Raw genomic sequence first — 42,973 nt, 5'->3', positions numbered from 1 at the left:
GGATCAGCGCATTGCGTACCCCATGCCGCCACAGCGCCTGACGGCGGCTCAACCCCTTGGCGCGGGCCGTGCGCATGAAATCCTCGCCCAGAATGTCCAGCAGCGCCGATCGCATCACCCGCGCCAGAATAGCGGCCTGCGGCAGCGCCAGCGCAACTGCGGGGAGCGTCAGCGAGTGCATCCCGCCCCAGAAACCGTTTTCCCACCCGGCAAACCCGCCCGCGTTGAACCAGCGCAAGTTGATGGCAAAGACCAGGACCAGCATCATCGCGAACCAGAAATTCGGGACCGCGATGCCAAGTTGGGTCGCGCCCATCACGGCGGCATCTCCGGCCTTGCCACGCCGGGAAGCGGCATAAAGTCCGGCTGGAAACGCGATGGCAGTCGACAGCGCCAGGGCATAAAGCGCCAGCGGCAGCGATACCCATAACCGGTCCGCGATCATGCCTGAAACCGGCGTGCGATAGGTATAGGATGTGCCGAAATCTCCGCTCAGCATCCCGCCGACCCAGTTGAAATAGCGCTGTGTCTTGGGCACATCCAGGCCCAGTTCAGCGCGCAGCGCGGCCAGCGTATCGGGCTGCGCATTGACCCCCAGCATGAATGATGCGGGATCCCCCGGTGCCACCTCGATCACGGCGAAGATGACAACAGAGGCAACCACCAGGCTCAGGATCAGCGAGGTCAGGCGTTTGAGGGCGTAGCGCAGCATCAGCGCCACGTTAGGCGGGGATTACATTCGGGTCCAGCATCTAAGGCGTGACCAGAAACTTGAGGACGGCATAGGCGACAATGGCGGCATAGCCAATGGGATAGATCCATTTCACGGCGTAATTATCAAGCTTCCGGGCCGCGTCCTCGCGCCCGGACAGTTTAAGTTTACTCAGGACCACGTTGAAAACGATGATCGCACCCGTGGCAAGGAACATCCACTGCAGGATGAAATCGAGAAAGGTCAAATAGCCCAGCTTTGGCAGGTCCGCCGATATGGCCCAGTTGAATGCAACAAAGACCAGCAGGTTTGCCCCAGAAATCTCGATCCGCTTGCGATATTCGTCGAGGAAAAAGACCGACCAACTGACCGTGATCAGCACCAGCATCGGAAGGAAGACCCGTATGATGTAATAGGTAATGTGCCTGCTTCCTTCGAAGACCAGCGTGATCTGATCGCTGTCGTTCCCTGAAATCCCCGGCACATTGGTTTTGGTCAGGCGCGCGTTTCCAAGAATCCACTCTTCTTCACCCAGCAGGTCACCGAGGCCGGAGTATTCGTTCAGGGGGTGGTAAGTCACGAAATTTGCGGGCAGAACCGAACTGACCTCGAACTGAAAACGCTGCGTGTCGAAAGGGTATTTGGTGAAATCGAAGTACGGAGCCTGCAGCGTTAGTGACGATTTCTCGACATAGATCACACTTCCATCCGGACGAATGGCCGCGGCGGATTGGTGAATCCAGCGGTTGGATTGCTGGTTCTCGATTACAAATACCGGGATGATCGCGCCAACGGTCGATGCATAGTCTGCTAGGGCCTTGGGTTTTAATATCCGAACTTCGCGCCCGATCTCGTTTGGATCGAATGCGAGTGCGGGATCTGTCCACTCAGCCCTTATGACAGCGACAGCACCATAGTTTTCCGCTTTCTGATCAACGTTGACAATCTGATCGATCCTGATGCCGACCCCGACATCAAGGGGGGCAGCGGGTGTTGTGGTGATGACCTCCAGATTCCCGGACAGCTCCTCCTGTGCGTTGGCGGGAAGGGCGAGGTTGACCAAACTGAGCGCGGTCAAGACCATCACGTGGACAAAAGGCCGAAGGACACCCGATATCATCATGCTCTTGTTACCAGTTCACGGGGTAGAACAAGCGAAGCCCCGCAAGACGGAGGCTACGCATCTGTGTTATCACTCGGCCCAGGATATTCCGGTCAGATCAACTGCGGCCGTTGGCGAATTGACCCACAATCCTTGAACACCTGCCTTAGCTACGCCTGTTTTGGCAAACTGGAACAGATAACCGTTCACGTAATCTTCTGCGATCATCCGCTGCGCGTCGCCCAGCAGTTTCGTGCGCTCATCCGGATCGGTCGTCTTGTTCAGAGTTTCCATCAGCGCCTGAAACTCGGGGTTGTCGTACTGGAAATAGTACTCCGGACGGGCATAAATGCCGATGTCCATTGGTTCAGTATGGCTGACGATCGTCAGGCCGAATTCCTTGCCCTTGAACACGCTTTCCAGCCACTGGGCCCATTCCACATTGATGATCTCGGCCTTGATGCCGATTTCGGCCAACTGTGCGGCGACAATCTCGCCCCCGCGACGGGCATAGGATGGCGGCGGCAGGTGCAGCGTGGTTTCGAACCCGTCGGCTAGCCCGGCTTCGGCCAACAGGGCTTTTGCCTTTTCGGGGTCATAGCCGGAAATTCCGGTCAGATCGACATAGGCCGGATTGTGGGGCGCAAAGTGCGTGCCGATGGGCGTGCCATAGCCGAACATCGCCCCGTCAATAATGGCCTGCCGGTCAATAGCGTGTGCAATCGCCTGACGAACGCGGATATCGTCAAAGGGCGGTTTCTTGTTGTTGGTGGACAGGATCGTTTCACCTTCGGTGGACCCGATCAGGACCTGAAACCGTGGGTCTGCCTCGAATTGCGGCAGATTCTCAGGCGCCGGAAAGTTTTCGAACACGTCCACATCTTCGGCCATCATTGCCGCAAAGGCGGCGGTCGGGTCCGAGATGAATTTGAACGTCGCTCTTTCCAGCGCCGGTTGCGCGCCCCAATAGTCCGGGTTGCGTTCCAGAGTGATCCGGTCGCCCTGCACCCATTCACCAAACTTGTAAGCGCCGGTGCCTACCGGATTGGTCTTGATGTTCTCGATGCTTTCGGGCGCAACGATCACCGCGTCCCCCCAGGCCATGTTGAACAGGAAATTGCCGTTCGGGCCATCAAGCGTCACCTTCACGGTCAGGGGGTCGACGACCTCGACCTCGGTGATTCCGGCAAACAGCGCCTTTTGCGCATTGGCGCTGTCCTCGGCCCGGGCGCGGTCGAGGCTGAACTTGACGTCCTCGGCATCCATCGCGCTGCCATCATGGAAGGTCACGCCATCATGCAGCTTGAAGGTATAGACGGTGCCGTCCTCGGAAATCTCCCAGCCTTCTGCCAGCCCCGGTACAATCGATCCATCGCCCATGAAACGGGTCAGCCCTTCGAACACGTTCGTATAAACCACGGTATCGATGGCCTGGGCTGCTGCACTCGTCGGGTCCAGATGCGGTGGCTCAAGCTGTGTCGCGATGGTGATATCGGATTGTGCCCAGCCCTGTGTCGCAAACAGGCCGGCCCCCAGCGCCAGCGCCGAGGCAAAGGTGCGAAACATCGGTTGTCCCATGAAAACTCTCCCCTTTTTTCGAATGACCGGACTCGCAGAGATGGTCATTTGTCTTTCAATCTCCTCTCAAACCTCGGACCAATCAAGGGAATGTTGGCGCAAAACGCTTTCTTTGAAACGCCCCATCTGCTATGCCGCGCTGCAGCGAACCAATCCCGCAGGACCCATTATGAGCGCCACAGCCCGCAAGAAAGCCCCCAACGCCGAGGACATCCGTTCCCGCAAAGGTGGCGAACCGCTGGTCAGTCTGACCGCCTATACCACTCCGATGGCCCGGCTGATGGATGCCCATTGCGATTTTGTTCTGGTCGGTGACAGCGTCGGCATGGTGCTGCATGGCCTGACCTCGACCCTTGGCGTCACGATGGAGATGATGATCCTGCACGGGCGGGCCGTCGCGCGCGGGCTGGACAAGGCGATGATGGTCATCGACATGCCGTTTGCCAGCTACGAGGAAGGACCGGCGCAGGCATTTCGCAACGCCGCGCGTCTGATGGCCGAAACCGGGGCAGTGGCGGTCAAGCTCGAAGGCGGGGTCGAGATGGCCGAAACCATCCGCTTTCTGGTCAAGCGCGGCATTCCGGTTATGGCGCATATCGGCCTGACCCCGCAATCGATCAATACGCTGGGCGGCTACAAGGTGCAGGGCCGCGATGCGCAGGCCGAAGCAGTGCTGGCCGATGCCCGCGCGGTGGCCGAGGCCGGTGCGTTCTCGGTCGTGCTCGAAAAGGTGCCTCAAAGTCTGGCCGACCGGATCACTGCCGAAGTGCCGATCCCGACCATCGGCATCGGCGCCTCTGCGGGATGCGACGGCCAGATCCTTGTGGTGGACGATATGCTTGGGTTCTTCACCGCCTTCAAACCGAAATTCGTCAAACGCTACGCCGAGCTTGGCCCCTTGGCTGAGACGGCGATTGCCGAATACGCAGCCGAGGTGCGCGCCCGCACTTTCCCCGCGGCCGAACATGTGTTTGCCGATCACGCACCCGACAGAGGCTCGTCGAAATGACAGCACCCATTCTGCGCCACCTGGCCGATCTGCGCGCCAAAACAACCGCCTGGACCCGTGCCGGTGAAACTATCGGGGTGGTGCCCACCATGGGGGCATTGCATCAGGGACACCTGTCGCTGGCCGAAGCTGCCCGCGCCGAATGCGACCGGGTGATCGTGACGATTTTTGTGAACCCCAAGCAGTTCAACAACCCCGAAGATCTGGAGAAATATCCCCGGACCGAGGTCGAGGATGCCGAAAAACTTGCCCCTTTTGGCGTCGACGCGATCTATGTTCCGGCGCCTGCAGAAATCTACCCCGAAGGCTTTTCGACAAACGTGTCCGTCGCTGGTCTGACCGACGTGATGGAGGGCGAGTTTCGCCCCGGTCATTTCGACGGGGTTGCCACGGTGGTGGCAAAGCTTTTCCTGCAGACACAGGCCAGCCGCGCCTATTTCGGCGAGAAGGATTTTCAACAGCTGATGGTCGTCCGTCGCATGGCGCGCGATCTGGACATTCCTATCGACGTGATCGGATGCCCGACCGTTCGGGAACCCTCCGGTCTGGCCATGTCGTCACGCAACCTGCGCCTGTCTGGCGAAGGGCTGATCGTGGCTGCCCGGCTGAACCCGGTCATGCAATCGGTCGCGGATGCCCTGACAAGAGGAGAGAGTTTCGCGCCACTGGCCAAGGCGGCGATTGCTGAACTGCACAGCGCGGGGTTTACGCAAATCGAATATTTCGACTTGCGCAGCGCCCATACCTTGGCGCCGCTGGACCGCCCCACCGATTCCGCGCGCCTGTTGGCCGCCGGGTGGGCCGACGGCATCCGCCTGATCGACAATGTCGAGGTTCCCGCCCTCTGAACTCGGGTCTGGCGCAAATGCGCCGCTTCGGTCTAGTGTCCTTCCAAAAGTGACAAGGGGAGGGTGCCGATGACCTATGTCATGGCCATCGATCAGGGAACCACATCCACAAGGGCCATTCTGTTCGACCAGGACATGCAGCGCGTGGCAACCGCTCAGGTCGAGTTCGCCCAGCATTTTCCACAGGAAGGCTGGGTCGAACATGATGCGGACGAAATCTGGGACAGCGTTCTGAAAACCTGCCGTCAGGTGATGGACACCCACGGCATCACCCCCGCGCAGGTGGCGAGTATCGGGATCACCAACCAACGCGAAACCACCGTGGTCTGGGAAAAGGCAACAGGCAAGCCCATCCACAGGGCTATCGTCTGGCAGGACCGGCGAACAGCGGCGATCTGTGACCGTTACCGTCAGGCTGGATGCGAAGACGACATCATTCACCAGACCGGTCTGCTGCTTGATCCCTATTTTTCCGGCACCAAGGTGAAATGGATTCTCGACTCGATCCCCGGCGCACGTGAACGCGCCGAGAAGGGTGAACTTCTGTTTGGCACCATCGACAGCTTCCTGATCTGGCGGCTGACCGAAGGCCGGATGCACGCCACCGACGCCACCAACGCCGCCCGCACCCTGCTGTTCGACATCCACAAGGGGATGTGGAGCACAGAAATCTGCGATCTGCTGGACGTTCCCACGGCCATGCTCCCGCAAGTTCGCGACTGTGCGTCCGATTTCGGGCACACGACACTTTTGGGCGGTAAAATACCGATCCTCGGCGTTGCCGGCGATCAACAGGCGGCCACCATCGGGCAGGCCTGTTTTGCGCCGGGAATGATGAAATCCACCTATGGCACCGGCTGTTTCGCCCTTCTCAACACCGGGGCCAAGCCGGTATTGTCAAACAACCGTCTGCTGACAACCATCGCGTATCAGTTGGGCGGAAAGCGAACCTATGCGCTTGAAGGGTCGATCTTTATCGCCGGCGCAGCGGTGCAATGGCTGCGCGACGCGCTAAAAATCATCGACAATGCCGCGCAAAGCGGCGAGCTGGCAGCACGGGCCGATCAGACGCAAAAAGTCGTGCTTGTGCCGGCCTTCACCGGTCTCGGCGCGCCCTATTGGAATCCCGACTGCCGGGGGGCGATGTTTGGCCTGACCCGCAATTCCGGCAGGGCCGAGATTGCCCGTGCCACGCTGGAAAGCATCGCCTATCAGACCCGAGACCTGTGGCAGGCGATGCAGGGCGACTGGGGTGCCGAAACGGATGTGATCCTGCGCGTCGACGGCGGCATGAGCGCCTCGGACTGGGCGATGCAGGGGCTGGCCGACCTTCTGGGCGCGCCCGTCGACCGGCCGGTCATGCAGGAAACCACCGCGCTGGGCGCCGCGTGGCTGGCGGGGATGCAGGCAGGTGTTTACCCCGATCAGGAGGGCTTTGCCGCCACCTGGGCGCTGGATCGCCGGTTCGAACCGGAAATGGCCCAAAGCGACCGAGATTCAGCCTATGCCCGCTGGCAGAAGGCGGTTCATGCGGCGATGATGTTTTAGGCGTACGGATCGGACATCCAGTTTGAGTCCGAAATGACCTTTGTGGCTTTCATGGTGAATGTCCGCAAACCACAAACTCGAACTTGCAAAAAATAGATCTAATGCCCACCACCACCGGCCAAACCAATTCCCATCAAAATTGACCCAAGCACCTTAATGCGCAACCCGGCAGCTTTGACCACGCCGGTCGCAGCAACGATATGCCCAAAAGTTCCGTCGATGTTATTTGTGTATCCTTGAACGATGCAGCCTGATCCGTCGAGCAACATGGCTTCGTGTTCTTTGTGCACCAATTCAATAAAGGCCTGAACGCTGCCACGATATGCTGCTTTGTTCAGCTCAAGCAAGTCTCCGCTTGGCACTACCTGACCAGTCGCGACTGCTGGTTGCACAGAAACGATATGAGCCGGGAAAATTGCGTTTCGGAATGCAATATTGGCGTTGGTTTCGCATGCAATCTCTACCGGCATTCCGTCGTAAATCGTGGAGTTGGCTACCTGAGAGAATCCGGCCACGACACGGACTGGTAAATCTTCCTGACGGTCAGGAATGATAATCATCGACGGGCGAACAACCAGTGTCGTCGCGGGGCTGCCAACGCTCAGAGCAAGCTGTGTGACGGTTCCTCGAACCAGACTTCTGACTTCGGTAAATGCGAGTGCGGTATTTGCCTGCTCAATTGTAGTCTTAATCGCCTGGCGTTCTGCCGGGAGGCTTTGTTCAATTTCGACCAAAGCGAGGTCGAGTTGCGATTTTGCTGCCTGCAGGTCGGCTTCGGCAGCTTCCAAGGCAGCGGTCGCTTCGATGACAGTATTCGTCGTTCCTACCCCGCGACTGACCAAGGCTTGAGCATCGCCCAGATCGTTTTCCAGGCTAACAATACGGGCCTCGATTTCGGCCACGCCCGCTTGTGCGACCTTTTTATTGTCCTCTGCCTTAATCTCTTCGGCGTCAATCACAGCTAGTTGCGCCTCTGCCTCCGCCAAAGCTGCGCGTTGGGCACTATCTTCGATGCGAAACAGCAGGTCACCCGGCTCAACCCGCTGGCCGTTGACGACAGCAACCTCAGTCACTGGGCCAGTGGTTTGCGCAACGACAGACACGGTACGGAAGGGCACCACGCCCGCGTAAGTTTTTGGGTGATAGTAAAAGACAATCGTGAAAACAGCGAAGGCCATGATTGCCCACAAAAACACGGCCGTTTTCATATTCCAAACGGTTATTGCTTCACCGCGACGCCGCAATTGAAAATAGCGGATCACTGCAGGAAAGGACGTGAACATAAGCTCAAACATCGTCGTTCTCCCCCTTCTCAAGCGGTGTGGTAGGTGGAGCAGATGGACCGGCATCAGCTTTGAAATTCAGATGAAAACGAGACCAATCAGCCATAAGGGCAATGAGAATGGCGCTTAAGGGCAGCAGCGGGTGAAAATGATCTACAGGAAAGATTTCGTAAATCAGTGCTATCGCCAACAAGGTTGGAATGGTCTTCGCAAGCGGTGTCCCTTGGGCCTTATGTTCCGCCCAGCGGTCGAACGCGGCATAGAGGTATACGATACCGTAGAGCCCGCCAACGACAATAACGAGAACAACGATTGCCAGATAATCGCCGTCGCCTGGAGACACAAACCAATGTGGGTCCGCGTGGCCCCCGTGCGCATTATCTGCCATGTTTCTGAACTCTCTATAGACTTGAACTTGCAACTGCAAATTGGGTTCGATTGTTTAATCAAGCGATTTAGCTTGGGTCAACAGCTTAACGACTTAACGGCAAGCTGTTATTGACGACACAAGCGTCGAGAAATCCAGCACTATGCAAAAACACGCCCCAGAGTTTGTTGGAGTTGGGCGACCTGCAGGTAACCGCATCCAGCAGCCATTGGTGTGATTGCAGAGAACACACACTTTGTCCCGCGTCGTACCCGTTCGTGCGCTGCGCGGCGAACGGCGGTGTTCCCCGAACCAGTCACTCGTGATCAGGCGGCGAATGCCGGTAGTGAACCCATACTGTTGAAAAAGTCAGATTTTGCCAAAAGTCAGCGAAAAAGCAGGCCATAGAATGCCAGCCCGAAAATTTGGCTAAGGGGTCGGCCAAAACACGGGTGCGGCGATGTATGAGGCGCTCATGACCAGCTGGGCGCAAACAGCGGCGACTTTTCTGATGCTCTGGCGTCTTGCGAAAATCGAGAACGTGAAATTTTCGAGTTTTTCAACAATATCAGCCCAAACTACCTCATGCTGCGTAGGGTCCGAACGGACGCTATGCGCACAATAGCTGTCATTGCGTAAGGCGAGGCCGACCCTTTCCCGCCGTACGTCTCCACTTGTCGTTGCCGTGGCGCAGCCCGTTGATCCGGATCTTTATCGAGCGCGCAGCATTTTCGCCGGGGCAATTATTGGGTCGCGGGAAAAGCGGACTGGTGCAGTTGCCGCTACAGCATGAGCAGAAACTTCACGCAGACGCGGCATGGCGGGGGCCGTGGAGCTGCATGTGTCATCAGTTCGGTCATTGTCGGCCACTCTACGCGCGAAAATCAAGCGACGCTTCGCTGCGAGCCGTGTCGACCATCGAGGAGCGGGTAAACTGGACGCAAGCCAAAGGCACCAGATGCCACATTTCGGCGTGTCGCAACATATCGCTTGGCCCGATCTTGTTTTTGGGATGGATGAGCGACTGCATTCTTCGCCTTGCTCACTTGCCCGTTTCCACGTTGCCAAGCTACAGTCCAAGGCGGTTCTTTTTGCCTTGGAAAAAAAATGCCGATGCCATGGACATACCGGCACGCCACGAAGGAATGGCGTGCTTTGCTTGACGATGCCAAAGAAAGAATGTGCCTGGTGTCTGACAACAACGCCTACACAGCGCTTGATGCGGTATTCCAGGTGTTTCGGCGGCGTTTAACTGCTCAGGAGGGGCTAGATTTCGCCAGTGTGCTCCCGTGTGTGCCCCGTGCGATTTTCGTGAAGGATTGGGACATCTCGGAAGAACCGCTTCCGTTCGGTGACCGTGCTTCTCTCATCGATGAAGTCAAAGCCGTCCGAAAACATCACAACCTCACACCTGACAATGCCATCGAAGCGGTGGCTTGGGCATTGCGGCGGCACGTAAATGCGAGGGACTTTCAGCGGATACTCGACAAGCTTTCTCCTCAAGCGCGTGCTTACTGGCACGTTGAGGTTGAAGATCCTTCTGAACTCGAACAGAGGATCATCTAACGAAACTCGGCGATGTTTGGTAACTTTAGGAATACGGATTGCACTCAGAGAACGTGGAAAACCACCTGTCGGCGCAATGTATCCATGTATTCGCGGGCGAGCGCCGCCGAGCATGGCACATTTGCTTAAAGCTCCATTGGCAGCCATGTGAGAATACTCAGCTCGTAACGCATTGACACTAGGCCGCACAGACCGACGACTTTCCGAACTTGACAGGGCTGCCTTATCTCCGAGAGGAGAAATCGCGCAAGCGCAGTGCGTGAAACTGCCCTGACCTCCGCGGGAAGAGAGCCCACCTCGGTCCGGCAAGTTCCGTCAATCCCGTTCTTGAGGAAGCCGGTGCGCACGATTGTCCAGTCGACTGTAGCAGCACAGATGATCTGTTCCATGCGCCGTGCCGCCTCGATGGAGCGCGGCACGGCGCACTGAAGAACCCGCGCCGCCAATATTTCGGTATCGCAAGCGCTGCCCGCGTGGATCGTCAGATTCCGATGGTGGATATCGGAAAGCCTGTCCCTGGACCGCACCAGCGCCGTGACGCTGTTGCCCCCTTCCAGAGCTAGGCGGATGAGCTCGCGGCCGGTTCGGCCGTTTGCGCCGAGCAAGAAGAGTCTCATCTGCGCTTCCTCTTTTACAGGGAGCGCAGCTGCCGCGCCGACCCGTCCCTGGCAGGCTTCCGTGCCGTGGCGCAGAATACAATCTCCCATACGCAGATCGCTTGGGCGCACCGGCGCTCGTCAATCAGCCGTTGATCGAGCGTATCGATATCGATGTCGGCCTTCGATGCAATCGAGAACCGTTCAAGGCGCGGAAGCGCCGCGCGGACGATCGAAGCAATCGGGTAGCGGGACGAGGGTGTCAGAAGGTTCGCTTCGGCACGGAATTCTTCTACCTCCAGTCCTGCTTTCGATAGAACGGAGTGCAAATGGTGGCCCATGTGGATGTCGGCACCTTCTGCCGACAGCATATCGCGCAACCAGCCTCGGACCCGATCATGCAGCGGCCAAGGCGCTCCGACCTGTTCGATCGTGGTCAGGTCATGTTCATGGAACAAGACCCGCCCGCCCGGCTTGACGACACGAACAAGGCTGCGTACCGCGGCCACAGGATCTGACTGATACATCAGCACACGCCGCCCGATGGTGGCGTCGCAGGATTCGTCCCCGACTCCTGCCGCGTCAAAGCCTCCCTCACGGAAGGAAATATTGAGCAATCCCAGTTCGATTTGTCTGGCGCGCGCCAATTGCAATGCGCCGGCGTCCCGATCAAGACCGATCACCTGACCGTGCGATCCGACGCGTTCCGCCGCCATGAATGACACCGCGCCCGTTCCGCAACCGATATCAAGCACGCGCATGCCTGGACCGATTCCTGCCCCTTCAAGCAGCCGCATGGTCATCTGATCGACGACGTTCACTGGCAAACAGCCTTTTCCATTGCCCTTACGACCGACCTATCTCATGCACGGTGCGGCATACCCGTGCCGGTATCGAGATAGGCCTTCAGGCTATCGACAAAGAACCTGTCCCATCCTGCTTCGCAAACCTCGTAGCAATGCAAGTTGGGGGCAAGTCCGACATGTTCGAAGCGGATTCTAGCGCCGTTTTCTTCGGGCGAAATTGTCCAGATCGTCCGCGTGCCGAGCCATTCTGTCTCGATCTCCCTGGGCTTGCCTTCATGCAGGTGCAGCGCCTCGACGCATTCCAACTCGACCAGTTTGCCGGGAACAAGCCGCCTGGCTTCGAAAGTCCAGTACGACCGGCCCGGCGGAAAGGTGAATCTGGCCCGATCGCCCTCATTTCGGATCGGCTGATCAGGTGTGGTCCACCAGTGTTCGAACCCCATTGTCAGTGCTTCGAAGGCTTGTTCCGGCGTGGCCGCGACCGTGAGTGACTTTTTATAGTTTCGCATGGACGGTACTGCCTCCTTTTCATTCCAATGTGGTGGCAACGTCTCCTCTATACCGGGAAGCTCGCTCATCCGGGCTTTCCAATCGGACACCCTTGGATAGAGGTCTGGCGGATAGCCGAAACCGAGCCGGTCCATTACCTTGTGGTGGTTTTCGACCGCCCGTTGGATAAGGCGGATTTCCGGGAACACGACAGCGTCTGCCGCACTCGGTACATCTCCCGCCAAATAGGGGCCTTCCGCGAGCAGGCTCTCAAGCCAGCGACATTCCGAATGCAGCTTCTCGCTGGCCCCGATCAGCGCCTTTTCTTCTTCGCTGCCCGGTTCCGGGTCGAGGCGCTGCAGCAGGACCGGCACCAGTACGGCGCGGTTGGCCTCCCGCACATAATCGCAGGCTTCCATGGTGATCTGCCAGATTCGCGCGGCCTCGTCCGGTGTCGCACCAAAGAGTCGAGGTTCGGGAAAACGTCGATCCAGCCACGCAAGTGCTGCTATCGAATCGCGGATGACGATGCCGTCCGCTTCCAACACCGGGACGGTGCCGCGGGGATTGAGCGACAGGAAAGGCTCGGATTTGTGCTCTCCGGCTGAGGCACGCAGCACGTGCTGTTCCCAAGGGATGCCTTTTAGCGCAAGAGCCACAAGCACCCGCCAGGGCCGTGGTGCGCCGCTGATTGTGTGGATGGTCAATGTCATTTCTGTTTCCTGATTCAGGTTGTGTTCCGGGCCGCCGAGTTCGGTCATTGCCACTCAGCTCGCAGGACTCATCAAAGAGAAACTGCCTTGGATGCGGCCAAGGGTGAGCTTTGCCGCCACGCCAGGGCAATGAGCGGCGCCGTTACCGCAAAGTGTACAAACGTAAACACTGTCTCGAGTGTGATGAATGAGATTGCCGATACCATGTTGTATTTGGCTGCGACCGGTAGAACCTGAAACGACCAGGAAAGCAGGCCAAAAATAAGGAAGAACTTCAACGCACTAACCAGCCAATCCGTGGCCGCGGTGCTGAAGAGCCGGGGGTAGATAAAAGCAAACACCAGCCCCTGCGCGACCATCGCAGCGAGACCAAGAGGGATGATCACCTCCTCTCGGTACAGGCCGAGCGCGTCATAGCGGTGCTGAAAGAAAGACAAGTGCCACAGATAGCCAAGGGGGAAGGTCGGCGCGACGTAGGCAGCAAAGGCGAACCAGAATTTTCTTGCCATTGCGGGTTCTCCTAAATAGGTTGCATTATGCAAGTGGTACTTCGATTACTTGCATAATGCAAGTGATAATTTTGGGGATTCACATGGTCAGACCGTCCCGTGAGTTACGTTCACATTGTCCGATCAACTTCGGGCTTGAGATCTTCGGTGACCGTTGGACGCTACTTATTCTGCGGGACCTGTTGTTTCAGGGAAAACACGGATTCAGAGAGTTCCAGGCATCTGAGGAAAAAATATCGACCAATATTCTGGCCGACCGGCTCGACAAGTTGACCCAGGCAGGGCTGATTACGTCACAGCGTGTCGAAGGCGACAGCCGACAGATCCGTTACGAGCCGACGGCGGCGGGGCTGGCGCTTGTGCCGGTGTTGGTCGAGATGGCCTATTGGGGGGCCAAGCACGACCCTGATACCACGGCCCCGGCCTCTTTTGCCCACGCTTATGAGGAGGACCGACCGAGGCTTCTTCAGGCTATCGCTTCCGGCTCAGACCCGTCAAAAATCTGAAAACCCTTCTGTCGCTTCGATCGTGGGCTCTTTTGAACCGGCCTGAAGACTACCCGTTCGAGGCAAAGGAACCGGTTTGCCTTCTGGATACCCGGCACTTCGGATCAGCGGTAATCCCTGATCTCTGATTGCCGTGAGTTCCGCCAGTCGCCGTCATTCCAGGATATGCCCCGCCGATTGGTTGAGCATGGTGCCTGCCATGCAGGCAGCAAGGTCGGACGCGGCAAAGGCGAAGACCCCGGCAGTGTCTTCGGCAGATGGCAGGCGTTTGAGCGCGGTCTTGTTCTGCTCGACAAAATCCTTCATGCCCGCGTAGTCGAGGCCGATCTGCCCGCCCATCGTCTTGAATGTGTAGTCAATGGTCGGCGATTCCGGCATCGCCTCGGACCGTACGCCGAGAACCCGAATACCGGTCGGGCCCCATTCATGCGCCAGCACGCGCATCAACCCTTCGGTCGCGGCATGTGAGGCCGAAGCCGCCGCTGACCAGGGTGCTCCGACCTTGGCCAGGGTCGAGGTGTTGAAGATCACCGTACCAAATCCCTGCCGGGCCATGTGAGGATAGGCCGCTTTGGCCGAGTTGAATTGAGCGCAGGTGTCGATGGACAGTGGCAGAAGGAACTGCTCAGAGGATACCTCGACGCTCGGTTTGCCGTGATGATAGTCCGTGGGTCGTGCGCCTGCGAGGTTCACCACAACGTCGATGCGGCCTTGCCTGTCCCAGACCGCGTCCACAAAGTCGGACACCGCCGAAGTGTCGGTGGCGTCAATATCTCGGTAATCGGCAAGCTTTTCAGCGATAGGTGCATTGGCACCGTTCCGACCGGCACCGAACACGATCGCTCCTTCCCGCAAAAATCGCTCCGCTACATGACGTCCGATATGCCCGTTCACACCGAGAACGATTGCGGTTTTCCCTTCCAAAAGCATGGTTTGTTCTTCCCTGTTTCTGTTTGCGTGCCAGCAATATGGGGTATTACAACCGATTGAAAAGACGTCAGTTTTTTCATACTTAGTCAGATAATTGCTACTATTGGTGGCAATTTCTCGGCCGCGCGATGGGGCAACCCGGTAAAATTCCATACAAAAGGTTTGATTTGTGAGGATACTCATAAAATGGTAGTTGGTAGCAAATCAGTACTGTGGAGGCCGCCATGAATGTCACCATAAGCAACAGGGACGAACCACGGCCGTCGGGCGATGCCTTTGCCGAGCGCTGCCCCATGCCCGAAATCGCTCGCCTGATCGGTGGCAAATGGAAACTGATCATACTTCAGGTGCTGATCTTCCAGGGCACGAAGCGCTTCGGCGAGCTCAGGCGGGACGTGGACGGGATAACGCAGACCATGCTGACCGGGCAACTTCGGGCGCTGGAGGACGATGGGCTGGTCACCCGAAAGGTGTTTCCGGAAGTGCCACCGCGGGTCGAGTATACGGCCACCGAAAAGGCGATGGCTCTGACCAAGATGTTTCACGCCATGCATGATTGGTGGCTTCTGGAATGCAAGACTTGAGGACAGCCAAAAGGTGCAGCTCCGCGATGGCCTGCCACCGACTTGACGGATCGACAATGCCTCGTCCCGAACCGGTTGAGCGCATCCCCAAGCGGTCAGTGTCGGAGTTGGCCGAACCCCTCAGCCGAAAGCTCCCAACGGGCCTGTAGGGGCATTTTGACCCGAATTTGCCCGATAACCGAGTTTTTCAACAGAGTCCGGCCGGGACCCGAAATGCACATATGCCCGAACCTCCATAGGCTCCCAACCAACGCTATGAAAAGCGCTTGACCTTGACGCTAGTGTCAAGGCGCTAGGCACATCTCCGATCGACACGAATTGATCCAAGGATGGAGATGAAGAGAAGTGACACAGAATGGTGCATGGCAGGGTAAGGTGGCAATTGTTACCGGAGGCAGCTCTGGTATTGGCAAGGCGGCAGCGACCGAGCTTGCAAAGCAGGGTGCGAATGTACTGATCACCGGCCGAAACGCGGACAAGTTGGCGGCAATGGCGGCTGCGAGCGATAACAACGAAGTGCTGCAAATAGATAGCTCCGACCGGACTAGCGGGGCACGGATCGTTGAAGCCGCACTATCTCGTTGGGGGCGTATCGATCTGATTGTCAACAATTCCGGTGCAGGGCAACCTCTTCCCATCGATGCCTATGACGTGGATATTATCGCAAAAATGTCAGCTATAAACATCGGCGCACCTTCGCAATTGGTAAAGGCGGGCAAGGCAGCGCTGAAAGAGAGTAAGGGCGCAATCGTGAATATCGGAACAGCGGTTTCACGGAACGCAGCACCGATGCTGGCGCATTACGGCGCGACAAAGTCAGCCCTGGAGTATTTGACCAAATCCTGGGCTGTTGAGCTTGCTGGTGACGGAATTCGTGTAAACGCGATAGCGCCGGGGCCGGTCAAAAGTGGGGCATTGACTGGCTTCATGGGTCTGCCTGAAGAGATGGCGCAGCAGGTTGAGGAACGGGAAGCCGCCCAAATCCCGCTGGGACGTCGCGGCGTGACGGCTGACATCGTACCCTGGATTTTACACCTCGGGAGCGCCGAAAATGAATGGCTGACAGGACAAGTTCTGACCGTCGATGGCGGTTGGTCGCTGCGAAGCTGATCTCTTGGGGTCCGGATGATTGCAACAAACCATCCGGTTCACCCTTGACTGTCACGTATGTGACTTACATCTCTGTCGGGTCTAGCGGAGGGTTCCCACATGCACGCAAAGGAAGCTGCAGAGCGGCTTGGGATCACGCAGCGCATGTTGCGCCACTACGAGAAAAAAGGCTTGCTGCAAGTTGGACGAGCGCCGAACGGGTATCGTTGCTACGGCGAAGCCGATCTTCGAAGGGCTGGCCGTATCCGCGATTTCATTGCGACGGGCTTTTCTACGCGCGAAATACGGGCCATGAGCGCCTGCCTTTCCGACGAGGGCTCTGGTCCATGCGACGGCGGCATAGACAAATTGACAGAGAAGCTGCAACACATTGACCGGCTCAGAGCAGAGCTTGATGAGAAGCACAGCGCTGTTCTGGAACGACTGGCGGCACTGCGAAAAGGCCTTTCTACCATAGTTAGCCATTGAACGACGGCTTCGAGACACCCAATTCTTCGCGGACCAGGTCGATGCAGGCTTTTGTCGTTTATTGGCCATTCTGATCCTTCGTTTCCCTAAACATAACGGCGGGCCAATTCAGTGGAGGAGGTTCAGATGGCCCTGACCAGGATGTTTCACGCCATGCACGATTGGTAGCATTCTGGAATGCAAGACTTGAGGGCGACCAATAGGTGTAGCTCCTCGATGGCGTGTCACCGGCTTGACGGATCGACAATGCGCAGATAGCTAGGTAGCAGGCCGCAGACGCCCGCCACCCGCTGACAATTCTGTCTTGGTGAAGTGCTGCATAGAACTGTCTTTCTGATCCTCCGAGCAGTTCGCGCGGATGGCAATGCGGGTTCCCATCTTGATAAGCGCGATCTTGTCAGAGGAATCCAGAGCCGTGTCAGCCTCCCTCCCGAACACGTTCCTGAGTGCATCGATTGGTGGTCTTTATGCGAGAACCGCCCTTCCGATCATTTTCGTCATGAGCCTGAACGGCTTGATTGCCATCGTCGATGCCCTGTTTCTGGGATATTTCGTCGGTGCTGCGGCGCTCGCGGCAATCACGGCGGTTTTCCCCGCGTATATTTTGATCGGCGCAATTGCGACCCTGGTTTCCAGCGGCATGTCGAGCGTTCTGGCCCGCCACCTCGGGGCAGGCCATATCGAAGCCGCACGCTCCATATTCGCGGGGGCGCACGGATTTGCCCTGCTTGCAAGCGGCGGGCTGATCCTCCTGTTTCTCATTTTCGGTCCGTGGTTTACGACGACCGTAACCGGCGGGTCAGAAGAGCTGGCCGGAATGGCGCTGACCTATCTGCGTATCACGGTGCTTTTCTCGCCTGTCCTCTATATCCTGTCGGTAAATTCCGACGCGCTGAGAAACGAGGGCCGGATTGGGCTCATGACCGTCGTCAGCCTTCTGACTTCGATTGCAAACATAGGCTTCAATTACCTGTTCATCGCACAGATGGGGTTGGGTGTTTCTGGATCGGCCTATGGCACGGTTGCGGCCCAGTCGCTTGCCTTTGTCGTCCTCCTGACGTTCCGTTTTCGAAGCGACACTCAGCTCGCACCGACGGCGCTCGCCCAGGGCAGGCTGACATACGGGTGGCGCCGAATACTCGTTCTGGGCGCACCTCAAAGCCTGAACTTCGTTGGGCTGGCACTCGGATCGGCCGCGATCATCGCCGCACTGCAACTGAGCGGCACTCCTCACTTTGTGGACACGATGTCGGCCTATGGTATCATCACGCGGGTGCTGACCTTCTCTTTCTTCCCGCTTCTGGGGCTTTCGCACGCAATGCAGACCATCATCGGCAACAACTTTGGCGCACGGAACTGGCACCGGTCGGACAGCAGCTTGAAGTTCGCGATTATCGCGGCGCTTGTCTACTGCGTGGCGGCGCAAGCCGCCATGTCGATTTTCGCCGGGCAAATAGGATCTGCTTTCGTGTCGGATGCCGGTGTTGTCGCCGAGGTCGGGCGGATCTTGCCGACCCTCACCGCCATGTTCTTTCTGACAGGCCCTCTGATGATGATCGCGTCCTATTTTCAGGCCATCGGAGATGCGACGCGCGCAGCTGTGTTGAGCCTGTCAAAGCCCTACTTCTTCACAATACCACTGACGTTTGCCTTGGTGATGGCATTTGGAGAGAAGGGCATCTGGTTCGCGGCACCTGCTGCCGAAGGGCTGCTGCTGGGTCTGACGGGCTTCGTACTAGCTCAGAGCACGCGCGCCCGAAAACTTCGCTGGGGCCTGCTGCACGACAGGGTGGGGACGCAGCCATGACCGATCTCGAATTGACGGCGGTGCAGGCAAAGCTGTTCGCCCGGGAACTGCGTAAGCGACTTGCGGCGGAGGGAGTGATCGTCAGCCACTCCGCAGCACTGGAACAAGTGGCGAAACAGCACGGTTTTCGAGACTGGAATACCCTGGTCGCCGCAATAGGAGACCGGTCGCCTTATGGCTGGCATCCCGGAGGGCGTGTCGCCGGTCAGTATCTGTCACAGCCCTTTCGTGCGACAATTAAGTCCGCCCAGCGGGTGCGGCCGGGCTGGTACCGCTTGGATCTGGAACTGGACGAAGCGATCGACGTCGTGAAGTTCGACGGCTTTTCCGGCCTGCGTAAGCGCATCAAGGCTGTTGTTGGCCCGGTTGGCGCATCCCGTGAAAAAACGTCTGACGGTGTACCACACATGAAGTTGCACCAATAGTCATCACCGCATTCAGAAAGAAAGATCACGCCACCTGCAGTGCAGTACCAAAAACGGCCGAGGTTGTGTGAAACCTCCGTTGTGAAATTTGCTTTGTCGAAACGGCAGGAGCAGGCATGTCGGGATTTATCGAGGGTATCGAGCGCAGTCAGTCGTCGCTGCTTCCTGATCGGCTTGAGGACTGGGTGGTGCCCGTTGTGAAGTTCCGGTTCCGGCTTTTCATTGCCTTGAACTTGCTTCCATCGATGGCGACGCAGTCGTCAGTATCTGAATGGTCGCTCCCGTAATCGCTCTAGGGTGAGTCTGCGTCTGCGGCGAAAGCCCGGAATCCGCCCGAGGTGATATGCGATGCGATTGCAAAGCTCCTAAACCGGCCATTGGTGCAGGAGAGGCGAATTGGTGCTTCGTCCGCAAAGCAGATCATACTTCGTACAATGGAGTACGACAGAGGCAGAACCTATTCTCCAACCCAGGCCCCCTCGGGAACCGTTCTTGGTCGCGCGTTCAGTTCGGCAATCGAGAACCCGGCGATGGATTTGTACTTCTCCGCATGGGCCGCAAGGTCCGCCTTTGGGATCACCTGATCGATATCCTCGAAATTGCCGCCGGACAGATCCTCGACCCGTTGCAGCACAGCGTCCGGGCCTCCGCCCGCCCGGTTGGCCTGCCCTACGGCGGTGGTGACAGGGCGCAGTTCGGCTTCATAGGCGCTTAACGCCAACGGGTTCACACCATGGCTCAGCATCTTGGCCCCGATCACCCGCGCGTCGATGATGCCTTGACTGGCGCCGTTCGAGCCCACCGGATAGGTCGGGTGCGCTGCATCCCCGATCAATGTGACCGGGCCGTGCGTCCATTGCGGCAGCGGGTCGCGGTCGACCATCGGGTATTCGAAAACTACATCCGCCCCCCGGATCAGCGCCGGAACGTCGATCCAGTCGAAAATCCAATTTTCGAACTCCGGCAGAAAATCGTTGATTTCGGCGGCGCGGTTCCAGTCCTCTTTCTTCCACGACGCATCCAGCGGAAATCGCTTTTCCGCGATCCAGTTGATCTCCGCCAGACCGTTGGCATCCGGATCGGATATCGGATACGCCACCAGCCGCAAATCGTCATGGCCGATCATCACCATCGCGCCGCCTCCGAACCAGACCGGCGCGCGCGTGGTTGCCCGCCACAACACCCGCCCGTTCCAGATCGGCGTGCCCTCGTCCGGATACATCTGCGCCCGGATGGCCGAATGAATGCCGTCCGCCGCGATCAGCAGCGACCCTTCAATGCGCCGCCCGTCCTCCAGCAGTAGAGCGGCCCCGTCAAACCCAACCGCCCGCGCGCCGGTTTCGATACAGCCGGTTCCCGCGCGTGCCTCCAGCGCGTGGTAAAGCATCATTTGCAGCCGCCCGCGATGCACCGAGTATTGCGGCCAGGCATAGCCCGCCCAGGTGCCGCGCGGCTCTTCCCAGATGGTTTTGCCAAGCTTGGAATAGAACCCGTATTGCCGGGTTCGGACGCCGATTGCATCCAGCTCATTGCTCAGGCCGAGGTCAAAAAACTCCCGCACTGCATTGGGTTGCAGGTTGATGCCCACGCCCAAAGGCCGGATTTCGCGGGTTGATTCATAAATGCGAAAGGGTACGCCGATCTGGTGCAGCGTCAGCCCCAGGCTCAATCCCGCGATACCTGCACCGGCGATCAGAACCGTCATCTCGTCTCTCCCCTTGCCTGCGCTCAAAAAAGCAGGCGCAAAGGCGGCGCGCAAGCCTCAGGACTTGGCCGAGATGATCAGGTCAGGCCCAAAGATCGTGTCGGCGTGGTTGTGCAGATAAATCTTCAGCCACGGGGTAAAACGGTCGGGGTGGCGGTGCACCTCGGCCAGCAGATCGTGATAGTCGACCCAGCGAGTGTCCATAACCTCATCCGGGTTCGGCTTGACATCCAGCGGGCCTCGGGAATGGGCCAGAAACACGTCCACGACTTCGTTCTCGACCATGCCATTGCCGACGTCGGCGTGATATTCCAGCCGGTGCCGGTATTCGGGATACAGCCCGGTGATCCCCAGCTCTTCGTTCATCCGGCGCACGGCGCAGGCGGACGAGGTCTCGTCCCAGTCGGGATGGGTGCAGCAGGTATTGGCCCAAAGGCCCGGTGTGTGATACTTGCCCAGCGCCCGGCGCTGCATCAGGATCTCGGTCCCGCGCACGACAAAGACCGACACCGCCTTGTGCTTGAGGCCCTTCTCGTGGGCTTCCAGCTTGTCGACCGGTGCCAGTTCACCGTCGATCCACGCCGGAATCATGAGTCCCATGTCAAACTCTCCTGTTGCCGTTCTCTGCGCGTATGACGCTGACGGACTTGGGGCGGCCGGTCTGGCTCTGTTCTTGTGTCGGTTTTCTCGTCAAGGTTCGGCATGACCGTACAGATCACCCGCCTTGTCAAAGTGACGCTGATTTGCGCGTCGTTCAATCGCACGAAAGGCCGCAGGGGCGTGCGGCCTTTCGGATGGACGGGATGCCGTCTTATTCGGTTGCGACACTCTGCAGATAGGCAAAAACGTCCTCATTGCCCTTCTTCAGCTTGAAGGTCATCTTAGACTTGGCCGAGGTGTCGTCCAGGTAAGTCTGCAGGAACCCTTTGGGGTCCATGCTGAACTCGCTGAACGTGGCTTCGTCCCAGACCAGGCCTTTTTCGCCCGCGGCGACCATGCTGTCGCTGTACTTGAAGCCCTCAACGCTACCTGCGGGGCGTCCGGCAACACCATAGAGGTTCGGGCCGGTCTTGCCACCCTTCACGATCGCTTCGCCCGAGGGGCTTTCGATCATGTGGCAGGATTTGCACTTCTTGAATTCTTTTTCACCAGCAGCGGCATCACCTTCGGCAAAGGCAGGCGCGGCCAGAAGGCCAACAAGGGCGGTGGCAAGAATACGGTTCATGGCGGAATCTCCAGATTTGGTTCGGCTGTCCCAAAAGGAACGCTGTCAGACGGCATAGTCAACCTGCGAGGGGATTTGTACCGGCACTGTGTCGCACCCTTCAGGCAATTGTGATCAGTTTCTGCCTGTAGGGGATGACCAGCACGGCAAAAGGTCGCCGTCCGCAGGTGTCGCATGATATACCGCCCGCGCGATTGCCCGCGAGATGCAAAGCGCGGCGGCATGGCCGATCTGAAGGATATCGCGCTCGGGCATGTCGATCTGACGCTCATTGGTCGAAACCGCAAAGATCAGGTCACCATCGTTCGGCAAGTGGGATGGCACAATGGCCCGGGCGATGCCGTCATGCGCGGCGGTTGCGATGCGCTTGGCCTGCGCCTTGGTCAGGGCGGCATCGGTTGCGACGATGCCGATCGTGGTGTTGGCCAGGTCCTCGAACGCGGCGGTCTTCAGGCTGGTGAACTGGCGCCCAAGCCCCGAACGCGGATCGGGGCCAAGGCCGCCGAACTCTTCCCCGACCTCGAACGGCGCGGCCCAGAAATGCCTGCCGCCGGGTGTGGTGACAGCACCGACCGGGTTGACCGCGACCAAGGCGCCGACAGTCATGCCCGAAGCCAGAACAAGCGAGGCGGATCCCAGCCCACCCTTGTGGGTTCCGGTCAAGGCACCCGTCCCGGCCCCGACGCTGCCGATTTCGAAATCAGCGCGCGCATCATCCAAAGCCTGCCGTCCCAGCGCCGGATAAGGATTGTCGCGCCAGTCCTTTTCTCCGCCGTTAAGCAGATCGAATATGATCGCGGCGGGCACCAGCGGTATACGCAGGTTCAGCAGCGGAAAACCGCGCCCCTGTTCGCGCAGCCCCGCAACCACCCCGGATGCAGCATCCAGCCCATAGGTCGAACCGCCCGACAGAACGATCGCATCGATCTGCGCCACCGTTTTGTCGGCTTCCAACAGATCGGTTTCTCGCGTGCCGGGTGCTCCTCCCATGACGCAGTAGGACCCGGTCAGGGCGCGTTCTCCCACCAGTACGGTTGAACCGGATTTCAGAACATGATCCTGCGCGTTTCCAACCCTGAGGCCGGGAACATCGGTGATGAGGTTGCGGGGGCCGGGTGTCATAACGGGCTCTGGTTTGCCGGGTTCGGAGACAGGCATTCAGATACACCGCCCGCCATCAACCTCCATCGCGACGCCGGTGACCATGCCAGCCTCGTCCGAACATAGAAAACAGGCCGCATTGCCCATATCCTCGGGGGTGGAAAACCGGCCCAGCGGAATGGTCGCCAGGAACTTTGCGCGCATTTCGGGCGTGTCTTCGCCCAGAAAGGATTTCAGCAAAGGCGTTTCCCCGGCCACCGGGCAGATCGCGTTGACCCGCACGCCTGACGGGGCCAGTTCCACCGCCATGGTCTTGGTCGCGGTGATCATCCAGCCCTTGGAAGCATTGTACCAGTTCAGCTTTGGCCGCGGCGACAGCCCTGCGGTCGATGCCACGTTGAGGATGGCGCCCGAGCCCTGGGTTTTCATATGAGGCACCAGCGCACGGGCTGTCAGATAGACCGACTTCATGTTCACGTTGAACACGCGGTCGAAATCCTGCTCGCTGACGTCCTCCAGCAAGGCGGGCAGATGGGTAACCCCGGCGTTGTTGACCAGGATATCCAGATGCCCGAACCAGCGCAGCGCCGCATCGGCCATATCCTGCACCGACGCACCATCGGCCACATCGACATGCACAGCGGTTGCGTTGGGGCCAAGGTTTTCGGCCATGGTTCGGGCCGCCTCATGATGAATGTCGGCCACCATGACCCGTGCGCCTTCGGCGATGAACTTGGCGGCGATTCCCGCTCCGAACCCCGATGCACCGCCGGTGACGATTGCGGTTTTTCCCTCCAGCCTCATGACCTTGTGCCTCCCTTCCTGTCGTTTGAGGAAAGAGTACCAACACGCCCGAAAGATGCCAGATTATTCGTCGGACACCTTGCCGCGCAGCGCCTTGACCTCGCCGCGTGCCTTCTTGGCGGTCAGGCGGCGTTTCACCGATCCATAGGTCGGTTTGGTTGCGACGCGCCGCTTTGGCGTAACCAGCGCCCGCCCGATCAGTTCGACCAGGCGCTCGCGGGCAATCTCGCGATTTCGCGCCTGCGACCGGGTCTCGTCGCACTGGATCACGATTGCCCCGTCCTTGGTCCAGCGCCGCCCGGCCAGCCGTTTCAGGCGGGCCTTGACCGGCCCCGGCAGGGATGGCGAACGCTCGGCCTCGAATCGCAGCTCGACCGCCGTCGCAACCTTGTTCACATTCTGCCCGCCGGGACCCGAGGCGCGCATAAAGCTCTCGGTCAGTTCCCAGTCCTGCAAGGCGATATCGTCAGCGACGCGTAACATGGGCCGGACCTTACAGGCCGCATGCAGAAACAGAAAGGGCCGCCCCGGCGGGACGGCCCTTCGAAAGTTCAGGAGGTCGGGTCGGTTAGATCATTCGACCAGCCGGAGCGAGCGCTCCGCCAAGGGCTGCCTTAACAGGCGATCCCCCCGGTTGTTCCGACACCTCTCTCCAATCTCTTTCTCGACACTGGATCACCTCCTTTTCTATCTGTTGCGGTTGAAAAGAAGCGTGCCACAAGTTGTGCCAATCTCAAAGCGTTTTTTTACACAGGCCGTGCGGTCAGTCGCGCCACGATCACCCTGAACGGAACCAGCGCGATCAACGCCAGCGCCAGCTTGACCAGCCAGTCGGCAAAAGCCAGCGTTACCCACAGCGGTGCTTCGGGGCCGTTCAGCATGAAAGGAACCGGCTCCCATGCCCAATTGATGGCTGCATCCGCGTTGGCGCCAAAGACCGTGATCGAGGCGGAAAAGGCGATGGTAAAAAACAGCACCGTATCCAGCGCCGAGCCGATCAGCGTCGACACCAACGGCGCGCGCCACCAATACCCGCCGCGAAATCGGTTGAACACCACAACATCCGTCAGCTGCGCGATCAGAAACGCGGTGCCCGAGGCGACGGCGATCCGCAATGGCACGGCAGCATAGGTGAATCCGTCGCCCTGCAGCATGATCTGGCTACCGATCAGCGAACAGACGATTCCGGTCAGAAAGCCCGCAAAGACCACCCGCCGCGCCGCCGCCGCGCCATAGACGCGATTCATCACGTCGGTGACCAGAAATGCGACCGGATAGGTGAACGCGCCCCAGGTCAGAAGCCCGTCGAGGATCAGGAACTGGACCAGAACGTTCGACGCCACCACAATGGTGGCCATGGCAAGAATGCCGGGAAGATGTGCGCGTTTCATGATACGGGACCCGTTTTGGCAAGGTAGCGGCAACTTGGCCCGCTGCTTCGCGGGCAAGGCGGTCGTCTATTGGAAAACGGTCGCGAAGGCAAGTCAGTCGGGCAGAATGTACTCCACCAACTCCGTACGTTGCAGGCCAAGGAAATTGTCGTCCGACACCATTGTGGCGCGCAGACGGCCCAGTCGGTCACGCCATACGGACAAGCCTTCCAGATTGTCGTGGGTGCCGACACCGGTTTTCAACAGGATTTCTTCTCCACTCACGCCGGTGTCGTCAATGCTCCAGCGGCGTATCTGCGAACGGAAACCAATCAGCGATGCATCCCGTTCAAGCACGTATAGCTTTCCGTCCGGTCCGAAATCCGCGCCGACCGGAAGAAACCCCCCGATCTGGCTCAGCGTGAACGGTGTCGACCACCGTTTACCATCCCACCTGTAAACCGGGATTGACCCATCGGTGGTGCGGCTGCTTTCCGGCATCGTGTAAACCCGCCCCTGCGCGTCGATTGCGAGCGCTTCGAACGAACCGTTCCGCGCCAGCTTGGTAAAGGCTTCGGGACGCGGCAGAACGTTCGAACGTCCGTCCAGCGTTTCGTAACGCGCGACGCGATGCACACCCTCAAAGGAGATATAGATCGTCCCATCGCGGTCGATGGCCAGCCCTTCGGAATCCCCGACCCACCCGGGCAGAACCCGGTTCTGGCTGGAGCGCACCTGAAAACGCGGCCCGATGTCCACTCCTGTTATCGCATCGCCGTCGCGAAGAATCCGGGCGGTCAAAATGGATGTTCGGTCGCTCAGAACCGTCATGTCGGATCCGTTGTCGGACAATTCCAGGGCAGAGAACCCTCCAAACCAGATCGCCTTGTGCCGCCAGGTAAAACTGCTCAGATATGTGGACTGCTTGATGTCCACAGCCTGAACCGAACCCGCGACGCACAGGGCGGATATCAATCCGATTGCAAGACAGCGGCGCATTGGTTCGGCAGATCAGCCAGCACGTATTCACGGCGTTTCTTTGGAGGCGGCGCGTTCGGATCGGGCGGTGGCGGATTCAGGATATTGTTGACCCATTGTTGCGCTTCTGCACAGCCGTCCCCTTTGGGCGGCGGGTTTTGATTGGCGCATCCCTTTGCCCCGCGCGGACAGTTCAGCCTGACGTGAAAATGGTAATGATGGCCCCACCAAGGGCGGATCTTGCGCAAATAGGCGCGATTACCCTTTTCGTCATTGCACATCTGAACCTTGGCGCCGGGAAAGACGAAAATTCGCGCCACTCGCTTGTCCTTGGCCGCCTCGCGAATGATCGCGTGATGGTTGGCTGTCCAGTTGCTGTTGACATAAGCCCCGTTCGCCCGGCGCAGCGAGATGGACGAGATCTTCTCGCGCGCCTGCCGGGTCAGGCGCAGATTGTTGGCCGGCAGCATCCAGATATCAATGTCCAGCCCGATCTGGTGACTGCGATGGCCCGACAGCATCGGCCCGCCGCGCGGCTGACTGATATCGCCGATATACAGCCCGCCCCAGCCGCGCTGCCTGGCGGCAAACTGGCTGAGGTCCTGAACAAAGTCGATGGTTTCCGGGTGTCCCCAGTTGCGATTGCGCGACAACCGCATCGCCTGCCATGTCGGGCCGGTTTCAGGCAGTTGTACCGACCCCGCCGCGCATCCTTTGGCATAGCTGCCATAGGCGGCAGGTTTCTGCCGGGAGGCCTGCTGTTTTGCCCCGAACAATTCCTTGGCTAACGGTGCGGCATTGGCCGAACAGGCCAGAATCGAAATTCCGATAACTGTCAAAAGACGTAAAAAAATCATTGTTTCTGGTCCCCTTCCGGTCTGACCCAACGCATCAGGAACAGCCCCAGAATAAACAACGCCACGATCGGGGAAACCCCCAAACGCGCGCTGCCCGTGCCGATTGTTGCTAGGTCGATCAAAAGCGGCGCGGCAAAGGCGGTGGCGCGGCCCGACAGGCCGTAAAGGCCAAAGCTTTCGACAGGTGCCTTCGGGTCGGTGTGGCGCACCATCATCGACCGGCTGGCAGATTGCAGGATGCCCCCCATGCCCCCGATCAGGATACCGCAGCCGAAAAACACCATGTCCGGCAAGCCCGATCCCTCGGGCAGGGCGATGCCGTAGATCTGAGTTCTGTCCATCGACACGATGGTGACGCACACGAGGATCAGAACCCATATTGTTACCAGAATAACCGGTTTGGGGCCGAACCTGCGGTCCAGCTTGCCGCCGATCCAGGCAAAGACCGCCGAGGCGAGCACGCTGACGATGCCGAAAACACCGATCCTGATCAGGTCCCATTCCAGAACCAGTCGCGCATAGACGCCGCCGAAACTGTATAGCCCGTTCAGCGCATCGCGATAGAACATCGACGATCCCAGATATGCCGACAGGCTGCCGCGATGGCGCAGGTTCGACACCGATTTTCCCAGCAAACGCAGCGCCTCACCGACGCTGCCCTTGCGGTCGCCACGGTCCTCATCCCGGACCCACAGGAAATACGGCACCATGAACAGAATGAACCACCCGGCGGTGAATGGGCCGACAAAGCGCGTTCCCTCGCGCTGACCCGCATCCAGCCCGAACATTGGGTCCATTCCGATCAGCGTCTTGCCGTTTGGCTGCTCGACAAACAGGGCCAGCATGATCGCCAGCGACAACAACCCTCCGAAATAACCGAACGCGAACCCCGATCCCGAGATTTCGCCCACCTCGTGTTCGTTTCCCAGATCGGGAAGTTGGGAGTTGATGAAGATCAGCGCATATTCCGCGCCCACAAAGCCCAGTCCAAAGGCCGATAGGATCAACCACATGTTCGACCCGTCGGGCATCGTGTACCACAGCGCCGCCGATCCCGCCGCATACATCACCGAAAAGGCAAAGATATACGGAATGCGCCGCCCGGACACGTCGGCAAGTGCCCCCAGCAGTGGTGCGCCAAATGCGATGATCAGGCCGGTTATGGTCAGGCACCTTGCCCAGACGCTTTGCGCCTGCGCCGCCGCGCTTTGCGCGTCCAGCCCGGTGCTCGCGAAATACTCGGCGGCCACGCCCGCGAAATAAGGGCCGAACACAAACGTGACCAGCAACGTGTGATAGGGCTGGCTGGCCCAATCGAAAAACCACCACCCCCAAATGCGCCTGCGCCTGGATACCGCTGCCATTCCTGCCCCTCCTGCCTTTTGTTCTCCTTATGCGGGCAGTACACAGGATGAGGCAAGCCTTTCCGGGCGTTCCGCATCTTCGCGAATCGTTGATCCTAATTTGGAAACTGTTTCCATTAGTTTTTCACATTGTTCCGAAATTACCCTGCGTTACGAAAAAAGTGATGGGATTTACGACAGTTCCGCCAAATTACCGCCACAGTCGGGTACTAGGCCCGACACACACTTTAAGCCCCAACCCTTATCCGCCCAGTGAGGATTGCCTCATGACGTTGTTCCCAAATAAGTTGCGCGACTGCTGCGGCAGATCACCAAAAACAATTGCCCTTGCGGCTTGGCAATTCTGCAAGAACGAACGCGGGTCCATGACGATCCTTGGTTTGTTTTTGTTTCTGATCATCCTGATCACCGTCGGGCTTGGGGTTGACCTGATGCGGTACGAACGGGAACGGGTCCTGCTGCAATCCACTCTCGACCGCGCGACATTGGGTGCCGCGGACCTCGACCAGACACTCGATCCCGAAGCTGTTGTCAGGGACTACCTGAAGAAGGCGGGGCTGGAAGATCGGCTTAAGGCGGTCAAGGTGGACGAGGGCCTTGGCTTCCGCAAGATCACGGCCACCGCGGAAACCGTCGTGCCCACGCATTTCATGCATATGTCCGGCGTGGACAGCCTGAGTGCGGTTGCGGGCAGCATCGCCGAAGAATCGATCGGCGCTGTCGAGATTTCGCTGGTGCTGGATATTTCGGGGTCGATGGGGGAAGCCAGCCGGGATGGCAGCACCAAGATCGCGCTGTTGCAGGGCGCGGCAAAAGAGTTTGTCGAACTTTTGCTGGAAAAATCCGAAAGTGATGAAACCTCGATCTCGATCGTGCCCTACGCTACACAGGTCAATGCGGGCGAGACGTTGCTGGACAAGTTCACCAATGTTACGCAGGAACACGACTATTCCCATTGTGTGAATTTTATTCCGGAACAGTTCAGCGACACCGACCTGCACCGCAACGATCGGCTTGAAAGAACCGCGCATTTCGATCCGTTTACCGATAGCGAAGATCCGATAACGAGCCCGGTTTGTCCTATCCGTGACGGGAGCGAGATTACGGCATTTTCCAATAGCGCGACTAAACTGAAAGAGCAGATCGACAAGTTGACCGCCAAGGGCAACACGTCCATCGAAATCGGCATGAAATGGGGGGTCGCACTTTTGGACCCCAGCATGCGCGATATCGTGGGCGACCTCAGCGCCGATGGCGTCGTCCCGGCAGAGTTTGCCAGCCGGCCAATTGATTACGACAAGGACGTGATCAAGATCGTAATCGTCATGACCGATGGTAAAAACACCGACCAGCCGCTTCTCAATCCATCGCTAAGGTCGGGTTTGTCTGACGTTTGGTACAACGCCGAGGAAGATCAGTATTCGGTGTTTTTCTCACAAGGAAACAATCACCAGTATTACTGGCCGGACAAAAACAATTTCCGAACCACGCCCGACACGTCTGACCATCCTTACGGTGACAACGAGCCGGGTGATGCCGTCCGGCTGACCTATCAGGAATTGTTCAATCGTGCGTCCATTTATTGGAACGCATTGTACAACTACTATCCGATAAACAACGGTTACGCCGGCAGGTGGTTTGAAGCCGCTTTTTCCAGGATTAACGCGACCGCCAAGGATCAGCGCACCAAGAACATCTGCCGGATCGCGAAACGAGAGGGCATCATCGTCTACGGCATCGCATTCGAAGCGCCAACCGAGGGTCTTAGAGTTATCGAAAACTGCGCCAGCTCCGACAGTCACGTCTATGATGTGAGTGGACTGGACATCGAAAAGGCATTTGTGTCCATCGCTTCCTCGATCCAGAAACTGCGCCTGACGCAGTGACGATCACGTGCAGGGTTGCTCTTTTGGTCGAGGCTGCTTAGGTCTCGGCTAGTCTGAAAACGGAGTGCCCATGCTGTCGCTGATCCAAATCCTGCTGCTGATCCTGGACGTTGTCTGGTTCTTCATCCTGGCGCATGTGATCATGAGCTGGCTGATCAATTTCCAGGTTCTGAACCTGCATCAGCAATTCGTGGCGCAGATCTGGTATGGGCTGAACCGCATTCTCGAACCGATCTATGGCCCCGTCCGCCGCATCCTGCCACCGATGGGCGGCATCGACCTTGCGCCGCTGGTGGTGCTGATCGGCGTTTATGCGTTGCGGATCGTTCTGGTGAACAACGCAGTCTATTTCTACTGACCTCTTTTGCGCACTTGTTCACCGAATCTTAGTGTGTGAAACTGCCCATCAAGAGCAGACACCAAAAGTTGTGAACAGGGCCACCCGAACATGCTGGACGCCGCGCCATTGCTGCGAGATGTCTTCGGATTCGACGACTTCCGCACCGGACAGGCAGAGATCGTCGATGCTGTGACGGCGGGCGAAAACGTGCTGGCCATCATGCCGACCGGCGGTGGCAAGTCGCTCTGTTTCCAGCTTCCGGCGCTGTTGCGCGACGGGGTGACGGTTGTCATCTCGCCGCTAATCGCGCTCATGCGCGACCAGGTCCGTGCCTTGCAGGAGGCCGGGGTCGAAGCCGGTGCGCTCACCTCGGGCAACACGGTCGAGGAAACCGATGCTGTTTGGGAGGCACTTCAGGCCGGGCGCCTGAAACTCCTCTACATGGCGCCCGAACGCCTCGCTGCCGGGTCCGCGTTGGGCATGCTGCGTCGGATCAACGTCACCCTGATTGCCGTGGACGAGGCCCATTGTGTCAGCCAATGGGGACACGATTTCCGCCCCGACTACCTGCGGATCGGAGAGCTCAGGCGCGCGTTGAACGTCCCGCTCGCGGCCTTCACCGCCACGGCAGACGCCGAAACCCGTGACGAGATCGTCGAAAAGCTGTTCGACGGTCAGGTCCCGCGCACGTTTCTTCGCGGTTTCGACCGGCCCAACATCCACCTGGCCTTTGCCGCCAAGGACGGCCCGCGCAAGCAGGTTCTCGACTTTGCCGATGCCCGCAAGGGTCAGTCCGGCATCGTCTATTGCGGCACCCGCAACAAGACCGAAGTGCTGGCCCAGGCCCTGCGCGAGGATGGCCACAACGCCTGTCACTATCACGGCGGCATGGAGGCCGAGGATCGCCGCATTGTCGAAACCCGCTTCGCGCGCGAGGACGGGCTGATCGTCGTCGCCACCGTCGCCTTCGGAATGGGCATCGACAAGCCCGACATCCGTTGGGTTGCCCATGCCGATCTGCCGAAGTCCATCGAGGCCTACTATCAGGAAATCGGGCGCGCCGGTCGCGACGGAGCGCCCGCCGAGACCCTGACCCTGTTCGGCCCCGACGACATTCGCCTGCGTCGGTCCCAGATCGACGAGGGGCTGGCCCCACCCGAACGTCGCGCCGCTGACCACGCGCGGCTCAACGCGCTTTTGGGGCTGGCCGAAGCGCTGGATTGCCGTCGCCAGACCCTGTTGGGATATTTCGGGGAACAGGCCGAGCCCTGCGGCAAATGCGACCTCTGCGACAGCCCGGCAGATGTGTTCGACGGCACCACCCCTGTGCGCATGGCCCTGTCGGCCATTCTGCGCACCGAAGAATGGTTTGGCGCGGGCCACCTGATCGACATCCTGACCGGCAACGACACCGACAAGGTGCGCGCCCGCCGCCATGACGACCTGCCCACCTTTGGTGTCGGCAAGGCATGGTCACGGCCCCAGTGGCAGGCGATTTTCCGGCAGATGATGGGGCACGACCTGATCCGCCCCGATCCCGAACGCCACGGCGCGTTGCGCATGACCGAGGCTGCCAAACCGATCCTCAAGGCCGAGGCGACGATCCGCCTGCGCAAGGATACGATCAACAAGGCCGTCCGCCGACCCGCCGTCAAGACCATGGTGAGCGAAGAGGACGCGCCGCTTCTGTCGGCGCTCAAGGCCAAACGCCGTGCACTGGCCGAGGCCGCGCGCGTGCCTGCCTACGTCATTTTCCCCGACCGGACCCTGATCGAAATGGCTGAAAAACGGCCCAGGTCGCTCGATGACATGGCCCGTGTCGGCGGTGTCGGCGCGAAAAAACTGGAGCGCTATGGCGCGACCTTCCTCCAAGTGATCTCGGGCGAGGCGGCGGCGCTGCATCCGGCGCGGCGCAAACTGGCCGGTCGCGAGACCGCAGGCGTCTATGACCGCCTGCTCGAAGTGCAATCGGAACTGGCGCGTGGTCCCGACGGGATCGACAAGCCGCTGACCTGTTCGGCCTCACAGCTGGCCAAGGTGGCGCAACTGCGCCCCGGCGATGTGCGCGGTCTGGAACAGGTGCTGGGCGAACGCCGCGCGGAACGTTTCGGCCCGGCCTTTCTGGACGTCCTGGGGGCGGCGGGCTAGATACGGCGGAACGGCAAGGGATTTTGGGGGCGGATATGCTGGTAGTGATCTCTCCGGCCAAGCGGCTGGACTGGGCGGAGCGGGATGTCGAGGCGACCGAACCCGCCTTTCAGGAGGATGCGATCAGGCTGGCGAAAAGTGCCCGTAACCTGACGCTGGGTGACCTGAAGAAACTGATGAGTCTCAGCGACGATCTGGCCCGTCTGAACCGCGACCGCTTTCAGGTCTTCGCCGATACGCCGGATCGTAACGCGACCCGCCCTGCAGCCCTTGCATTTGCTGGCGATACCTATCAGGGGCTCGAGGCCACCTCGCTGGATGCCGACGAAATGGCATGGGCGCAGGATCACCTGCGCATCCTGTCGGGGCTTTATGGCGTGCTGCGTCCGCTCGACGCGATGCAGGCCTATCGGCTCGAGATGGGCAGCAAGCTGAAAACCCGGCGCGGCAAAAACCTCTATGAGTATTGGCGCGATCAGCTCAGCAAGGCGCTCAACCATCAGGCTGAACAGATCGGTTCCGAAATTCTGGTCAACTGCGCCAGTCAGGAATATTTCGGCGCAGTCGACCAAAAGGCGCTGAAACTTCGCGTCGTGACGCCCGTCTTCATGGAGGACAAGGGCGGTGCGCCAAAGATCGTCAGTTTCTTCGCCAAGAAGGCGCGTGGCGCGATGGCGCGATACGTGATCCAGCACCGGTTGACCGATCCGGCCTCGCTGACCGATTTCAACACCGGCGGATATGCCCATCGCCCCGATCTGTCCGAACCTGACAAGCCGGTCTTTGTCCGCCCCTATCAGGCCTGACCGTCCAGCATCGACGGATCAAAGGCCACCAGCTCCACCGTATTGCCTTCGGGGTCTGCGGTGAAAATGCCGCGCCAGCCGATCCAGCCGAACTGTTCCACCCGATAGGACTGGCCGATCCGGTCATACCAGCGCATCACGGCCTCCTGCTCGTCAAACGGCAGCGACAGGGCGATGTGATGCAGCGCCGAGTTGCCGCCCGTCACCGGCCCGCCCGCATCGCCGGGGCGAGGCGCGGTGTCGTGATGGAACAGGGCCAGCACGCTGGTATGCCCGCCGAACCCTTCGGCGATCTTGAAAAAAACGATGGGGCTGTCGCGATCCCCCCGCACCCGTTCCAGCCCGATGACGGTCTCATAGAATGCAATCATCGCCGCCATATCGGCGCAGCGGATGGCAATTTCGCCCAAGGCTCGGGGCCGGAATCCACGGTCTTCGATCATGGCTCAAAGCTATGTCGGGTCAGATGGGCGCACAAGGCAATTCAGGCCTGGACGGGACCACCGGGCGCGCGTCCGACGGTTGATGCTCGATGATCATTTCATGGATCAGGGCCTTTTGCAGCGGCTTGGTCAGATAATGATCCAGACCTGCCGCCAATATCCCCTCGGCATCCCCGGCCATGGCATGCGCGGTCAGGGCGACGATGGGCACGCGCCGCCCGCTGTCTGCCTCGATACGGCGGATTTCGCCGGCGGCCTGTTTACCATCCATCTTGGGCATCGAGATATCCATGAAGATCAGGTCGGGCGCAAACGCCGAAAATGCTTCCACCGCCTCGATACCATTGCCTGCGAACCGCAGTTCGATATCCAGATCCTTGACCATCTTGCTCAGGACCAGCTGGTTGGTCCGGTTGTCCTCGGCCGCCAGAACCCGCATCGTCCGGAGCTGCCCCGAGGGAATGGCCGGCTCATGTGTATCGGCCGTTTCCTCCCGGTCGTCCAGCGCGGGAATCCGATCAAAGACCACTGCTCCCAACGCTTCGAGACGCGAGAACAGTTCCGCCCGCGGCACCGGTTTCTGCATGACGCCCTGAACCAGATGCCGGTTTGCATCGCCGTGGATCGCACCGGGATTCGCGGTCACGATGACGATCGGCACGTCATCCCATCCCCGCTCGCGCATCAGGCGCGCCATCTCCAGCCCTTCCAGATCGGGCATGTGATGATCGCTGAGAATCAAATCGACGCTCTCATCCAGTCGTTGTAACGCCTCGGCCCCCGACCGGCACGACGTCACCCTTGCCCCCAGGCGGTCAAGCTGTTTTTCCAGAATCGCCCGGTTGACCGCCAGATCATCCACCACCATGACATGATGCAGACGTTCCGTCAGGCTGGGGGGAACGGGCTGTGGCCCTTCGGCTGTCGGCAGGGTGATCCGGAATCCGAAACAGGTGCCTTGCCCCTCTTCGCTTTCCACCCAGATCCTGCCGCCCATGATCTCGACCAGCCGTTGCGAAATGGCCAGGCCCAACCCGGTGCCCTCAAAGGCGCGGTTCCGCTCATCCTCGACCTGATTGAACTCGCCGAAGATGTGGTCGATTTTCGATCTGGCGATACCGATGCCGGTATCCTCGATCGCCATATGAATGCTGCATGTCCCATTTTCGGCATCCGGAACGCCGGTTACCCGGATCAGCACATGCCCCTTGGCGGTGAATTTCACCGCGTTCCCCAACAGATTTGTCAATACCTGCCGCACCCGGCCCGGATCGCCGACAAACAGCGTCGGCAGGAACAGGTCGTAATCCACCAGCAGCGACAATCCCTTTTCCCTAACCGTCGGTTGCATCAGCATGGCAATCTCGTGGATGCACCGTTCCAGATCAAAGCTTTCGGGGTAAAGCACCAGCCTGTCAGCCTCGATCTTGGAATAATCCAGCACGTCATTGATGATGACCAGCAATGCCTCACCCGAACTGCGGATGGTGTCGACATAAGTTTGCTGTTCTTCGTCCAGCACGGTATCGGTCAGCAGTTCCGACATGCCGACGATGCCGTTCATCGGCGTTCGGATTTCGTGACTCATATTGGCCAAAAAGGCCGATTTCGCCCGGTTCGCCGCTTCGGCTTTTTCGCGGGCGGCGCGCAACTCAGCCTCGTAACGGACAGTCGCGGTGATGTTGAGCGCCAGGCTGACCATATCGCCGCCATGGCCTCGTTGGTCGATGAGCTTGACATATTGCCGGTTCCAGAGCTGGATCACGATCGGTTCGGGAATGTCCGACAGCCAGCGGTTGCGCATCATGTCGCGCCACTCGGATGCGGACTGTTCGCCCAGATCGATCAGGCCCTCATCTGTCAGGATCTCAAGCAGGCGCATATAGGATATGCCGGGTGCAACCTCGTCCAGACCATCGAAAACACTCAGATAGGCGGTGTTCGCACCGATCATCCTGTGATCGGCGTCATAATAGGCGAACCCGTCCTGAATGGTCTGGATCGAATGCCATAACCGGCGTTCGGCCACTTCGATCTTGGCATTTGCCACCGTGAGATCTGATTTCACCTTTTCATTTTCATCCCGCACGGTGGCGACTTCGGCGCGGGTCTCGCCAATCTCTTTCGTCAAGGCCATCGCATGCTGGCCAAGCTTGCGGTTTGCAGCAGACAATTCCGCCTGTTTGAGGTCCAGCCGCCGCTCGGCCGCCAGTCGCGCGCGCCGTTCCCGGGCCAGTTTGTCGGCAAGGCTCATTCTTCGGTTTCCCTGACAGTCTCGGCGCAGCATCGGGTGATTAGGTGAAAAACTGTTTAAACCTGTCTTGGCCGCGTCTCTGGCGTTGCAAAGGCACGGCCGCCCGTGTCACCTTGAGACCAAACAGGAGGTCGCCATGCGCCGCTTTGCATTTTTCTCAATTTCCTTGATTTTGCTGATCTTTTCCGGAGCGAACGACCTGCATGCCCAATCCGGCACCGCTGATTTCCGCTTTGTCGTCACCCGTGACGCCGATTTTTATGGCTCGGATCTGGACCCCCTGTTCGACACCGACCTGCAATCCTGTGTGCGGGCCTGTTCCGCCAACAGCCGATGTGCCGCCTTCACCTACAACACCCGTTCAAACGCGTGTTTCCCGAAATCCGGCGTATCGCGGCAGGACATCTACGAGGGCGCGCTATCGGCGCAAAAGATTGCGACAGGCGACGAGGCGCTCGCACTGTCCCGCGTTCGCTCCGCGGAACTGCCGTTCCTGAGCGATGAGGATCTGGCGCGCGCGCGCAACCAGGCCCGCGATCTTGGCCTGCGCCATCCCGGCGGCGGGTTCGATCCGGCATCGGTTCTGGCGGCGGCCCACGCCGCCGACACGCCGCAACTGGCGATGCGCTGGACCGGTATCGCGGTATCGCTTACTGACCGGGGCGATCTGTGGGCCGACTACGCGCGCCTGTTGCTGGATATCCCGGGCGACGACCGGCAACGCCAGCGCGATTACTCCATGCGGGCACTGAACGCAGCGGTAAATGCCTATCTGCGCGCGGACGCCCCCGCTGCACAGGCGACCGCCCTGTCGGTGATGGGCGACGCGCTGGAACGCAGCGATCGGGGCCGCGACATGGTCTCGGCGCTGCGGCTGGCCTCGGACCTGCAGCCGCGCGCTGACATCCTGGCCGCCCTCGAAGCGGCGGTGGCGAAATACGGCTTTCGCATAACGGATACCACCGTTGAAAGCGATGCTGCCCAGCCACGCATCTGCGCAGAGTTTTCCGAACCGCTGGTGCAGGCCGGTGTCGACTACGAACCATTCGTGCAATTGCCCGAACCTCAGCTCGTGGTACAGGCCGACGACCGCCAGCTTTGCGTGGATGGGGTCGAGCATGGCAAGCGTTACCGCCTCGTCATCCGGCAGGGTCTGCCCGCCGCCTCGGGCGAGGCGCTGATCAAGGATGTCGAGCTGACACACTATGTCCGCGACCGCGCGCCATCGGTCCGCTTTCCCGGCCGCAGCTACGTTCTGCCCAAGGCGGCCGATGCGGCGCTGCCGGTCGAGACCGTCAACCTGAACCGGCTTGATCTGAAACTTCGCCGGATCAGCGACCGAAACCTGCTGCGCGCGGTACAGGACGGCTTCTTTGGCCGCCCGCTCAGTCACTGGCAGGATCAGCAGTTTTCGTCAGAGATTGCTCAGGAGGTCTGGACCGGCACCGCCGAGGTGCAATCCGAGCTCAACCGCGACATGACCTCTCGTCTGCCGATGGGGGCCGCAATCGCGCAGCAGCCGGCAGGCATCTATGCGCTGACTGCGCGGGTACCGGGTGCCGATCCCTATGACGACCCCGGCGCGACCCAGTGGTTCGTTCTGTCCGATCTGGGCCTCGGCTCGATGTCGGGCACCGACGGGTTGCATGTAGCTGTCCGGAGCCTCGGTGACGCCACTTCGCGCGCGGGCGTCGAAGTCTCGCTGATCTCTCAGGCCAATGCCGTGATTGCAAAGGCCACAACCGATGCCGACGGCTATGCCCGGTTCGATCCCGGTCTCACGCGCGGGCGCGGGGCGGCAGCCCCGGCGTTGATCCTCGCAGAAAGTGGCAGCGATTTCTCCTTCCTGCCGCTCACCGATCCCGCCTTCGACCTGTCCGATCGCGGGGTCGAGGGGCGCCCGCCCGCCGGGCCGGTCGACGTGTTCCTGACAACCGATCGCGGCGTATATCGCGCGGGCGAGACCATTCATCTGACCGCCCTGACCCGCGATGATCGGGCGCAGGCGGTCGAAGGACTGCCGCTGACCGCCATCCTCAGCCGACCCGACGGTGTCGAATACCGCCGCGCGGTCTCGGACGGCGGCAAGGCAGGCGGCCACGTCTTTGTCATGCCCGTGGCGGGCGACGCCCCGCGCGGCACCTGGCGGATCGAACTCAGGACCGATCCGCAAGGCCCCGCACTGGCCAGCCAGACCGTGCTGGTCGAGGATTTCCTGCCCGAGCGCATCGACTTCGACTTGGCCCTGCCCAACACGCCCCTGCGCCCCGGTGACAGCCCGCCGCTGCAAATCGAGGCACGATATCTTTTTGGCGCGCCGGGTTCCGACCTGACCATCGACGGGCAGGTGGTTCTGCGCGCTGCCGAAACCGTGGCTGGGTACGAAGGCTATCGTTTTGGCCGCTATGACGCTCCGAATCCTTCCCCATCCAGCCATTTCGGCGGTGCGCGCACCGATGCTCTGGGTCAGGCGACCGTGGCGGTCGAAATTCCTTCGGTAGATTTGCCGGGCAAGCCACTTGAGGCGACGGTGATCGCCCGTCTGGCCGACGGCTCGGGCCGACCGGTCGAACGCCGCCTGACTGCGCCCATTCTGCCGCAAACCCCGGTGATCGGCATCAAGCCGATGTTCGACGACGTGGTGGCCGAAGGGGCCGAGGCCGCGTTTCAGATCGTCGCCCTGTCGCCCGATCTGACGCTTGCCAACATGCGCGTGCGCTGGACACTGAACCGCGTCGAGACGCGTTATCAATGGTATCAGCTCTACGGCAACTGGAACTGGGAACCCACCACGCGCCGCACCCGCATCGCCACGGGCGAGGCCGACCTGGGCACCGATCCCCTGCCGCTCAGCCAGCCGGTCGATTGGGGCCGGTATGAGCTGGTGATCGAACGGCTGGACGGCGACTATGCCGCCGCTGCCGTGGATTTCCACGCAGGCTGGTATCAGGCCGCTGATGCCACCGCCACGCCCGACCGGCTGGAAATGTCGCTCGACCGTGACAGCTATCGCCCCGGCGACACCGCGCAACTGCGGATTGTGCCGCGCGCAGCGGGTATCGCGCAGATCGCGGTCCTGTCGAACCGGGTGATCTCGCGTCAGTCCATCGACGTGCCCCAGGGCGCAAGCGTCATTCCCCTGCCGGTGACCGAGGCTTGGGGCGCGGGCGCTTATGTAACCGCGACCGTGATCCGCCCGATGGATGTCACTTCCGGTCAGAACCCGGCCCGTGCGCTGGGCGTGGCCCATGCTGCCGTCGCGGCGCCGGGGCGCGAACTTGCGGTGTCGATCGAGGTTCCTCCGGTGGCCGAACCGCGCCAGACCCAACAGGCCCGCATCAAGGTTGACGGCGTTGCCGAAGGAGAACAGGCCTGGCTGACGCTGGCGGCTGTGGATGTGGGCATCCTGAACCTCACGGGCTTCGACAGCCCCGATCCAACGGGATACTATTTCGGCCAGCGCCGTCTTGGGGTCGAACTGCGCGACGTCTATGGCCGTCTGATCGATGGCATGAACGGCGCGATGGGCACCGTGCGTTCTGGAGGTGACAGCGATGCGGGCCTGCGCATGCAATCACCGCCACCGACGCAGGATCTGATGGCGGTGTTCTCCGGCCCGGTGAAAGTGGACACCAACGGCGAGGCCGTGATTGACCTGCCTCTGCCCGCCTTCAACGGCACGGTACGGTTGATGGCGGTCGCCTGGTCTGCCCGCGCGGTGGGACAGGCCGAGGCCGAGATGACCGTGCGCGACCCCGTGGTCGTGACCGCCAGCCTGCCGCGATACCTGGCTCCCGGTGACACCAGCCGACTGCTGTTGGAGATTGTCCATGCCGATGGTCCCGCCGGGGATATGGGCCTGACCCTTGCCGCCTCAGCGGCGCTGGATCTGGGAGACACGCCCGCCGGTTTCACGTTGGAGGAAGGGGCCAATGCGGTGTTCGAGATCCCCGTGCGCGCTACCGCGCTGGGCGATCCGGCGATCGACGTGACCGTCACAACACCCGATGGCCGCGCTCTGACCCAATCACTGACCCTGCCAGTACGTGCCAACGATCCGGTCGTGGCCCAGACGCGCCGCTTCGCGCTGGGCGCGGGTGACAGCTTCCTGTTCTCGGCCGATGTCTTTGCCGGGCTGCACCCCGGCTCCGGCAAGGCTGTCCTGTCTGCCGGGCCACTGGCGCGGTTCGACGCGCCGGGCCTTTTGGACACGCTCGACCGCTATCCCTATGGCTGCACCGAACAGGTGACCAGCCTGGCCCTGCCGCTGCTCTACCTGTCTTCGGTGGCGCAGGCCACGGGGCTGGGAAACCGAACTGCGGTATCCGACAGGATCAACGCCGCGATCCGCAGCGTCCTGACCCGGCAGGCCGGAAACGGCTCCTTTGGCCTTTGGCGCGCCGAAAGCGGCGATTTCTGGCTTGATGCCTATGTGGGCGACTTCCTGTCCCGCGCCCGCGCGCAGGGCCATGCTGTTCCCGACCGCGCCTTTGCTCAGGCGATGGACAACCTGCGCAACCGCATCAGCTATGCCCCCGATTTCGATCAGGGGGGCGAGGATATCGCCTATGCCCTGATGGTGCTGGCGCGCGAAGGTGCGGCGGCAATGGGGGATCTGCGCTATTATGCCGACGTCAAGGGCCAGGCGTTTTCGACCCCGCTGGCGGCGGCACAACTGGGGGCGGCGCTGGCGGCCTATGGCGACCAGACCCGCGCCGACACCATGTTTGCCCGCGCCGCGCGCATGGTGGCGAACCGCCCTGCGCAGGACGAAACGCTCTGGCGCGCCGATTATGGCACACCTCTGCGTGATGCCGCCGGGCTGCTTGCGCTGGCGACCGAGGCAGGCAGCGCCGCCATCGACCGCGACGCACTGGTAACCCGGATCAGTTCCGACACCGGCGCACTGTCGACGCAAGAGGCCGCCTGGTCCCTGCTAGCCGCCCATGCGCTGGTGCAGACGCCCGAACGATCCGGCCTGCAGGTCAATGGCGAGCCCGTCGATGGCCCCTTCGTGCAGGTGCTGGCGGACGCGGCGGACGAGGTGCTCAACATCACCGCCGCCGACGGGCACAGCACCGACATAACCCTCACCGTCTCTGGCGTGCCCGAGGTCGCGCCACAGGCGGGCGGCACGGGGTATTCCCTCACCCGCCAGTATTTCTCGATGGAAGGCGCGCCGCTTGACCGCAGCAACTTTGCCGTGGGCGAACGTTTCGTGTCGGTCCTGACCGTGACCCCGTTCGAGGATGGCGGCGCCCGGCTGATGATCAACGATCCGCTCCCGGCGGGGATCGAGATCGACAACCCCAACCTCTTGCGATCGGGTGATGTGCGTGCGCTCGACTGGCTCAGCCTTTCCGAGGCCACCCATGCCGAATTCCGGTCTGACCGGTTCCTTGCAGCGGTGGATCAGTTCGGCCCAGTCACCATAACGCTGGCCTATGTCGCCCGCGCGGTCACGCCGGGCAGCTTTCACCACCCGGCGGCTTCGGTCGAGGATATGTACCGCCCCCGCAACCGCGCCTGGACCGGCACCGGGCGGGTCGCGGTGCAATGACCGGGCGCACGGCCGTCGCCTCGGCCCATTGGCGTCGGCTCGACATCCAGGGCACCGACCGTTGCACCCTGTCGCAACTGGATCAGGGCTGGATGCTGGTCGGTCAGGCGCTCTGGCATGACGATGGCGTTGATGCCAGTCTCAGTTATGACGTGCGCTGCGATCCCGACTGGTACAGCCTGTCGGCGGATGTGGCGGGCCACATCGGCGGGCGCGCCATTGCGCTGCGCCTGCATCGCGGGCCGCAGGGGTGGGTTCTGAATGACGAGATGCAGGACAACACCGCCAACTGCCATGATCTCGACCTCAGCTTTACTCCGGCCACCAACCTGCTTCCCCTGCGCCGCCTGTCGCTGGCCCGGGGCCAAAGCGCCCACGTCAGCGCCGCCTGGCTGAAACCCGGTCTGGGCATGCTGGAACGGCTGAACCAGATCTATACCCGCATCGACGCAACCGGCATCCGTTACAGCTCGCCAAACTTCGAGGCCGAGCTTGAGGTCCACGGATCGGGCTTCGTTACCGCATATCCCGGCTTGTGGGAAGGCTGGGTCGATGGCTAGTCCGGCGCGCATCTTGCTGGGTCTTGCCGCGGGACTGTTCCTGTCCGCACTTGCGCGCGACGCGGCAGACGGGTGGATTGCCCGCACCGTTCTGCCGTCGACACTGGCGCAGACATCGACCGAGGTACGGGACCGCAACGGCGCGTTGCTGCGGGCCTATCCGGTCGAGGACGGCCTCTGGCGATTGCAGCCGAGGCCGGTCGATCCGGATTTTGTCGCAATGCTGATCCGGTATGAGGACAAACGCTTCTGGACCCATTCGGGCGTTGACCTGCTGGCGATGATCCGCGCCTCCGCACAGGCGCTGTGGAACGGGCAGGTGGTGTCGGGTGGTTCCACCCTGACGATGCAGGTCGCGCGCCTGCTGGAAAATGGCCCGACTGGCCGCTGGCGCGGCAAGCTGCGTCAGATCCGGGTGGCGCTGGCACTGGAACGGCAGCTGGGCAAACAGGATATCCTCGACCTCTACCTGACCCACGCGCCCTATGGCGGCAATCTCGAAGGCGTGCGCGCCGCGACACTGGCCTGGTTCGGGAAAGAGCCGCGCCGCCTGACCCCGGCGCAATCCGCGCTGCTCGTGGCCCTGCCGCAATCGCCTGAAACCCGCAGGCCCGAC

41 protein-coding genes are annotated in these 42,973 nt (G+C 60.3%); 18 read left to right on the top strand and 23 right to left on the bottom strand.

The genetic code is table 11. The annotated features are described in order from the left end of the window. The 3 genes from AC2FNB_RS10395 to AC2FNB_RS10385 all read right to left on the bottom strand — a co-directional run. On the bottom strand, nt 1-712 hold a 712-nt coding region (locus tag AC2FNB_RS10395), incomplete at its 3' end, for an ABC transporter permease (RefSeq protein ID WP_496746144.1). 40 nt (nt 713-752) lie between these two features. Continuing rightward, nucleotides 753-1,796 carry a ligand-gated ion channel gene (locus tag AC2FNB_RS10390; protein WP_496746147.1) on the bottom strand — a complete coding sequence of 348 codons (1,044 nt, stop codon included), beginning with the start codon at nt 1,794-1,796 and terminating at the stop codon, nt 753-755. A gap of 108 nt (nt 1,797-1,904) precedes the next feature. Beyond that, nucleotides 1,905-3,392: an ABC transporter substrate-binding protein gene (locus AC2FNB_RS10385; RefSeq protein WP_496746142.1), complete on the bottom strand. Its 1,488-nt coding sequence runs from the start codon at nt 3,390-3,392 to the stop codon at nt 1,905-1,907. Between the two features lie 169 nt (nt 3,393-3,561). Here AC2FNB_RS10385 and panB point away from each other — a divergent pair, with 169 nt between their 5' ends. The 3 genes from panB to glpK all read left to right on the top strand — a co-directional run bounded on the left by panB (nt 3,562) and on the right by glpK (nt 6,797). Next, nucleotides 3,562-4,401 carry a 3-methyl-2-oxobutanoate hydroxymethyltransferase gene (panB, locus tag AC2FNB_RS10380; RefSeq protein ID WP_496746141.1) on the top strand — a complete coding sequence of 280 codons (840 nt, stop codon included), beginning with the start codon at nt 3,562-3,564 and terminating at the stop codon, nt 4,399-4,401. Further along, complete coding sequence (panC, locus tag AC2FNB_RS10375; RefSeq protein ID WP_496746139.1) at nt 4,398-5,249, top strand: pantoate--beta-alanine ligase; 852 nt, start codon at nt 4,398-4,400, stop codon at nt 5,247-5,249. Before panB ends, panC begins: the two co-directional genes overlap by 4 nt. Before the next feature lie 69 nt (nt 5,250-5,318). Further along, nucleotides 5,319-6,797 (top strand): glycerol kinase GlpK, encoded by a 1,479-nt coding sequence (gene glpK / locus AC2FNB_RS10370; RefSeq protein ID WP_496746137.1) that lies wholly within the window; start codon nt 5,319-5,321, stop codon nt 6,795-6,797. Between the two features lie 98 nt (nt 6,798-6,895). On the opposite strand, the gene AC2FNB_RS10365 is transcribed toward glpK, so the two are convergent. From AC2FNB_RS10365 to AC2FNB_RS10355, 3 genes are all read right to left on the bottom strand, one after another. Then, complete coding sequence (locus AC2FNB_RS10365; protein WP_496746135.1) at nt 6,896-8,092, bottom strand: HlyD family secretion protein; 1,197 nt, start codon at nt 8,090-8,092, stop codon at nt 6,896-6,898. Then, nucleotides 8,085-8,468 (bottom strand): hypothetical protein, encoded by a 384-nt coding sequence (locus tag AC2FNB_RS10360; RefSeq protein ID WP_496746134.1) that lies wholly within the window; start codon nt 8,466-8,468, stop codon nt 8,085-8,087. The genes AC2FNB_RS10365 and AC2FNB_RS10360 overlap by 8 nt, the downstream gene beginning before the upstream one ends. 850 nt (nt 8,469-9,318) lie before the next feature. After that, entirely contained in the window at nt 9,319-9,477 is a 159-nt protein-coding gene (locus tag AC2FNB_RS10355) for a hypothetical protein (RefSeq protein WP_496746132.1), read from the bottom strand. A 77-nt stretch (nt 9,478-9,554) separates the two neighbouring features. Between AC2FNB_RS10355 and AC2FNB_RS10350 the strand changes: the two genes are divergently transcribed. Then, the gene (locus AC2FNB_RS10350) at nt 9,555-10,013 is read left to right on the top strand and encodes a DUF2267 domain-containing protein (RefSeq protein ID WP_496746131.1); all 459 of its coding nucleotides are present in this window, start codon (nt 9,555-9,557) and stop codon (nt 10,011-10,013) included. 125 nt (nt 10,014-10,138) lie between these two features. Here the strand turns inward: AC2FNB_RS10350 and AC2FNB_RS10345 are convergent, their stop codons facing one another. The 4 genes from AC2FNB_RS10345 to AC2FNB_RS10330 form a co-directional block, all read right to left on the bottom strand. Beyond that, on the bottom strand, nt 10,139-10,630 hold the full coding sequence (locus AC2FNB_RS10345) for an NAD(P)H-binding protein (RefSeq protein ID WP_496746129.1): 492 nt from the start codon (nt 10,628-10,630) through the stop codon (nt 10,139-10,141). A 14-nt stretch (nt 10,631-10,644) separates the two neighbouring features. Next, nucleotides 10,645-11,430: a methyltransferase domain-containing protein gene (locus AC2FNB_RS10340; RefSeq protein WP_496746127.1), complete on the bottom strand. Its 786-nt coding sequence runs from the start codon at nt 11,428-11,430 to the stop codon at nt 10,645-10,647. Between the two features lie 41 nt (nt 11,431-11,471). After that, nucleotides 11,472-12,617, bottom strand: coding sequence for a glutathione S-transferase N-terminal domain-containing protein (locus AC2FNB_RS10335; RefSeq protein WP_496746126.1), 1,146 nt, complete (start codon nt 12,615-12,617; stop codon nt 11,472-11,474). Between the two features lie 71 nt (nt 12,618-12,688). Next, the gene (locus tag AC2FNB_RS10330) at nt 12,689-13,126 is read right to left on the bottom strand and encodes a hypothetical protein (protein WP_496746124.1); all 438 of its coding nucleotides are present in this window, start codon (nt 13,124-13,126) and stop codon (nt 12,689-12,691) included. Between the two features lie 83 nt (nt 13,127-13,209). Here AC2FNB_RS10330 and AC2FNB_RS10325 point away from each other — a divergent pair, with 83 nt between their 5' ends. After that, entirely contained in the window at nt 13,210-13,632 is a 423-nt protein-coding gene (locus AC2FNB_RS10325; RefSeq protein ID WP_496746122.1) for a winged helix-turn-helix transcriptional regulator, read from the top strand. A 153-nt stretch (nt 13,633-13,785) separates the two neighbouring features. Here the strand turns inward: AC2FNB_RS10325 and AC2FNB_RS10320 are convergent, their stop codons facing one another. Beyond that, nucleotides 13,786-14,562 (bottom strand): SDR family NAD(P)-dependent oxidoreductase, encoded by a 777-nt coding sequence (locus tag AC2FNB_RS10320; protein ID WP_496746121.1) that lies wholly within the window; start codon nt 14,560-14,562, stop codon nt 13,786-13,788. A 224-nt stretch (nt 14,563-14,786) separates the two neighbouring features. Between AC2FNB_RS10320 and AC2FNB_RS10315 the strand changes: the two genes are divergently transcribed. From AC2FNB_RS10315 to AC2FNB_RS10290, 6 genes are all read left to right on the top strand, one after another. Beyond that, nucleotides 14,787-15,146, top strand: coding sequence for a winged helix-turn-helix transcriptional regulator (locus tag AC2FNB_RS10315; RefSeq protein WP_480748838.1), 360 nt, complete (start codon nt 14,787-14,789; stop codon nt 15,144-15,146). Nucleotides 15,147-15,491: 345 nt separating this feature from the next. Next, entirely contained in the window at nt 15,492-16,256 is a 765-nt protein-coding gene (locus AC2FNB_RS10310; protein WP_480748837.1) for an SDR family NAD(P)-dependent oxidoreductase, read from the top strand. Between the two features lie 99 nt (nt 16,257-16,355). Further along, nucleotides 16,356-16,724 carry a MerR family transcriptional regulator gene (locus tag AC2FNB_RS10305; protein ID WP_480748836.1) on the top strand — a complete coding sequence of 123 codons (369 nt, stop codon included), beginning with the start codon at nt 16,356-16,358 and terminating at the stop codon, nt 16,722-16,724. Between the two features lie 415 nt (nt 16,725-17,139). Then, entirely contained in the window at nt 17,140-18,531 is a 1,392-nt protein-coding gene (locus tag AC2FNB_RS10300) for an MATE family efflux transporter (protein WP_496746118.1), read from the top strand. Further along, a complete protein-coding gene (locus AC2FNB_RS10295) occupies nt 18,528-18,956 on the top strand; it encodes a glyoxalase superfamily protein (protein ID WP_496746116.1) in 429 nt (142 codons plus the stop codon). Before AC2FNB_RS10300 ends, AC2FNB_RS10295 begins: the two co-directional genes overlap by 4 nt. Before the next feature lie 116 nt (nt 18,957-19,072). After that, nucleotides 19,073-19,243 (top strand): hypothetical protein, encoded by a 171-nt coding sequence (locus AC2FNB_RS10290; RefSeq protein ID WP_496746114.1) that lies wholly within the window; start codon nt 19,073-19,075, stop codon nt 19,241-19,243. Between the two features lie 170 nt (nt 19,244-19,413). On the opposite strand, the gene AC2FNB_RS10285 is transcribed toward AC2FNB_RS10290, so the two are convergent. From AC2FNB_RS10285 to AC2FNB_RS10240, 10 genes are all read right to left on the bottom strand, one after another. Further along, complete coding sequence (locus AC2FNB_RS10285) at nt 19,414-20,661, bottom strand: flavin-dependent oxidoreductase (protein WP_496746112.1); 1,248 nt, start codon at nt 20,659-20,661, stop codon at nt 19,414-19,416. Nucleotides 20,662-20,718: 57 nt separating this feature from the next. After that, nucleotides 20,719-21,261 carry an isopentenyl-diphosphate Delta-isomerase gene (gene idi, locus AC2FNB_RS10280; protein WP_496746110.1) on the bottom strand — a complete coding sequence of 181 codons (543 nt, stop codon included), beginning with the start codon at nt 21,259-21,261 and terminating at the stop codon, nt 20,719-20,721. Between the two features lie 211 nt (nt 21,262-21,472). Further along, nucleotides 21,473-21,886: a c-type cytochrome gene (locus tag AC2FNB_RS10275; protein WP_480748830.1), complete on the bottom strand. Its 414-nt coding sequence runs from the start codon at nt 21,884-21,886 to the stop codon at nt 21,473-21,475. Between the two features lie 114 nt (nt 21,887-22,000). Next, nucleotides 22,001-23,008 carry a P1 family peptidase gene (locus tag AC2FNB_RS10270; protein WP_496746108.1) on the bottom strand — a complete coding sequence of 336 codons (1,008 nt, stop codon included), beginning with the start codon at nt 23,006-23,008 and terminating at the stop codon, nt 22,001-22,003. A 36-nt stretch (nt 23,009-23,044) separates the two neighbouring features. Continuing rightward, the gene (locus tag AC2FNB_RS10265) at nt 23,045-23,791 is read right to left on the bottom strand and encodes an SDR family oxidoreductase (protein WP_480748828.1); all 747 of its coding nucleotides are present in this window, start codon (nt 23,789-23,791) and stop codon (nt 23,045-23,047) included. A gap of 63 nt (nt 23,792-23,854) precedes the next feature. Continuing rightward, complete coding sequence (arfB, locus tag AC2FNB_RS10260; protein WP_496746106.1) at nt 23,855-24,274, bottom strand: alternative ribosome rescue aminoacyl-tRNA hydrolase ArfB; 420 nt, start codon at nt 24,272-24,274, stop codon at nt 23,855-23,857. Between the two features lie 263 nt (nt 24,275-24,537). Continuing rightward, nucleotides 24,538-25,182 (bottom strand): queuosine precursor transporter, encoded by a 645-nt coding sequence (locus AC2FNB_RS10255; RefSeq protein WP_496746104.1) that lies wholly within the window; start codon nt 25,180-25,182, stop codon nt 24,538-24,540. A 93-nt stretch (nt 25,183-25,275) separates the two neighbouring features. Beyond that, nucleotides 25,276-26,160 carry an esterase-like activity of phytase family protein gene (locus tag AC2FNB_RS10250; RefSeq protein ID WP_480748825.1) on the bottom strand — a complete coding sequence of 295 codons (885 nt, stop codon included), beginning with the start codon at nt 26,158-26,160 and terminating at the stop codon, nt 25,276-25,278. After that, complete coding sequence (gene mepA / locus AC2FNB_RS10245) at nt 26,133-26,996, bottom strand: penicillin-insensitive murein endopeptidase (RefSeq protein WP_496746103.1); 864 nt, start codon at nt 26,994-26,996, stop codon at nt 26,133-26,135. The genes AC2FNB_RS10250 and mepA overlap by 28 nt, the downstream gene beginning before the upstream one ends. After that, complete coding sequence (locus AC2FNB_RS10240; RefSeq protein ID WP_496746101.1) at nt 26,993-28,360, bottom strand: MFS transporter; 1,368 nt, start codon at nt 28,358-28,360, stop codon at nt 26,993-26,995. Before AC2FNB_RS10240 ends, mepA begins: the two co-directional genes overlap by 4 nt. A gap of 365 nt (nt 28,361-28,725) precedes the next feature. Between AC2FNB_RS10240 and AC2FNB_RS10235 the strand changes: the two genes are divergently transcribed. The 4 genes from AC2FNB_RS10235 to yaaA all read left to right on the top strand — a co-directional run bounded on the left by AC2FNB_RS10235 (nt 28,726) and on the right by yaaA (nt 33,540). After that, complete coding sequence (locus tag AC2FNB_RS10235; protein WP_480748822.1) at nt 28,726-30,246, top strand: pilus assembly protein TadG-related protein; 1,521 nt, start codon at nt 28,726-28,728, stop codon at nt 30,244-30,246. A gap of 70 nt (nt 30,247-30,316) precedes the next feature. Next, nucleotides 30,317-30,604 (top strand): YggT family protein, encoded by a 288-nt coding sequence (locus tag AC2FNB_RS10230; protein ID WP_480748821.1) that lies wholly within the window; start codon nt 30,317-30,319, stop codon nt 30,602-30,604. A gap of 90 nt (nt 30,605-30,694) precedes the next feature. Then, nucleotides 30,695-32,734: a DNA helicase RecQ gene (recQ, locus tag AC2FNB_RS10225; RefSeq protein ID WP_496746099.1), complete on the top strand. Its 2,040-nt coding sequence runs from the start codon at nt 30,695-30,697 to the stop codon at nt 32,732-32,734. Nucleotides 32,735-32,769: 35 nt separating this feature from the next. Then, on the top strand, nt 32,770-33,540 hold the full coding sequence (gene yaaA, locus AC2FNB_RS10220; RefSeq protein ID WP_496746097.1) for a peroxide stress protein YaaA: 771 nt from the start codon (nt 32,770-32,772) through the stop codon (nt 33,538-33,540). Here yaaA and AC2FNB_RS10215 read toward each other — a convergent pair. Further along, nucleotides 33,531-33,983 carry a VOC family protein gene (locus tag AC2FNB_RS10215; protein WP_496746095.1) on the bottom strand — a complete coding sequence of 151 codons (453 nt, stop codon included), beginning with the start codon at nt 33,981-33,983 and terminating at the stop codon, nt 33,531-33,533. The two genes, yaaA and AC2FNB_RS10215, sit on opposite strands and share 10 nt — an antisense overlap. 19 nt (nt 33,984-34,002) lie before the next feature. Further along, nucleotides 34,003-36,237: a response regulator gene (locus AC2FNB_RS10210; protein ID WP_496746094.1), complete on the bottom strand. Its 2,235-nt coding sequence runs from the start codon at nt 36,235-36,237 to the stop codon at nt 34,003-34,005. 136 nt (nt 36,238-36,373) lie between these two features. Between AC2FNB_RS10210 and AC2FNB_RS10205 the strand changes: the two genes are divergently transcribed. From AC2FNB_RS10205 to AC2FNB_RS10195, 3 genes are all read left to right on the top strand, one after another. Next, on the top strand, nt 36,374-41,797 hold the full coding sequence (locus AC2FNB_RS10205; protein ID WP_496746092.1) for an alpha-2-macroglobulin family protein: 5,424 nt from the start codon (nt 36,374-36,376) through the stop codon (nt 41,795-41,797). After that, complete coding sequence (locus tag AC2FNB_RS10200) at nt 41,794-42,357, top strand: putative glycolipid-binding domain-containing protein (protein ID WP_480748814.1); 564 nt, start codon at nt 41,794-41,796, stop codon at nt 42,355-42,357. The genes AC2FNB_RS10205 and AC2FNB_RS10200 overlap by 4 nt, the downstream gene beginning before the upstream one ends. Further along, nucleotides 42,350-42,973, top strand: a 624-nt coding sequence (locus tag AC2FNB_RS10195) for a transglycosylase domain-containing protein (protein WP_496746090.1), incomplete at its 3' end; no start/stop codon positions are given. The genes AC2FNB_RS10200 and AC2FNB_RS10195, both read left to right, overlap by 8 nt.

Source organism: Ruegeria sp. BHSB058, assembly GCF_059613285.1.
This window is presented reverse-complemented; position numbering and strand designations above follow the sequence as displayed.

Coding starts and splice junctions, on each gene's coding strand:
- AC2FNB_RS10290 (WP_496746114.1), top strand. CDS start 19,073: ATGTCGGGATTTATCGAGGGTATCGAGCGCAGTCAGTCGTCGCTGCTT.
- AC2FNB_RS10325 (WP_496746122.1), top strand. CDS start 13,210: ATGGTCAGACCGTCCCGTGAGTTACGTTCACATTGTCCGATCAACTTC.
- mepA (WP_496746103.1), bottom strand. CDS start 26,996: ATGATTTTTTTACGTCTTTTGACAGTTATCGGAATTTCGATTCTGGCC.
- AC2FNB_RS10355 (WP_496746132.1), bottom strand. CDS start 9,477: ATGCAGTCGCTCATCCATCCCAAAAACAAGATCGGGCCAAGCGATATG.
- AC2FNB_RS10235 (WP_480748822.1), top strand. CDS start 28,726: ATGACGATCCTTGGTTTGTTTTTGTTTCTGATCATCCTGATCACCGTC.
- AC2FNB_RS10305 (WP_480748836.1), top strand. CDS start 16,356: ATGCACGCAAAGGAAGCTGCAGAGCGGCTTGGGATCACGCAGCGCATG.
- AC2FNB_RS10350 (WP_496746131.1), top strand. CDS start 9,555: ATGCCGATGCCATGGACATACCGGCACGCCACGAAGGAATGGCGTGCT.
- AC2FNB_RS10320 (WP_496746121.1), bottom strand. CDS start 14,562: ATGCTTTTGGAAGGGAAAACCGCAATCGTTCTCGGTGTGAACGGGCAT.
- AC2FNB_RS10360 (WP_496746134.1), bottom strand. CDS start 8,468: ATGGCAGATAATGCGCACGGGGGCCACGCGGACCCACATTGGTTTGTG.
- AC2FNB_RS10255 (WP_496746104.1), bottom strand. CDS start 25,182: ATGAAACGCGCACATCTTCCCGGCATTCTTGCCATGGCCACCATTGTG.
- AC2FNB_RS10345 (WP_496746129.1), bottom strand. CDS start 10,630: ATGAGACTCTTCTTGCTCGGCGCAAACGGCCGAACCGGCCGCGAGCTC.
- idi (WP_496746110.1), bottom strand. CDS start 21,261: ATGGGACTCATGATTCCGGCGTGGATCGACGGTGAACTGGCACCGGTC.
- panB (WP_496746141.1), top strand. CDS start 3,562: ATGAGCGCCACAGCCCGCAAGAAAGCCCCCAACGCCGAGGACATCCGT.
- AC2FNB_RS10365 (WP_496746135.1), bottom strand. CDS start 8,092: ATGTTTGAGCTTATGTTCACGTCCTTTCCTGCAGTGATCCGCTATTTT.
- AC2FNB_RS10295 (WP_496746116.1), top strand. CDS start 18,528: ATGACCGATCTCGAATTGACGGCGGTGCAGGCAAAGCTGTTCGCCCGG.
- arfB (WP_496746106.1), bottom strand. CDS start 24,274: ATGTTACGCGTCGCTGACGATATCGCCTTGCAGGACTGGGAACTGACC.
- AC2FNB_RS10315 (WP_480748838.1), top strand. CDS start 14,787: ATGAATGTCACCATAAGCAACAGGGACGAACCACGGCCGTCGGGCGAT.
- AC2FNB_RS10250 (WP_480748825.1), bottom strand. CDS start 26,160: ATGCGCCGCTGTCTTGCAATCGGATTGATATCCGCCCTGTGCGTCGCG.
- recQ (WP_496746099.1), top strand. CDS start 30,695: ATGCTGGACGCCGCGCCATTGCTGCGAGATGTCTTCGGATTCGACGAC.
- AC2FNB_RS10385 (WP_496746142.1), bottom strand. CDS start 3,392: ATGGGACAACCGATGTTTCGCACCTTTGCCTCGGCGCTGGCGCTGGGG.
- glpK (WP_496746137.1), top strand. CDS start 5,319: ATGACCTATGTCATGGCCATCGATCAGGGAACCACATCCACAAGGGCC.
- AC2FNB_RS10275 (WP_480748830.1), bottom strand. CDS start 21,886: ATGAACCGTATTCTTGCCACCGCCCTTGTTGGCCTTCTGGCCGCGCCT.
- AC2FNB_RS10265 (WP_480748828.1), bottom strand. CDS start 23,791: ATGAGGCTGGAGGGAAAAACCGCAATCGTCACCGGCGGTGCATCGGGG.
- AC2FNB_RS10335 (WP_496746126.1), bottom strand. CDS start 12,617: ATGACATTGACCATCCACACAATCAGCGGCGCACCACGGCCCTGGCGG.
- AC2FNB_RS10200 (WP_480748814.1), top strand. CDS start 41,794: ATGACCGGGCGCACGGCCGTCGCCTCGGCCCATTGGCGTCGGCTCGAC.
- yaaA (WP_496746097.1), top strand. CDS start 32,770: ATGCTGGTAGTGATCTCTCCGGCCAAGCGGCTGGACTGGGCGGAGCGG.
- AC2FNB_RS10330 (WP_496746124.1), bottom strand. CDS start 13,126: ATGGCAAGAAAATTCTGGTTCGCCTTTGCTGCCTACGTCGCGCCGACC.
- AC2FNB_RS10240 (WP_496746101.1), bottom strand. CDS start 28,360: ATGGCAGCGGTATCCAGGCGCAGGCGCATTTGGGGGTGGTGGTTTTTC.
- AC2FNB_RS10205 (WP_496746092.1), top strand. CDS start 36,374: ATGCGCCGCTTTGCATTTTTCTCAATTTCCTTGATTTTGCTGATCTTT.
- AC2FNB_RS10285 (WP_496746112.1), bottom strand. CDS start 20,661: ATGACGGTTCTGATCGCCGGTGCAGGTATCGCGGGATTGAGCCTGGGG.
- AC2FNB_RS10215 (WP_496746095.1), bottom strand. CDS start 33,983: ATGATCGAAGACCGTGGATTCCGGCCCCGAGCCTTGGGCGAAATTGCC.
- AC2FNB_RS10210 (WP_496746094.1), bottom strand. CDS start 36,237: ATGAGCCTTGCCGACAAACTGGCCCGGGAACGGCGCGCGCGACTGGCG.
- AC2FNB_RS10270 (WP_496746108.1), bottom strand. CDS start 23,008: ATGACACCCGGCCCCCGCAACCTCATCACCGATGTTCCCGGCCTCAGG.
- panC (WP_496746139.1), top strand. CDS start 4,398: ATGACAGCACCCATTCTGCGCCACCTGGCCGATCTGCGCGCCAAAACA.
- AC2FNB_RS10230 (WP_480748821.1), top strand. CDS start 30,317: ATGCTGTCGCTGATCCAAATCCTGCTGCTGATCCTGGACGTTGTCTGG.
- AC2FNB_RS10390 (WP_496746147.1), bottom strand. CDS start 1,796: ATGGTCTTGACCGCGCTCAGTTTGGTCAACCTCGCCCTTCCCGCCAAC.